The organism is Paenibacillus sp. SJS-P3, assembly GCF_056711585.1.
Genome location: NZ_CM160043.1, coordinates 3,153,351 through 3,211,021 on the forward strand (window position 1 = coordinate 3,153,351; position 57,671 = coordinate 3,211,021).

Below are 57,671 nucleotides of genomic sequence, written 5' to 3' on the forward strand. Positions count from 1 at the left end.
CTCCTCCTTCCTTCTCCATCTTCATCCCGATCCGCCGTTCCTTTCAAAGGGATCATATCCCCGGATGCGGGATCCATATCCCGAGATGCCGGATTCATATCCGCAGCGCAAGCCGGCTCTGCCTGGGCTTCCGCCAGCTCCTCCAGAGACCGCCACACCTCTTCCTTGCCCGGAGTACCGAGCTTCAGATACTCGTTGGACTCGTTGAGCGGATCGAACTGGCATACAGGCCGGTACGAGCAGAATTGGCAAGGCGTCTTGGAACCGAGGCGATAAGGGCGGATGGCGATCTCGCCGTCCTTGACCGACTGTCCGATCGTCGCGATCGTGCGCCGAACCGAAGAGCGCAGCAGCTCCCACTGCCTTCCCGACGCCAGCGCCGAATCGCTGAGGAAGGTCCCGTCTTTCTTGAAGCCGGCAGGAAGCAGGTCGGAGCGTCCTTCCATCGCCCCGTCCATCATGCGCACCGTGTCCGCGTCGTCGAGCAGCAGACCGCGCATCTTGAAGCGCTTGAGCAGCATCGCCGCCGCTTCGTCCGGCTCGAGCCCAGACGGAACGCTGAGTACGGGATTATGAACGTGGAAATAAAGAACGCCTGCAGGCTGGGCAGTGGACCCCAGCCATTTCTCGGCATGCGTGAGCAGCACATCCAAATAGGTAAGCATCTGCAGCGAAAGGCCGTGCGAAACTTCCTCGAGGCGAAGCTGAGTCGCGCTGGACTTGTAGTCCAGCACGCGCAGCAGCAAGCCTTTTTCGGATTTGGCGGCGTCAACCCGGTCGATCCTGCCGATGATCCGGATGCTGCCGCCGTCCGGCAGCTCGATATCGAGAGGCGGCAGCGTGCCGTCCGGACCGAAGTCCACTTCCAGCCCGACAGGCTGGAACTCCGCCCTGCGCGCATGCTCTCCCAGCACGACGGCAGCTCGGCTGACGATGTCCTTCAGCTTGCCCGCGATGTACCGGTAGCGTCCGCTGCTGAGCAGAATCTCCGATTGCAGGCGGGGCGACAGCTCCTCGACGACCCGGCCGGATATCGCCTTGATCTCCTCGCTCCCCGCTCTGCCCCAGCCTTCGCCCAGCTCCGTGGCGACTCGGCTGAGCGCCGCATGGAACAGCTGGCCCATATCGGGCGCCTGAAGCTTGTACAGCTTGCGCTCCTTGAGCCCGAGGCCGTGGATGGCGAAATGCTGGAACGGGCAGGAGACGAACCGCTCCATCCGAGTTACGCTCGCCGTCAGCCGGCTTCCATACAGCCTGTCCGCGGTCCGCTTGGTCAGCGCCGCCTCCTGATTGGCGTATTGCAAGGAATCCAGCATCGCCTGCAGCCGGGACTGCCACTGCGGCCGGACAGCGAACCAATTGTACGCATCCCGCCACAAGCCGGGCAGCTCTCCGCCTTCCATCCAGGAACGGATTCTCGGCATCAGGTAGGAGAGCGTGCGCTGCGGCAGCTCCATATATTCGAGCAGCTCCCGCTCTCCCTCGTCCTTCTCCGGATAGGCCGACACAGGACGGGATTCCAGCCAAGGATACAGCTTTCTTAAATGCCGGACATATTCGGAAGGATAGAGGCCTTTGCCTTCCTCGTCGGCGAGCGGCCAGCTGACCCAAAGCCCTTCCGAAGGAGACAGGAACGCCCTGTAGATCAAATATCGTTCATCGAGCAGCTTCCTTCTCATGCCGGGAGCCATCTCGAGCCCCAGGTCGCCGAGCGATTCCCGCTCCCTTTCGGTCAGCACGCCGTCTTCCTGCATGCGCATCGGCAGCACGCCGTCGCTGGCGCCGAGCACGAAGCTGAAGCGGACATCTCCCGTCCGCGTCCGGTCCATCGTGCCGACGACGACCTGGTCAAGGGAAGGCGGCACGGCGGACAGCTTGAGGCTCTCCAGCCCCGTCTCGACCATGCCGGCGAACAAGTCCGCCGGCACTTCCTCTTCTCCAGCCATCTCCACGAGCTGGTCCAGCAAGCTCATGACGCCGTCCCACAGCTGACGGTGGATGCGGGCGTGGCCCGGCCTTCCTTGGGCCAGATCGCTCTCGCTGCGCCGCTCCAGCCTGGATGCGGCTCCAGAACGGTCCAGGAAATCGAACAGGGCCTCGCACATGCCCCGGATCGTCCCGGCCTTGGCGATGGCCCTCTCGAGCCTCGCCAGCGGAGAGACAAGCTCCTTGCGCGCCTTCAACAGATCCTCGAACTCCGCCAGCCTGCGGGCATCCGCCTCCGCCGGCTCGTCTTCCACTCCGCCGCGCAGGAGCGGTTTCCAGCTCTTGGGGCTTTTCCACTGCCGTCCCTCGATGCCTGCGGCAAGAACGTAGTTTTCCAGCCGGTCGTAGCGCTCGCGGTCCATCCTGCCGTCCTCGGGAAACAGCATCTCCGTCTTGACGCAGCGGAAGACCGCTTCATGCTTCCAGCCGTATAGGACCGTCTCCAGAGCGGAGCGAATGAATTCGGACAATGGATGATGCAGGACGTCCTTGCTCTGGTCCATGAAGAATGGAATGCCGTAATCCGTAAATACGTTATGGATGGCATCGTTGTATTCCGCGCTTTGCCGCACGATGACTGCCATTTCCCGCCAGCGCGCGCCCTTCTCCCGCGTCAGCCGGAGCATCTGCCTGGCGGCCGCTTCGACTTCCGCCCTGCGGTTCGCGGCGGCCGTCAGGAGGACGCCTTCCGCCGGCTCGGCCGAGGCCGGATTCGGCATCGGGCTCCACCTGCCGAAGTTCTTCTCCAGATGAGCCAGCATGCCTCCCCGCGCATATCGCGGCGGCGCATCGGCAGGCAATGCGACTGCCGGATCGACCGGAACCGACAGCTCCTCGCTCAAGGCGCGAAGCCGGATATACGTATCCGCAGCCGGATGGAAGAGATCGAGCTCATGCGGTCGGACGCCGTCGTCATAGGGCTTGTCCAGGCAAAGAGTCACCGTCACCTGCTCCGCATGCTTCAGCATGGATCCGAGAGCAGACAGCTCATTCGGCGTGAACCCGTTGAAACCGTCCACCCAGATGCGCGCTCCCCGCAGAGAGACGCAGTCTCCGAATCCTTCCGCGAGATGGACCAAGTGATCCTCGTCGTCCATGTACAGGCCGGCAAGCTCCCCGTCCAAGGCGCCGTAAATCAGGGACAAATCATGCAGCTTGCGCGAGAGCAGCGATGCAGGTCCGCTTCCCGGCTCATCCCCCAGCCTCGCCTTGATGTCGGCCGGACCGATTCCGTACCGCTTCCACTCCGTCAGCAGCTCGCCGAGCTTGCCGATGAAGCCTTGCTGGTCCGCACCGCCCCGGAACAGCAGCAGGTCGGAGGACAATCGATGGACGATTTTGTGGAGCAGCATGTTCTTGCCGTTCTCTCCGACAGGGATGATCGCCGCTCCTCCCGTCTCCTGCATGACGCGAAGCGCCAGCCTGCGGAAGCTGAGCACCTGGGCTCGCAGGCTCGAAGTAATCGAACCGCTGCCGAGCAGAGCATACTCCGTCTGGAATGTCGCTTGCTCCGGCGTCAGCAGGATAAGCGGCGGACCGCCGGGATCCTCGGCAAGCAGCGCCCGGATCTCGTCCAGGCAGGCCGATGTTTTGCCGGTACCCGCTCTTCCTGTGATCATGCGAAGCCCCATGGGCCTAACCTCCTTGTATGGCTGTAATCGCGCCGGCAGCTATTGCCGCTGTAGTCTTAGCTATTTGAGCACCAGCCTCGTCCGGCTGTGCCCTTCCTTCGTCTTGCTTACTTCCAGCACGGCCGGGAATGCGTCCTTGAGCTCCTGGACGTGGGAGATGACGCCTATCATCCTGCCCGCCCGCTGCAGGTCCGCCAGAGCTGCGATCGCCCTTCCGAGCGATTCCTCGTCCAGCGAGCCGAAGCCTTCGTCGATGAACATCATCTCGATGGAGACCCCTCCCTGATGAGCCTGGATGACATCCGTCATGCCGAGAGCGAGCGCCAGGGAAGCGTTGAACTTCTCGCCGCCCGAGAGGGATTTCACATCCCGGTTCTGGCCTGTGTAGCTGTCGTAGACGTCGAGGCCGAGGCCGCTCTGGCGCCCTCTCGCCTCAAGCCGGCCGCTGCGCTCCAGCATGAACTGTCCGCTCGACAGCACCCGCAGCCGCTCGTTGGCGGCATACAGGATCTGCTCCAGAAACTCGATGAGGATATACCGCTCGAAGGACATCTTCAGCGCATTGTCGCCTTTGAGCATCTCGTGCAGATCGGCCACTTCCTCCAGCGCCCGCTCCGAATCCTCGAATCGGAGCGAAGCCTCGCCGACCGCCGCCTTGAGAGAGGAGACGTTCTCCGCGAGCTGCCTGCAGCGGCGCCAGCGGTTGTCGGCCTCCTCGCGGACCGCCTTGAGACGATCCGCTTCGGCGGCCAGCTCCGCCGCATCGCCGCGGACGCATCCGTCGAGCTCCTTGCGCAGCTCGGCGGCGAGCCGCCGCTGCGCGGCAAGCTCCGACCGGTACGCTTCCAGCACACGGACTCCCTGTTTGCGGATCTCCTCGTCCAGCCTTGCCTCCACGTACTCGGCTCCGGAAGCGAAGCCCGCCGCTTCCAGCTCGAGGCGCAGTCTCTCCGCGGCGTCTTTGCCGGCTGCGGCAGCTTCTTCTGCCTGCACGGCCAGCTGCTCCATACGGGCGCGCGCCTCGGCAAGCCGGGACGAGCCTCCCGCCAGCCGCTCGCGCGCCGCCTTCAGCAAGCTGTCCATCCTTGCGCAGCGCGCCTCCAGCTCGGCCGCCATCTTCTCGAGCGCCGCCGCGTCGCGCAGCGGCTCCGGCACGGCTTCGAGCTCCGCGTCCAGGCGGGAGCTCCGGGCGGCTATGTCCAGCGCCAGCGGCTGCAGCGTCAGCAGCAGCTTTTCCCTAGCTGTTTGCAGCTCTTCCAGTCGGCGGTCGAGGGCAGCGAGCGCTTCACGAAGCTCTTGCCGCTGCGTCTGCAGCGATGCCAGCCTCTCGCATTCCGCCTTGAGGGCAAGCCCCTCGGCCAGAGCCTCCTTCAGCTGCAGGTCGAGCCGGTCATGGCCGATTCCGAACGCATCCGCCTGATGCCAAGCTTCTTGGCCGCGGCCTCGGGCTGCTGCCGCTTGCGCGGCTGCGGCGCTGAGCTCCCTCTCCACATGGAGCAGCCGCTCCTTGGCTTCCTGCAGCTGTTCGCGGCTCACGCCGCCGTCTGCGGCGGAAGCGGGCGCGGGATGCTCCGCGCTGCCGCATACCGGGCACGGCCGCCCGTCATGCAGATGCGCCGCAAGCCTGCCCGCCTGCCCTTCGATCCAGCGCTGCTCTATTTCCTCCGCATCGAGCCGCAAGCGCTTCGCGGCCGATTCCTGGTCCGCCTGCTGTCGCTCCAGCTCGGCTGCGAGCCGCTCGGTATCGGCCATCAGCTTCAGCAGCTTGTATTTTTCCTGCATGAAAGAGCGCCGCTCCTGCATCTGAGGCAGACGCTCCGTCTCAAGCTCCAGCGCGCTCATCCGGTCGGCCTGCGCGCGGCGCCGGATGCGCTCCTGCTCCAGCTCGAAGGCAAGCCTCTCCGCCTCGCGTCCAAGCCTTGCCTCCTCCGCGCGCTGCTTCGCCAGCTCCGCCTGCCGCTCGCCGAGCGTGCGCACCGCCGGCAGAAGCTCGCGCAGCTTCTGCAGCTCCATCGCCGCCTTGCGCCGCTCAGGCTCGCGCGCCTCTGCGGCCTCGGCTGCCTCCGCCGCGGCCCTATGCTCCGCTTCCGCGGCTGCGGCTGCAGCGGCTGCGTCGGCGCGCCTCCGCTCCACGGCCTCCGCCTCGGCAGCCGCACGCCGCGACTGCTCCTCGTACGGCGCCAGCCGAGCCGCTCTCTCCGCCCGCTCCAGCTTCGCCTCGAGCTCCGCCATCTCTCCGCCGCGGCCTTCCAGCTTCGCCGCCGTCGCCTCGGCCGCCTCCAGCTCGTCAAGCCTCGCATTCAGGCGGGACGCCTCCGCGAGCTTCGTCCGCTGCGCTTCATAAGCGGCTTCCGCCTCCAGCCGGTCACGCTCCAGTCCCGCTGCCAGGCTGCCGAAATAAACGGCTTCCTCCTCGAGCCCTTCCATCAGGCGCGAAGGAGCCGCATGCTCTTGCGCAAGCAGCTCTTCCAGCCGGCTTCCTGCCCGGACAGGGAGACTCGCCCGCACCTGCTCGCTCATATACAGCAGCCGCTGCCGGTTGTCCTTGGCCGCTTCCCGCAGCTCGCGGCTGCGCCTCGCGAAGCTTTCCTCCAGGCTGCGGTAAAGCCCTGTCTGGAACAGGCGGCGCAAGATTTCTTCCTTGTTCTCGGTATCGGAGGTCAGCAGCTTGCGGAACTCCCCTTGCGGCAGCATGACGATCTGGATGAACTGGTCGCGGCTGAGGCCGACGATCTCCTCCAGCTTGGCGTCGACCTCCTTGATATGGAAACGGTCCGTCAAAGGCGCCTCGCCCTCGGCGGTAAGCTCGTACAGCTCCGCCTTGCCGCCCGTCTCGCTCTTGTTGCCGGCCTTGCGATGAGGCATCTGCCGGAATACCCGGTACTTCCGGCCTCTTGCGGCAAACACGAGCTCCACCGACGTCGGCGTATCGTCTCCCGCGAAATGGCTCCGCAGCATCCGCGCCTCCGCCCGGTCCTCGCCGCTGGCGGTGCCGTAGAGCGCATAACAGACCGCGTCGAACACGGTCGTCTTGCCCGCTCCGGTCTGTCCGGAGATGACGAACAAACCCCGCTCGTGCAGCGGCTCGAAATCAATCGCCTCCCCGTTCCGGTAAGGCCCGAAAGCCGTCAATACCAGTCTGATCGGCCTCATCGACCCGCCCCCTCTTCTTGAAGCACTTCAGCATAGACCCGTCCGAACAGCTCTCTTTTTTCCTTGCTGAGCTCGGAGCCTTTCACTTCGCGATAAAATGCATCGAACAAATCGACGGGATCGCGGTCGCGGCGGGCTTTGGCCCCTTCAGGTCCAGCCCCCGGCTCCGGCGGCAGCATGCCTGCGGCCGGCCTCCTCTCGACATGGAGAGCGTTAGGGTATACCGAGCGGACCTTCTCCATCGGGAAAAGCACCGGATTCTCGTCCAGCAGCGTGACGAACACATAATCCTCGCTGGGCTCGTGTCCGTGCTCGATCTCGCGGATCGGAGCCGCGACTCGGCGCATGTCCCTGCGGGCAAGCAGCGGCCGGAAGCTGGCTGAAGCCTGTCCCGCTCCATCGAGCTCGACGAGGAAAAAGCCTTTGCGGTGATGCTCCTCGGAAACCGAGTATTTGAGCGGCGAACCCGCGTAGCGGACATTCTCCCTTTCCACCCAGTGGGCCTGATGCAAATGCCCCAGCGCCGTATAATGAAAAGGACGGAAATATTCCGCCTTCACATGCTCCGCTCCCCCGATCGAGAGCGGGCGCTCGGATTCGCTCGTGTTGACCTCCGGCACGCCGCCGGGAGTGACGAACGCATGGCCGACCATTACGTGGCGAGCCGAAGGGTCCATTCCGGCCGCGATGCGGTCCGCGATCGCCTTCATGGCGTCGTCGTGGGTGCGGATGTCTTCGTTCCCGTAGGCATGGCGCACCATCGCGGGATCAGCGTATGGAACCAGATGGAAATGGACCTCGCCATGCTCGTCGGACAGGACGACGGGCATGCTGTCCGCCTTCAGCGCCCCGGCCAGATGCAAGCCCCGGCGAGACATCATGCGGGTGCCGAAGCTGATCCGGTCCGGACTGTCATGATTGCCGGAGATGGCGAGCACGGGCGTGTCCAGTTCGATGACGATGCGGTAAAGCGTCTCGTCGAGCAGCTCCACCGCCTCGGTAGGCGGCACGGCGCGGTCGTACAGATCGCCGGCGATGACGACGGCATCCGGCCGCTCCTCTTCCACCGCGCGCACAAGCTGCTCGAGAACATGCCGTTGGTCCTCCGTCATATAGACCCCTTGCACGAGCTTGCCGAGATGCCAGTCTGCCGTATGTAGGAATTTCACCGCTTACCGCTTCCTTTCTATGTCGCGAACGTCGGGCGATCCGGCCGTGCCCGCGCCTTCGGATTCTATGACTCTATCAATGAACATATGTTCTTATACAGTAGCATTAGCCATCCTCGATGACAACCCCTGCGGAAGCTGCAAATGTACCCATCCAGTCCGATCCTGGCATCTCGACGTCACGAGTCGTGCTTCATGTGTCCGAAGCTGAGCCGAACGATCATGCGAAACGGTCCAATGGCGCCTTTCCACCGCAGGACAGACTCCGCAAAAAAGGTCGATACCCTGACGCTCCATTCATTAGGCAGCCGCTCCAAGCAGCTTCCTTCTTATTTTTTTGCAGCTCCAATTGCCGCATCCGCTCGTCAACGCTCTCCGGTCGATTCGACCACACGATCCATTGCGCAAAAAAAAGCGGCACCAGCGGCGCCGCCTCCCTGCAAAATTCAAACCTCGTTGATCGCATGCCCTGAAAGCAAGCTTTGGATCTCGATGAGCAAGACCTTCAAATTGCATACCTCGATGATCCCAAGAGCTACAAGCTATGGACCTCGAAGATCGCAAACTTCAAGTAATGCCCTTCCGCTACGCCGAGCAGCTGCGGATGGTCCTTGCCGGCCGCGCGCCATTCCACCAGCTTGAGAGACTTGCCCGCATCCGCCGCCGCTTCGAGAATCGTCTCCAGGAACAGCTCCGGCTTCATATGGTAGGAGCAGCTGGCCGTGACGAGGTACCCGCCCTCGTTGACGAGCTTCATGCCGTGCAGGTTGATGTCCTTGTAGCCGCGGCAAGCGCCTTCGACCGCGCCCTTCGTCTTGGCAAACGCCGGAGGATCGAGCACGACCACATCCCAGGTGCGGCCTTCCCCGCCCAGCTTCTTGGACGTGTCCACGGTCTTCGCACCGGATGCTCGCGCCGTCCGTTCCTCCAGCCCCTTCACCTGCTGGCGCAAATACTGGAAGGCGTCGTCGACGACGAATTCAACCCGGTCGGAGAAATGATTCCGTTCCACGTTGCGCTTGGCCGTATCGATCGCATGCTCGGAGACGTCCAGGCAGGTGACTTTTTTCGCCCCGTATTTGCAGGCATGCAGCGTGAAGCTGCCGGTATGGGCAAAACATTCCAGCACGGTCGCCCCGTCCCAGAGCGGGTAGGTGACGACTTTGCCGCTTTTGTTGACCGGAACGAGCACAGACCCTGATTCGGAAACAGAAGCATCGGACTCCGGAGCCACGAGGCGCCAATCCTCCGGCAGCTCGTCCGCTTGGCGCGGCTCGAGAGTGATGCCGCTGCGCTTGCCCCAGCCTTTCATGAGAGGCTCGATGGCAGCCCGGTTCTCCCGCTGATCGTAGAAATAGCCCGTCTTCTGGCCCTGGGCGATATCGACTTCCATGGCAAGGCCGTTCTCCGTGATCTCCACGATGGAAGGGCAATCGCCGTAAAGGACGCCCGTCCGCTCCTCCAAGCCTTCGAGGCGCCTCACGCCGACGTCGCTCCGCTCATAGATGCCTCGCGGACTGAATACTTCGACGAGCGCGGCGACGATGGCGTCGCGCTTCAGATCCAGCCCGAGCGTCAGGATCTGGACGACGAGAACGTCCGCGAACCGGTCCACGACCAGGCCGGGCACATAATCGGCCTCTCCATAGACGAGACGGCAGTCCGCATCCGCAACGAAGCGCTCCCGGTACTCCTTGGCGCGGCTGAACTTCTCCGCAAAGAAAGCCTGGTCCAGCTCCTGCTCCGGCTGGCGGGATACGATTCTCACGCGGATCTGCGACTGGGGATTCCAATATCCCGAGGCGATATACCTGCCGTTCGAAGCATGCACGTCCACCATCGCTCCCGGCTCCGCCTCGCCCTCCATCCGCTCGACTTCTCCGGCGTAGATCCAGGGATGCCCCTGCTCCAGCCTTCTCGTTTTTTTCTTGACCAATATAGCCTTGGCTCTGCTCACGCTATCATCCTTCCATTGTTCAAGCTGACCATCCCGGATCGGCCGCTTGTCATTCTTGTCCCCTGCGGATCATAGATTGAGATAGGAAAATCATTCATCCGATCGCTGTTGTCCCCAGATTTCTCTGATTTCTGCCGCTTTTAGCGGTTGAAATCCGGGGACAAAGGCGACCACATCCGTTTCTACAGAACGATTTCGCGCCTTACACTACTTTTTCAGTGGCCTCCAGGCATGCACGCTGCTTCTCCGGATTCATTCCATCTAGTCCGCCAGCTTTTTCATTTCTAGAATTCATCGACTATCTGCCCGGCCAACGGCAGCCGCTGGTCCAGGAGCTTCCCGGAATCGCCGTACAAAAGGAGACCTTCTTTATGCTCACTGCCATCGTGCTTCCGGCCGCATTCGGCTTCGCCGTCTTCATGCTCGGCATGAAGCTGATGGAAGCGGCGCTCCACCGCGCAGCCGGACGCTGGCTCAACGCTGCGATCGAGCGCTTCACACGCACGCCTCTGCACGGCCTCCTGACCGGCGCCGCGGCGAGCGCGGTGCTGCAGAGCAGCACGGCCGTCACCGTCATCGCCATCGGCATGGTCAACGCCGGCGTCATGGCCTTTCCCCGTACGATCGGGATCGTGCTGGGCACCAATATCGGCACCTGCCTGACGACCGAGCTGATCGGCCTCGATCTGGACCGGCTCGCCGGACCGCTGCTGCTGCTCTCCCTCGCCGGATGGCTGCTGACCGCCCTGCTCGGCGAAATGAACTCCTCGGCCGGGCTTCGCAGGCAGCGCTGGCTTCGCCCGCTGCGCAGCGCTTCGCTCGTCCTGGGCGGATTCGCCCTCATTCTCTCCGGCATCGCCGTCATGAAATCGATCGGCGACGCCGTCCAGAACAGCCTGTTCTTCCACTGGTTCATGGACCGGTCAGGAGACAGCCTTCTCTGGGGACTGCTGGCAGGGGCAGCCTTGACCGCGGCCGTCCATAGCAGCGCCGCCGTCATCGGGATGGCGATGAGCCTCGCCGCTTCGGGCGTGCTTCCCATGGAGCTGGGCGTCGCCATCGTGCTCGGCGCCAACGTCGGCACCTGCCTCACCGCCGTGCTCGCCTCCATCGGCGGCACCACGGCAGGGGCCAAGGTGGCCTGGTTCCACGTCGCGCTCAATGCCGGCGGAGCTCTGCTCTTCCTGCCCTTCACGGGCTGGCTCGCCGCCGCCTCCGCCTGGTTCGGCGGCGGCCCCGCTTCGCAGCTCGCCCATGCGCAGACGCTGTTCAACGTCCTCTGCTCGCTGATCGTGCTGCCGCTCTGCTACATCCCGCGGCTCCGCATTCCGAACAAGAGCCCCGCCCCTAGAAATTAGGGACGGGGCTTCTTGCCTCTGCCTGTCTTGCCGCTTGAAAGCTGTCTAGCGATCCGCTTCTTCGGTGCTTAGACCGAGCAGACGGAGCGCGCCCGCGACGATCCGGTCGTTGTTGTCGTAGCCGGATTGGCGCTGCTTGCGCCATGCCTCCTCGGGCTCGAACCAGTCGACGCCGCGTATTTCCTCCACCTGGGCATGAAGAGTACCGCCCGTCGCTTCCACGAGGTAATAGTGGACTTCCTTGTCCACGACACCTTTCGTTTCGTGGCGGTACTGGTATTTGATCTGGGCGATCGGCTCGATGATGCGGCCTTCCATCCCCGTTTCTTCGACGATTTCGCGCAGGGCGGTTTGCTCCACCGTTTCTCCGGGCTCCATTTTCCCTTTGGGAAGGGAAACTTTGCCGTAACGGTCCTGGATCAGTTGAATTTGCAGCCCATTTTCCGGCGTCCGTCTGTACACGACCCCGCCTGCTGAAATTTCCTTCATGCGCTCCTTATCCTCCCGATAATGATTTCCGTTTTCCACGATGAGTCCGCCGCCGGAGCCTTGTCAGGCTCCGGCTTTTTCCGTCAGGCTCGGCGCTTCTTCCTGGACGCTGACAAGCACTCCGCGGCTCTCGTTGACTCCGGCTTCCATGATCTGCACGCGGCAAAGCTTGCCGACAAGCGCCTCGGAACCTTCGAATACGACCTGGATGTAGTTGTCCGAGTATCCCATGATCAGTCCCGCTCCCGCCGAGCCTTTGTGCTCGCGCTCCGGAATGACTTCCAGAACTTGGCCGACGTACTTCTCCGCGTAAGCCAGCTGGAGAGATTCCGACAGGTCGATCAGCTTATGTACGCGCTCGTTTTTGATTTCCTCGTCGACCTGGTCCTCCATGCGCGCGGCAGGAGTGCCGGTCCGTTTGGAATAAGGGAACACATGCATTTCGGAGAATCCAAGCTCCTTCATATAGCGGTAGCCGGCTTCGAACTGCTCTTCGCTCTCGCCCGGGAACCCGACGATGACGTCCGTCGTGATCGCCACGCCCGGCATCGCTTCATGCAGGCGCTTGATCGTCGCCGCGAACTCCTCGGTCGTGTATTTGCGGCGCATGCGCTTCAGCACGATGTCGTCTCCGGCCTGCAGAGGAACATGGAGATGACGGCACATCTTGGAGGATTTGTTGAGCACCTCGATCATGTCCTCGTCGATCTGGCTGGCCTCGATCGAGCTGATGCGGATGCGCTCGAGACCGTCCACCTTGTCGAGATCCCATAGCAGGTCGGACAGCTTGTAGCTGTCCAGATCGTCGCCGTAGCCTCCGGTATGGATGCCGGTCAGGACGATCTCCTTGAAGCCGGACGCGACCAGGCTGCGGGCCTGCTCCACGACGCTCTTGGGATCGCGGCTGCGGGACAGCCCGCGCGACCAAGGGATGATGCAGAAGGTGCAGAAGTTGTTGCATCCTTCCTGGATTTTCAGGAACGCGCGGGTGCGGTCCGCGAAGTCGGGCACGTCCAGCTCCTCGAACTCGCGCGTCTTCATGATGTTGCGCACGGCGTTGACCGGCGTGCGCTCGTCCTGCACCTGGCGGATATAATCCATCAGCTTGTCGCGGTCCTGCGTTCCGATGACAAGATCCACGCCCGGAATATCCAGGATCTCGGCCGGGGATGTCTGCGCGTAGCAGCCGGTGACGGCAATGACCGCCTCGGGATTGCGGCGGATGGCGCGGCGGATGATCTGCCGGCTTTTCTTGTCCCCCGTGTTCGTCACATGGCAAGTATTGATGAGATATACGTCGGCCGTCGTCGTATCGAAGTCGACCTGCTCATACCCTTCATTCTTGAACAGCTGCCAGATGGCTTCGGTATCGTAAAAGTTGACTTTGCAGCCCAAGGTGTAGAGTGCAACCGATGGCATCTTCTTCATCTTCCTCCCATTTCGCCGGATTCGTACATCAGGCAGGCCAAGCCTGCCAGAGGTGCCGTCTCCGCTCTTAAAATTCTGCGTCCGAGGCCTGCCGCCATCGCGCCGGCCGCTGCCGCCGCCTCCGCTTCGCGCGGGGAGAAGCCGCCTTCGGGCCCGACGACCAGCAGAAGCCGATGCGCCTTGTCCGCCGTCAGCCGGCCCGCCTCGCGGGCTTGCCTGATGCGGTCCGCAAGTCCGGTCAGCTCGCCCGGCTCATGTCCTTCCGCTTCATAGCAGAACAGCACGAGGTCATAGTCGGAAAAAGCCGCCAGCAGCTCTTTCCAGGCATGGACCTCATGGACGACCGGCAGCCGGCTGCGATGAGCTTGCTCCGCCGCTTCCTTGGCGATCTTGCCCCAGCGCTCCAGCCGCTTCGCTTCCTTGCGGGCGTCGTACTGGACGACCATACGCTCGCACTGGAACGGCAGAAACCCGGCCGCGCCGATCTCCGTCCCCTTCTGGATGACAAGCTCCATCTTGTCGCCCTTCGGAAGGCCTTGGGCGACCGTGACCTGCCAGAGCGGCTCGCGGTCCATCGGAAGCCTTTCGGCGATGTCGCCTCTGACTATAGACGGATCGACATCCGTCAGGACGATGCGGGCTTCACGCTCCGCGCCGTCGCTGGCGATGATCTCGTCTCCCGGTTTCATCCGCATGACTCTCGCGATATGATGGGCGTCCTCGCCGCTTAGGGTGACGCCGTTGTCGCCGAACTGCTCCGGCGTTATAAAGTAACGCTGCATAGTAGGCCAAACTCCTGTTTTTAAAAGTCATCCTCCATCATACACGTTTTGAGTCGGGAAATCTATTCGGCCGCAGAGATCCCAGCCGCTCGGCGGCATAAAAAAAGTCCGCGCCTTGGAAGCGCGGACTTGAATTTATCCAAAGAACAAGGGCGTGAAGAGGCGAAGGAAAAACAAGTGCAGATCGCCGACCAGAGCCAGATAGGGACGGATGGTCGCATTGCTCAGCGCCGGAATGAACACGAGCAGCAGGAAAACCAGGACTCCCCACTGCGAATACTGGTCCAGCAGAATCCGGGTGCGGCGAGGCAGCAGCTCGTACAGAATCCGGTAGCCGTCCAGCGGAGGCAGCGGAATCAGGTTGAACAGGAACAGCATGCCGTTCAGATAGATGAAATACTTGAAGAAAACGTTCAGGGCATCGATGTAGCGCAGAGGCGTGTCATTCAGAATGCCCGAGAAGTTGAGAGCCGTCACGATGAAGACTCCGATCGCCATCAGCAGAAGGTTGCTGAGCGGTCCGACCAGGGAGACGACGATGCTCATCAGCCGCGGCCGCTTGAAGCGGGAACTCATGACCGGCACCGGCTTGGCCCAGCCGAAGCCCGCGATCAGGATCAGGAACATGCCGAAAAAATCGATATGGGAAGCCGGATTGAGCGTAACCCGGCCCTGCTTGTAGGCGGTGTCGTCTCCGAATTTGTACGCCGAGTAGGCATGGGCGAACTCGTGGAGAGTGAAGGCGATGATCAGGACAAGCAGGACAAAGGGAAGCTCGGCGACAGGATAAGCGAGAAGGCTGTCCAACCCCTCCATGGCTTACCGCTCCCCTTCAGGCTTGGCGGCCACGAAGGCGATCCATTTGTCCTCGCGGATGCGGTCGACGATCTCGAAGCCGGATGCCAGAAGCCCGGCTTCGACAGCCTGCTCCTTGTTCTCGTATATGCCTGACGCGATATAGATGCCGCCCGGCTTCAGCGCCTCGTAGACATCATCGATGAACAGAAGGATGATCTCCGCGAGAATGTTGGCGACGACCAGATCGCAAGGCACCTCGACGCGCAGCGGGCCGGCCTGTTCCATCGCTTCGGCCAGCTGCTCCCTAGCCTCGTCCTCGGCCGCGTTGGCGGTGCCGTTCCAGCCGGCGCCCTCTCCCGCGCTGCGGCTGATGACGCCGAGCAGGTCGCTCTGCAGCACCTGGATGACGTCGTCCATGCCGTTCAGACGGGCATTTTCCTTGGCGCTGGAGACAGCGACCGGATCGAGATCGACAGCCAGCACGCTGGATGCGCCCAGCAGGACAGCTCCGATGGCCAGAATGCCGGAGCCGGTGCCGACGTCGATGACTTCGTCTCCCTCGCGGATCGCCGATTCAAGCGCGCGCAGGCATAGGGAGGTCGTCGGATGGGTGCCGGTGCCGAACGCCATTCCGGGATCAAGCTCGATGATGCGCTCGTTCTCGGAACCCTCGTACGGCTCCCAGGTCGGCTTGATCGTCAGCCTTTCGGTGACCCGGATCGGCTTGAAATACTGCTTCCAGGCCGTCGCCCAGTCATCCTCGTCCACCGTGACGACCGTGATATCATATGTACCGGGATTGATGTCGTAGTCCTTCAGCTCCTCGATGCGGGGACGGATGGCGGCCACATGGGCGTCCATGTCCTCGTCTTCGCTGAAGTAGCCCTTGATGACGGCGTCTCCCTCGGGAATATCGTTGAGCGGCAGCTCGTACCATTGGCCGAACGACTCGTCGCGCCGCCTGTTCAGAGAGCCGGATTCTTCGATGGAAACTCCGCCTGCGCCCTGTTCATGCAAAAAGTTGGAAATCATCTCCACCGCTTCCTCGGTGGTCGATATCGTGAGTTCATGATATTTCATCTTCGCATAAGCCCCCTAACTTGCTATCCCGTCTATTCTACAACAGAAGCGATAGGCGGCACAAAACTTCCGACCCGGGAAAGACTGGACTTTCCGCCTGCTTGGATAAGGATTAAAATGGAAATCGAAGCCGACTGCCAGAAGACTGAATCCAGCCTTGCAGCACCGGACAGACAATCATGCATCCCCAACGAGGTGAATACAGTGGAATGGAACGAACCGCAGTTGATCCCTTTGGACCGGTTCAGAGAGCTGAGACGCCGGTCTCCCGTGGAGCGTTTCGAAGGAGAGGGCTATACCGGCTGGAGGCTTTTCGGTTACGACGAGGTCAAGACCGCCTTTACGGATTATGAGCGCTTCTCCTCCCAAGGGGAGCAAAACCCGGACGACCCGATCGATTCCAGCATTCTCAGGCAGGATCCGCCGAAGCATCGCCAGCTTCGGATGCTCGTGTCCAAAGCCTTCACGCCGCGTGTCATCGAATCGATGGAGCCCGCCATCCGCAAGCTCGCGGGAGAATTGTTCGACAAGGCGGCGGCCAAAGCCAGCTTCGATGTCCTGGAAGATCTGGCAAGCCCGCTGCCCATCTCCGTCATCGCCCGCATGCTGGGCATCCCCGAGGACGACCTGAGCCGCTTCAAGCAATGGTCGGAGGATCTCGTCGGAACGAACCAGGAGCGCTACGTCCAATGCCAGCGCGAGATGAGCCTTTACTTCTCGGCTGTCGCCGCCGAGCGCAGGCTGGAGCCGAGGGACGATCTCATCAGCAATCTCGTCAATGCCAAGGTAGACGGAGAGCAGCTGAGCGAGATCGAGCTGATCGGCTTCTGCATCCTGCTGCTCGTCGCCGGCAACGAGACGACGACCAACCTGATCACCTCGATCTTCCTGTGCCTCGACAGCCTGCCCGAAGTGCGCGAGGAGCTGCTCGCCGACCGCTCGCTCATTCCTTCCGCCATCGAAGAGGTGTTCCGGTACTTCTCGCCGGTGCAGATGATGTTCCGGACGGTGAAGCGGGATACCGAGCTCGGGGGCATGGCCATGAAAGCCGGCGATCCCGTTTTTCTCTACATTGCCTCGGCCAATCATGACGAGAAGACATTTCCGGAGCCGGAGCGCTTCGACATCCGCCGCTCTCCCAATGCCCATGTGGGGCTTGGCAGCGGCATCCACTACTGCCTTGGAGCCCAGCTCGCCCGGCTGGAATCCCGCATCGTCCTGGAAACCTTGCTGGAACGCTATCCCCGGTTCAGCCGCGACAGCTCCGTGACGCTGGAGCGGATCGAGAGCAACCTGATGTTCGGGCTGAGACGGCTTCCGGTCTTTTTAAACGGTTAGCCTCATCTTAAAAGGGACACGAAGGTGAGGTCATCATTGCTCGCAGACGGCGACAGATAGACGAACCGAGCGGCCTCAGGCTCATTCCGAACAGCCCGGAAGCCTCCTCCTCCGGGCTGTTTCTCATTTAAGACGGGCTGATTTCGGGCACACCGGCATTTCCAATTCTCTTCCGGGCAGCGGATTATCCTTCCACGGTTCCTCCGGCTCCGGATATGACCGCCAGCGCCTGGGGAAAATAAGTATCTTCCACGACAGCTGTGAGCCTGCCATCCTCTCCCGCGCGGATTTCCGCCGCTCGCAGCATTTCCAGCTTGCGGGAAGCTTCCCTGATTCCTTCCTGCGACGTAAAAGCAGCCTGAATTTCCATGATCTTGTTTTCCTCCCTGTGTCCTTCGTGTGAATGGCCTCTCCTAGGTTGCGCCTTTGCCATGGCGATATTCACCGGGCCGACTTCAATCCGCTTCATTTTTTACCGGTATTTGAAAGGCATTCAATACGTTGATGGTACAAAAAAACGTGTCCATCCCGATGGGACCGACACGTTCAACTTTTATTTATTAATCGCCGCGGAAAGCCTTTTTCATCCGGTCGAAAATACTCTCGTGATGCTCTTGCTCCTGGCCCGGAGCCGAGGAGCCTCCCAAGCCGCCGAGCTGGCGAAGCAGATCCTTCTGCTCGTCGCTGAGGGCGGTCGGGGTGACGACCGTGACCTTGACATGCTGGTCGCCGTTGCCGTAGCCCCGCAGCTTCGGCACGCCTTTGCCCTTGAGGCGGAAGTACGTGCCCGTCTGAGTGCCGGCCGGAATCTTCAGCTTGACCTTTTCGGTCAGCGTCGGAATCTCGATCTCGTCGCCGAGAGCGGCTTGCGCGAACGTCAGCGGGATCTCGCAGTAGATGTCGTCGTTCTCGCGGTCGAAGAATTCATGCGGCTTGACGCGCAGCACGATGTACAGGTCGCCGTTCGGGCCGCCCTTCGTTCCGCCCTCGCCCTCGCCTGTCAGGCGGATTTGAGCGCCTTCGTCCACGCCCGCAGGAATCTTGACCGTAATTTTACGCTGCTTTTTGACTTTGCCGGCGCCATGGCAGGTACCGCATTTTTCCTTGATGATCTTGCCGGAGCCGCCGCAGTTCGTACACGCGCGGCGGTTGACCATGCGGCCGAACGGCGTGTTCTGGACGACCTCCTGCTGGCCGCTGCCGCGGCAGACGGAGCAGGTTTCCGGCTTCGTTCCCGGCTTGGCGCCGGAGCCGTGGCATGTATCGCAATTTTCGGTCCGCGGAATGGTGATTTCGGTTTCCTTGCCGAATACCGCTTCCTTGAACTCGATCGTCATCGTGTACTGCAGATCGTTGCCCCGCTGCGGCGCATTGGGATCGCGGCGGGCGCCTCCGCCGCCGAAGAACATGTCGAAGATGTCGCCGAAGCCGCCGCCTCCGAAGTCCTGCCCCGAGAAGCCGCCGCCTCCGAACTGGTTCGGGTCGACATGGCCGTACTGGTCGTACACCGAGCGCTTCTGGTCGTCGCTCAGCGTATCGTAGGCTTCCTTCACTTCCTTGAACTTGGCTTCCGCATCCGCTTCCTTGTTCACGTCGGGATGGTACTGCCTGGCCATCTTGCGGTAGGCCTTCTTGATGTCTTCGCCCGAGGCGCCTTTATCGACTCCAAGCACCTCGTAAAAATCGCGTTTGTCCGCCAACCTCTCTCACCCCCATGAGCAATTGTGTATCCATGTGCATATGATCGCTGCGGAGACTGTTTGATCTTCCGATCGCTGTTAAAGACGAATTCTTTTCATCGTCCGCCTCTTAAAGGGTAACAATTCGTCTTTAAAGGCGAACGCTTCCGCTTCTCCAGATTCAAACAAGCCTCCTGCGCTAGCTCGCACAATTAGAACTTCCACTGCCAAACCTCAAACCTTGCTCAAACACGCAACAAACGGCTAGCCGCCCTCTCCCTCCCGGAGCCCCGGGCCGGGTGGCCGCAGGGCGCTGCTTGGAAAAAGGCGGAGCCGCTTGATGGATGGCTATTGTTATGGTAACGCGAATGGCTCCTTCAAGTCCACCCTCGCCATTCGCGTCGAGGAAGCGCCTAGCTTACTTCTTGTCGTCGACGACTTCGTAGTCGGCATCCACGACGTTGTCCTTGCCGCCGCCGGCGGAAGCACCGCCCGCGTCTGCGCCAGTAGCGCCCTGCTCCGCTTGAGCCGCTTGCTCATAGAGCTTCACGGACAGCTGCTGAACGATTTCAGTCAGCTCCTCGGTCGCCTTCTGGATGGCTTCGAGATCCTCGCCGCCGACAGCCGCTTGGAGAGCTTCCTTCGCTTTGTTCGCTTTCTCGATCTCGCCCGCATCGACTTTGTCGCCCAGATCCTTAACCGTCTTGTCGACGGAGTAGATCAGCTGGTCGGCATTGTTTTTCGCTTCGACGAGCTCTTTGCGCTTGCGGTCTTCCTCGGCGTTCAGCTCGGCGTCCTTCATCATGCGCTCGACTTCCTCGTCGCTCAGGCCGCTCGAGGATGTGATCGTGATCTTCTGGCTCTTGCCCGTGCCTTTATCCAAGGCGCTGACGTTCACGATGCCGTTGGCGTCGATGTCGAAGGTGACTTCGATCTGCGGAATTCCGCGCGGAGCCGGAGGAATGTCTCCCAGCATGAAGCGTCCAAGCGTCTTGTTGCCCGAAGCCATGGAGCGCTCGCCTTGCAGGACGTGGATCTCGACGCTTGTTTGGTTGTCCGCATAGGTGGAGTACACCTGGGATTTGCTCGTAGGGATCGTCGTGTTGCGGTCGATCATTTTGGTGAACACGCCGCCAGCCGTCTCGATGCCGAGGGAGAGCGGAGTGACGTCGAGCAGCACGACATCCTTGACGTCGCCGGTCAGGACGCCTGCTTGCACGGCAGCGCCGAGAGCGACGACTTCATCCGGGTTGACGCCTTTATGCGGCTCTTTGCCGATCAGCTTCTTGATCGCTTCCTGCACGGCAGGAATGCGGGTGGAGCCGCCGACCAGGACGACCTTGCTGATCTCGCTCGCGGACAGGCCGGAGTCGCTCAGAGCTTGACGCGTAGGTCCGAGAGTGCGCTCGACGAGCGGAGCTGCGATCTCTTCGAATTTGGCGCGGGTCAGGCTCATCTCCAAATGCTGGGGAACGCCGTCTACCATCGTGATGAACGGCAGGCTGATCGTCGTCGTCAGGACGCCGGACAGCTCTTTTTTCGCTTTCTCGGCCGCATCCTTCAAGCGCTGGACGGCAGCTTTGTCTTTGGACAGGTCTGTTCCGTGCTCCTTCTTGAACTCCGATACGATATGGTCGATGATGACTTGGTCGAAGTCGTCGCCGCCGAGGTGATTGTCGCCGCTTGTCGCTTTGACTTCGAAGAAGCCGTCGCCGAGCTCGAGGATGGAGACGTCGAACGTGCCGCCGCCAAGATCATAGACGAGAATCGTTTGATCTTCCGTTTTCTCGAGGCCGTAAGCCAGCGCCGCCGCTGTCGGCTCGTTGACGATGCGGAGCACTTCGAGGCCGGCGATTTTGCCTGCGTCCTTGGTCGCCTGGCGCTGGGAATCGTTGAAGTAGGCCGGTACGGTAATGACCGCTTGCGTCACGGCTTGGCCCAGGTAGGCTTCCGCATCGGATTTCAGCTTCTGCAGGATGATGGCAGAAATTTCTTGCGGCGTGAAGTCTTTGCCGTCCACTGTTTCCTTGTGGCTTGTTCCCATATGGCGCTTGATCGACATGATCGTGCGGTCCGGATTCGTGATTGCTTGGCGCTTGGCCGTTTCTCCGACGATGCGCTCGCCGTCCTTCTTGAAGCCGACGACCGATGGGGTCGTGCGGTTGCCTTCCGGATTCGGAATGACGACGGCTTCGCCGCCTTCCATTACCGCTACGCAGGAGTTCGTTGTTCCAAGGTCGATGCCGATTACTTTGCTCATGAGTATATCCTCCTTCGTTTTCATCCACATTTTATAAATGAAGTATAACCTCTGTATCTTAAAGGCAGCTTAACGCGTCAGGACGCCGGCTCAACCGCTGACCTTGACCATCGCCGGACGAAGCACCTTGTCCTTGAGGATATAGCCCTTCTGGACTTCCTCCACGACGATGCCTTCCTCATGTTCGTCCGACTCCACCTGCATGATCGCCTGATGGAACTCGGGGTTGAACGGGCTGCCGACCGCTTCCATCGCTTTGAGGCCTTCCTGTTCAAGGACGCCTTGCAGCTGGCGGAAAATCATGTCCACGCCTTTGGCAAGCGAATCGGAATCGCCGCTGCCGGCTGCGGCCGCAAGCGCGCGCTCGAAGTTGTCGACGACCGGCAGAAGCTGGGTCAGAAGCTTCGAGGAAGCGTACTGGGCAAGCTCTTCCTTCTCCTTCTGCGTGCGGCGGCGGAAATTATCGAAGTCCGCCTGCGCGCGCAGATAGCGCTGCTGATGCTCCTCCGCCTGCTTCGACAGCTCGTCGTAGCGCGAATCTCCTGCGGGAGCTTCGGCTTCCGCCGCGCCCTCTGCCGGAGCCGGCTCGCCTGCTGCGGCAGCCGATGCCTGCTCGGCCGTCTGTTGATCCGGGTTCATGATATCCCCTTCGTGATGCTGTTCCTGTTCATCTAGCGTATTCTTCTTGGATTCCAAGCATACTCACCTCCTGCAATAATCGCCGCTAGCGGCTTATGTACCGGGATCCCGCCCGGCCAACCCGCACCATGGCGGTGCGGGATCAAATGTCTCCGCTTCAGCGCGGCCCTCCGCGCCCGATCATCAAATGCATGTTGCTGCTGAGTACTCCCAGAAGGCTGATTACCTTGCCATAGTCCATCCGGGTAGGGCCGAGAATGCCGATCGTGCCGAGCGAATGTCCATCGAGGGCATAAGTCGCCGTAATCAGGCTGCAGCTCGCTATCGCCTCATGGTCGTTCTCGGTTCCGATCCGCACCTGGATGCCTTCCGGCATGGACGAGAACAGCTTCAGCATCGTCGGCGTCTCATCGAGCAGATCGAACAGTGTCTTGACCTTGTCGACATCCTTGAATTCCGGCTGCGTAAGAATATTGGTCGTTCCGGAGACGAACAGCCTGCCGTCCTGCTCCGGCCGCAGCGCCTGTTCAAGTATGCCCAGAAGGCCTTCGATCTGCTCGGCGTAACGACCCATTTCTTCCCCGGCTTCCGAGAACAGCCGCGACTTGAGCCGCAACAGCGGAACTCCGCTCAGCCTCTCGTTGAGGAAGCGGACGGCCTTCTCCATGTCGCTCATGTCCAGATCGGCCGGAATCGTCACCGTGCGGTTCTCGACATGGCCGGTATCCGTGACGACGATCGCGACTGCCTTGTCTCCGCCAAGGGGAACAAGCTGGAAATGCTTGAGCGCCTGATTGACCGAGTCGGGTCCGAGCACGATCGAGGTGTAATTGGTCAGGTTCGAGATAATCATCGCGGCATGCTGGACGACTTGCTCCATCTCGATCATCCGGCTCGCAAAAAACGAACGCATCGTCTTGAGCTCGCTGTCCGTGACGCTGTCATGCTTCATTAAGTGATCGACGTAATACCGGTATCCCTGAATGGAAGGGATGCGTCCGGCTGATGTATGGGGCTGCTCCAGGAAGCCAAGCTCCTCCAGATCCGCCATCTCGTTGCGGATGGTCGCAGGGCTGAACCCTACGTCTCCCCGCTTGGAGATGCTGCGGGAACCTACAGGCTCGGCAGACCGGATATAGTCATTGATGATGGCGCCAAGAATCAGCTGCTGTCGTTCGGTCAACATCCGCTTTCTCCTCCCGTGCGTTTCCATTTTCGGCCGGATTGCCGGTTCACCGTTAGCACTCCACCTTGATGAGTGCTAACATTTAATACAAAAATACCAAACCTACTCGACAATTGTCAAGTGATTTGGTATCTGTCCGGCTTCAGCCGGCCGCATAGGGCTCCACGATCCGGCGCACCCTTTCGATTCCGGCCCACATGTCCCCGGGACCGTCGTAGATGATGACGTAGGAGCCGTCGTAACCCGAATTGCGGACAGCTTCCAAACAAAGGCGAAGCTCCTGCTCATCCGGGATGCCGTGCTCGTCGAACTCGGCCTTGGCATGAACGGACAAGCTTCTCGGCAGCGTCATCGCCAGCTCTTCGTACTTGGCCGCTCCCTTGAAATTGCCGAAATCCGTTATCATCGCCAGCGGCCTCTCCGTCCGCCCCAACAGCTTCAGGCAGCTGAGGCCGGTGGAGGTCAGAGGCTTGAAATTCTCTGTCACGATGCGCACTCCGCACTCCTGCGCATAGGCCGACAGCCTGTCCAGGCTCGCCGCGGAGCGTGCGAGAGCATCCTCATCCGTCGGCATGGCTTCTCCTGCAATGACCCGCACCTTCTTCGCTCCGGCAAGGGCGGCTGCATCGATCCAAGACGAGATGTATCGCTCGTCCGCCTCGACTCTGCGGAGATCCGGCGAAGTCAGATTCCCGTAATCCAGCAACAGCGTATCGAATGCGATTCCAGCATTCCGAAATGCGGTTCTAAGCTCGATCAGATAGTCCGGCTCCCTGGAAGGGAAGTGGAAGTGGCATACCTCGAGCGCCTGAAAGCCTTTCGCTGCCGCTGCAGCGGGCAGCTCCAGCAAGGTCAGCTCTTCCGGTTGCGGCTCCAGCGCCGTCCTGTGAACGCCATCTTCCTTGTCCCATATCGTCCAGCGAAGTGGACCGAGGAGCCGATGCAGGCTCCATGTGCTGACGGATAAATACGACATTTGGCAGCATCTCCTTTTGAGATAAGCATATGTTGAAGAAATCGCTTTCATGTCAGGCCAAATTAAGGCCCGAGGACTCACCTTCCATCTATATACCCGGACAATTCAGGCAGGCAGCGTGCCCAAAAGAAAAACCGCCCGTCCCCCGGGCGGCTCCTTCTCCTGCTTCGCGATCGCCCCCTTCAGTTCCTGCCCTGAATCCAGCGTGATCAAATATTCCGCAGCACCGCGATTTCATCGCAAGCATGCTGCTTGGAGCAATGAACGCAATCGGTCCATACTTTCTCCGGAAAGATATCCTTGTTCACGACGGCAAATCCGTTGCGCTCGAAGAAACGGACTTCATAGGTCAGCGCCATGATCTTGGGTATGCCCTGCTCCTGGGCATTCTTGATCAGCAGATCGACGATTTTGCTGCCGATGCCGTATCCTTTGTATCCTTCCGTTATCCCGAGCGAGCGGATCTCGACCAGGTCCTGCCCCAGACGCGTAAGAGAGCCGCAGCCGACGACATCTCCATCGATCTCGGCAATGACGAACGTATCGATCTGCCGGAGGAGCACTTCCCTGGACCTCGGAAGCATGATCCCCTTCTCTGCATAATTTTTGATCAGCTCATACAGCGTATCCACGTCCTGGGGGCTTGCTTTGCGGCACAACGCTTCCTTTACCAGCATCCATGGTCCTCCTCTCGGCCCTTTTTACAATATGAATAAATATACATCAAATAGAATTAATGCTCAAGAAAAAAATCCGCCCGCCTACCTGCCGTCTACCGATAGAAAAAGCTTGGCCTGCCGATCATAAAATCGGTTTGCCTGATATTTCCATCAAAGAGTATGATAGGGACAGCACAAGCCTAAGGAGGAAAACTCATGTCTTCTCAACAGCTCGGGAGCCATCTGCTGCAAAGCTGCCTCGCGACCTTCGAAAGCCAGAAGAAGCTGGCGGACCGCTCGCTCGGCCAAATCGACGACGGGGGCCTGTTCTGGGCGCCCTCGCCGGAATCCAACAGCATTGCCGTCATCGTCCGCCATCTGTCCGGGAACTTGAAGTCCAGATGGACCGACTTTCTGACGGCCGACGGGGAGAAGCCGGACCGCAACCGCGACGGGGAATTCGAGCTTCCGCACGGGACGACCAGGCAGGATGTCCTCTCCGGCTGGGAGGAGGGATGGGCCGCTCTCCGGACGGCCTTCGACTCCCTGCAGCCGGAAGATCTGCTCGGCACCGTCCTCATCCGCGGCGAGCGGCACACCGTCGTCGAAGCGATCCAGCGCCAGGTCGCCCACTTCAGCCATCATGTCGGCCAGATCGTATATGCCGCCAAGGCGTACCGTTCCGGAGACTGGCACACGCTCAGCATCCCCAGGGGAGGCTCGGACGCTTTTAATGAAGCGAAAAGAAGCGGCTGATGGGGAACAATGACTTCTTCGTGACCGGTTATCTCGTCTTCAGCCTGATTCTTATCGTCTTCTTCCTTCTCATTCTAATCGACATCTGGTGGGCTCTGAACGTGCCCAAGACGGGGCCGATCGGGAAAGGGCCGCCGAAGCTATCCGCCTTCGCCTGGATGCGTCTGTACACCACCGGTTGCATCGGCTTGATCAACTTCATCCTGGCTCTTGTCCTGTACCGGCAGCTCCCGCCCCATCCCGAAGAAAGCCTTGGCAAAGCGGCCGCAAAAAAGCCTGCATCCTGAGATGCAGGCTTCTATTCATTCAGGAGCAGCCGCCGCCAGCTTGACGACCCGGACCTCGTGATCGCCTTCGCCCTCGACGTCCGCATAACATCCCTCGCCGTCCGCCGCCAGCTTGATCCGGAGTCCGTCCAGCAGCACGGCTGCCGCCCCCAGCGTCTCGCCCGGCAAGCGCAGCCTTACGGTCCACCCTTCGCCCTGCAGCTTCCAGCGGTACACATCCTCATCTTCCGTGAGCCGGATCTCATAATGCTGCAGCTCCGCCGCATGCTCGCCTAGGCCGAATCCGACGTTGCGGATGGCGGCTTCCTTCCATTCCTCCGGCAAGCGGGGCTGCAGCGTCAGATGCTTGCGGTACGCTTCCGGACCGATGCCGAACATGTAGGCCGCAAGCGGCCACACGATGCCGTAATTGGTCCATGCCTGCACGAAGCAGCCATAGTCCGGAGACATCTCCGACATGGAGCCCGGCAGCCTACGGTTGAAGGTGGAGGCGATCATCCGCGCATAGCGGAGCGACTCGTCCATCCGGCCGTAACGCGCCTCCGCCACCGCTTGGACGCCGGTCGATATCGTCATGATCTGATCGCGGTACATGCCGGACAAATACGTTCCCCAGCGGCCCGTGAACTCCTCGCCGGCCATCCGGTCCAGCGCGCGGATCGCCTGAGGCCGCGGAGCGAGCCCGGCTTCCATCGGCGTGTTGATGACCCAGTTTTTGAACAGCCACGGCTTCTCGAGCTCGGGATGCAGCCCTTCCATGTCTGCCTTCATGGCGAGGAGATCGCGCACGGCGTTATCCGCTCCGAATTGCCTGGCCCTCTCGATGTAGAGATCGATCCGGTCCCGGACCTTGCCGACCGGAGCCATGGCGTCCGCATAGAGTCCTTCCTCTTCCAGCCACATGCCCCGGTTGACGGCCTCTCCGACCCGGACGGCAAGCTCCGCCCAGCGGCTGCGGCCGCTCTCGTCTCCAAGCAAGGCCGCCATCTCCGATGCGGCGTTGAGCGCGGACCACGTATAGACGGCTGTATCGATCAGCTCGACGTTCAAGCCCTCGATCTCAATGATGCCGTAACCTTCCGGCAGCAGGTCGCCGTCGGGGTCCATTTCCCCGAGCAGCCAGTCCAGTCCCTTCTGCACGGAAGGATAGAGCTCGCCAAGGAGCGCGGCATCTCCCGTCCATTTCAGCACCTCCCACAGGCAAGAGATGAAATGGGCCGTCTCCTGCGTATTGCCGGGATGGGCGGCAAGTCCGTTCGTCGACATCTCATGGATGATGCGGCCGTTCCCGTTCGCCTGCTCCGAAGCCCGGTGCAGCAGCCGCACCGTATCCAGAGCCGTCTGCATGCCTCCCGATGCCAGCAGTCCGGGAATCGCATAGCTGCTGTCGCAGCCGAACCACCATGGATACTCCGGCTGGCCCGCCCCGATTCCCCTGCCGACACCCGGAACATCCCGAAGCAGCCAGTCCTGATGGAATTTCACCCAATCGAAAGTTTTCTGCAGATGCTTGTCGGGGATATCCAGCTCGGTGGCGGACAACAGGCTTTCATACCGCAGCACCTTGGCCGCCCACAGCTCTTCGGCCGAGCCGAGCAGCTTCTCGAGGTTTGCCAGCGCGTCGCTCTCGCTGTGCAGCGAGCCCGATACGGCGAACCTCAGCTCGGTCTCGCCTCCGGCGGGAATGTGCACGCCGGCGTATTTCAGCTCGCCGCCGACGCCCTTGCCCGCGGTCCAATGCGGTCCGAACAGCTCCCGGTCGATTTCGCAATCCGAGGCCGGAAGCACGGAGCCGGCCGCGACATGCCAAGGCTGATGCTCATCCCTTGCAGTGAAGACGCCGCGCTCCGGGTGAAACCGGCCTTGATCGAACCCTTCCCGCCACTCCATTCCTTCCGAGTACCAGACCGGACTCAGGTCGGTCCGAACCAGGAAATGGACATCCAGAGAGCGCGGACGATCGAGAAGATTTCGAATAGCGAAGGAAACCAGAATGCCTTGCTCTCCGTCAGGGCAAAACTGCCTGCGGACGATGTCCAGACCGTGCCTGCTCATCGTGTACCGATGTTCGTTGTGGAAGGGATGGTTCACGAAGACGCTCGCCTCCGTCAGCCAGACAGGCGTCTCTCCCGAAGCTCCGCCATCGTCTTCCCGGTCCCGTATGCCGAGCCAGAATCCGTCGAGAAGCTTGACGGGATGCAGCCACAGCCCGCCCATTTCAAGCTTCACGTGATGGCCGAAATCCGGAAATCCTCCGTTCTGTCCCCCGATCAGGCATACCTTGCTGCCCGGACAAAGGAACAGATCCTGCCACGAGGCTCCTTCCGTGTTTCCCTCTTCTTTATATGGAGCCAGCGTCGGCCCTATATCCCATAACTTCATGTTCACTATTCATTCCTCCTATCGGTAATGAAGCGGTCGGCTGCCGCGGCTGCCGCATAGAACAGGCAGCCAGCAGCCAGCGTAGCTGTCACGCCGGCCTCCATCGAGACGGCTGCGCCGAGCAAGGAGCCCCATATGCCGGCCAAGCCGTTCACGGCAAAGAAGAAGGCGGAAGATCCCGGCAGCCGCCGGTCATCCTCGCGAAGCCCGGACGGAAGCGGCATGCCCATCGGCAAGCCGAGCAGCAAGGCAGTAACGCCGACGAACGCCAGCCGCGCGCTGTCGCCGGACACCAGAAGACTGGCCGACAGGGCAGGCTCCGCCAGCAGCAGCATCACCGCTGCTGCGAAGGCGGCCCCGGCGCCGGCGTATGCGGGAAGGCGGAAACGGCCTGCCGCCGCGCTCCCCAAGCTTCCGCCGAGCAGCAGCGGCATGATGACGGCAATGGAGGCAAGCGCCGGACTGCCGAGATAAAGCAAAGCCTTTTGGATGAGCGCTGTCTGGACGGCCATATAACCGATCCCGAGCAGAAGATAGAGCGGATAGGATTTCAAGCGCGGCCTTCCGGCCCGCAGCCTGGAAGCCCGGCCTGGCCCGTACTCACCGATGCCGATGACAAATGCGGCCAGCAGGGTCAAAGCCGTGGCGGCAGCGAGCCATTGCCCGAGAGCGGGCGGCAGGCCGGGGTCAACCTGGAAGAAGAACGGCCGGTCATCCTTGACGGGATCGACCGCGTAATCCGAATCGCGCACGAAGCGGTCGAACGGGACCTGGCCTTGAACGAGCGGCTTCAGCAGCTCCTCGTCGGAGCCCGGAAGGAACAGCGGACGCAGCCCCAGCGAACGCGCCCCGGTCTGAAGCAGGTTCAGCTGGCTCGAGTCGAGCGGCGTGTTCTGGATCAGGGATAGAGTGAGCTGCGGCGAGGCCGACTCGTCGGTTGCCAGGAGCAGGGCCGTGTGGCGGGAAGCTTCCGCCGCCGTGCGCTCCCCGTCCGACATGAGCGCTTCAAGGCCCGTATAATAGGCGCGGACGCCTTCGATGCCTTGATGGGACAGGATGGCGAGCCTTCCTCCCGGCGCCAGCTTGGCCAAATACTCCTTGAACGCTTCCCTCGTGAACACATAGTTTTCAGACAAGGCTTGGCCGCCCATGCCGCCCACCTGCGAATAGACGAGATCAAGGACGATCAGGTCATAACCGCCGGCGCTGCGGGTGAGCACGCTTCTTCCGTCGCCGACGACGGTCTTGACGCCGGGACGATCCAGGAGGCCGCCGTTGTAGTCCGCCTGCTCCCGCATGCTCCGGACGATGCCGGAGCTCAGCTCGACAGCAGTGACATCCTTGGCCCCGGCAAGCAGCGCGTACAGAATGTCGCGTCCCCCGCCCGCTCCGATGACGGCGGTCCGATCCGCCCGTCCAGCGGCGAACGGCAGGAACTCGATATCCCGGGCAAGGCCGGCAACGGAGCTCAGGCTGCCGTCGAACCGGTACATGTAGCTTCCGGCGCCGCCGTTGACGAACAGCATGCGGCGGCTGTCATCCGCGGTCGCGACCGTGTCCGTGCGGGCGAATCCGTCCCAATGCGTCGAGACGACATGGGCGGAAGGATCGCTGCGCAGCGTCCCGACAATCGTCTTGTCAGGCGCCGCGCCGTGGAAAGCGGCGAAATCGAGCCGCCAGCCGTCCAGCTGCCTGGCCGTCTCGAAGGCGGGCGGCGCCGCCGCGAGCAGCAGCACGGCTGCCAGGACGGCATATCTCCTCCTCTTGCCCCGGCAGCCGGCAAACAAGGCGAGCGCCGCCGCAAAGGCAGGCACCGACATAAGGAATACGGCCGCGAAGCCGCCGAGCCGCTCCGTCAGAAAGTAGCCGCACAGCGCGCCTGCCGCTGCGCCGAGCAGATCGGCCGCATATACGGCCGGTGCCGGAGCGGTCCCGGAAGCGAGAGCCCGGCCCGTGACCCAGCCGAAAAGCAGGAACGGCAGCGTGCATAACAGCGCGTAAACGGCAAGCTGCCCCGAATAGGGAAAACGGGCCAGGACAAAGCTCAGGAGGATGGCGTATCCTCCCGCAGCGATGCTTGCCCAGCCCGCAGGAGCCGCAGCCTGCATCCTGCCGGCCTTGCCACCGAACCGGACGGCGGCGTAAGCGCCGGCGCCGGTGCCGAGGACGGCCAGCGAGATCAGAAGCGACACGTAATGATATTGAAGCAGCACGCCGAGCACGTTCGTCAGCGCGATTTCCAGTCCCAGCATGGATGCCGACAGCAGGCCGACGCCTGCCAGCCATCCCGCTCCGCTTCGGTTCAAGGTCAGCTTGGCCATAGGCTCGTTATCCTTTCATTCCGGTCAGCGTGATGCTTTCCACGAAATATTTCTGGCCGAGGAAATAGAACAGCAGCGAAGGCAGCATCGTCACGACGGAAGCCGTCATGAGGAAGTTCCACTGGACGTTGTTCTCGCTCTTGAAGAAGTTGATGCCGAGCGCCAGCGTATACAGCTCCGGCTTGTTCAGGTACAGCAGCGGAGTCATGAAATCGTTCCAGACGCCGTTGAATTGGAGGATGGCCACCGTGATGATCGCAGGGACCGTCAGCGGCAAGATGATGCGGACGAGAATGCCGAGCGTGCTGGCGCCGTCGATTTTGGCCGCCTCCTCCATCTCGACGGGAATCGTCATGAAGAACTGCCTCAGCAGGAAGATATAAAAGGCCGTGCCGAAAAAGGCCGGCACGATGAGAGGCAGCAGCGAGTTCATCCATCCGAGCTCCTTGAACAGGTAGAACACCGGAATCATCGTGACCGAGGTCGGCAGCATCATCGTCGACAGCATGAGGATGAACAGCATGTTTTTGCCCTTCGCCTTGAAGCGGGCGAATCCGTAGGCGACGACCGTGCAGGACAGCACCGTTCCGATGATGTTCGGCACGGTGACGGCAAGCGTGTTGAGCAGCCAGCGGCCGAACGGCAGGCCCGTGAAGGTCGTGATGTAGTTGTCCCAGCGGATCGGATCGGGAATCCACTTGACAGGAACCGTGAACACTTGGTACGACTCCTTCAGCGAAGTGGACAGCATCCAGGCGAAGGGAATCAGCATCACGAGCGAGCCTGCCAGAAGCAGCGCATACACGATGGTTTGATGAAGCCATTTGTTTGTCCGCATGCCTTTACTTCCTTTCCCCTTCATAGTAGACCCAGGCGTCCGAGGACTTCACGACGATCAGCGTCAGCACCAGAATGATGATGAACAGGAACCAGGCAAGCGCGGAGGCGTAGCCCATGTTGAAGTTCTCGAAGGCGTGCTGGAACAGGTAATAATTGTAGAACAGCGTGGAGTTCATCGGTCCGCCTTTTGTCATGACATACGCCTGCCCGAACGTCTGCAGCGCGCCGACGATGCCCATGATCAGGTTGAAGAAGATCGTCGGAGTCAGCATCGGGACGGTGACGTTTTTCAGCTTCTGCCAAGCGTTGGCTCCGTCGAGGTCGGCCGCCTCGTACAGGGACGGCGAGATGCCCTTCAGGCCGGCCAGCCAGATGATCATGCCGCCGCCTACTCCCCAGAGGCTCATGATGACCATGGAAGGCATCGCCCAGTTGGGATCGTAGATCCAGCCCGGTCCCGAGATGCCGAAATAGCCGAGGATCGTATTGAATAATCCGATTTCCGGATTGAATATCCACATCCATAGAACCATGACCGAAACGCCGCTGACGACGGCCGGCATATAGAAGATCGTGCGGAACAGCCGCATTCCCCAGGCAGCCTGATTGAGCAGCAGGGCAAGCGCAAGCGAGAACACCAGTCCCAGCGGTACGGACAAGACAGAGTAGAGAACGGTTACTTTGAGCGACGTCCAAAAAAGCGGGTCGTGATTCAGCGCCTTGGAATAGTTTTTGAACCCGATAAATTTTGCTGGCGTCAGCAAATCCCATTTGGTCAGGCTGATGATAAACGAAGCGATCATCGGACCGAGCACGAAGGCCAGGAATCCGATCAGCCAAGGAGAGATCAGCACATAAAACCATATGGCTTCCTTGCTTGTGGCCCGCATTGCCTTCTTGCGGGGAGCGGCTGCAGTTGTTGCGGAAGCGCCGTCCATCTCCGGCATAGTCATCTTTTATCACCTCAAGCGGATTAAGTGGGACCGACTCCGCCGCCTCTAGGCATGCGGCTGGTCCATTCGGTTGCAGGACAGGATCCGGACAGCCGGGACAGGGGAAGACGATGCGCTTCCCCTCCCTGCTGAGCGGCAGCGCCGCCAAGAGGCGGCGCCATCCCAAGGCTTACTCGGATTTGGCCGTTTGCAGGTCGGCATCGCCTTGCTTGGCGGCTGCGTCCAGCTCTTTCTTCACATCGATCGGCTTGCCGAGCATCATTTTATCCATGACCGATTGCAGCGCTTTGCCTCCGGTCGTGCTGAAGTAAGGGCTTGTTTTTTCCGGGAAGTCCTTGATGTTCGGGATGTCGTCGAGGAACGGCTTGAGTGCCTCGTCCGCCGTCTGGCCGAGCTTCTCCGCGGTCGCTTTGACAGCCGTGAACGCATAGGCTCCGAGAAGCTCCTGTCCTTCGGGACCGGTCAGGTATTTCAGGTAGCTCCAGGCTTCGTCCTTGTTGGCTGACTTGGAGTACAGGCCATAACCGGCGTAGCAGATCGTATTGGCCGCTCCGCTCGGGCCGGCCGGCATGCTGACGACGCCGAAGCTCAGGTCCTTGTTGCTCTTGTAGTCCGTCACCGGCCAGCGGCCGCCTACGCTCATCGCCACTTTGCCTGTCGCGAACAGATCGACGCCCTTGAATGCCGCGCTCTCGGTGCTGGACGGGGAAATGCGGTCCTTCTGGTACATGTCCTGATACAGCTCAAGCGCTTTCACCGTTCCGTCGCTGTTCATGAAGCCGTCGAACTTCTCGCCGTCGGGGCTGATGACGCTGCCGCCGTATGCGTTGATCAGAGGCAGGACCGCACGGGTCCACGCGCCGGGCAGGTTGACTCCCCACTGGGTGATGCGGTCGCCGTCCTTCTTCGTCAGCTTTTTGGCCGTGTCGTACAGCTGCTCCCAGGTCCAGCCTGCTTGCGGATAGGGAAGGCCCGCTTCGTCGAACAATTTTTTATTGTAGAATACGGCCAGGTCGGAATAGTCCTTCGGCAGCGTGTAGTATTTGTCGCCGAGCTTGCCGACGTCGAGGACGTTGGCGTAGTAATCGTCCAGCTTGATTCCGTTGTCCCCTTGGATATAGGAGGTCAAGTCTTCAAGCGACCCCTTGTTCATGAACATGCTGATGTCCCCGTCGCCGATCTGGAATACATCCGGCGCCTGGCCGGTTGCGATCTGCGTCAGCAGCTTCGTGCCGTATTGATCCGGCACGGATTCGATGGACACCTTTACGTTCGGATGCGCTTTCATATAATTGTCCGCAATTTGCTGCTGGATCTTGAGGCTGTCCCCTCCGTCCCACGTTCCGACGCGGAGCTTGACTTCTTTTGCTTCCGTGCCGCCTGAAGCGTCTGCGTTGCTTGCTTTGCCGCTGTTCCCGCTTGCCGCGTTGCCGGAATTGGAGCTTGAATTCGTACCGCAGGCCGTCAGCGCGATCGCCGCCGACATCCCGATGGCCAGTAATGCGGTTCCTTTGATCTTCATGCTTGGAACACCCCTCAAAAGTAGTGGTTATATTAAGGGCCGGCGCGTGGCGCGGGCCCGAAATACCTTCATGCTTCTATTGCTGGCCTACTAAGGAATCCATGTCGACGGTCCAGCCATCCGGCTGCTGAAGCACCGCCGTCCGATACTCGCCGCCAGTACGCACGATCTCCACCGCCAGCCGTCCTTCACCGATTCGCATCCCCTTGATCGTCAGGCGGTTCATCCCTCCCGGCAAAGCCGGCTTCAGGCTGATCGTCCTCGCGGACGGATCGAACTTCAGCCCCGTCATCGCCGTCACGAACACGAGCGGAGTCGCCGCGGCCCATGCCTGCGGCGAGCAGGCGACCGGATAGCGGACCGCGCGGCCTCTGGAAGCCGAATATCCGCAGAACAGCTCCGGCAGGCGGCCGTTCTCGAAATGTCCGGACGCCTCCAGCAGTCCCTCCATCACAATAACGGCTTCCTTGTCGAGGCCGTACCTCGCCAGCCCTATCAGGCACAGCGAATTGTCATGCGGCCAGATGCTGCCGTCATGGTAGCTCATCGGGTTGTAGGCTTTCTCGCCTTCCGCCATCGTGCGGATGCCGTAACCGCTGAACATCTCCGTCGAGACGAGCCGGCGGGCAACCGCCTGCGCCCGCTCCGGCGACACGAGTCCGGACATGAGCGCATGGCCCGGGTTGGACGTCACGGTGCCGACCTGGGCGCTGTCTCCATCCAGGGCGATCGCGTAGTACTGGCGATCCTCCATCCAGAAGCGTTCCTCGAACCGCCGCCTGAGCGCTTCGGCTTCCCCCTCGAGACGCCCGGCCTGAACGATTCTCTCCGGATCGTTCAAGGTCCGGTACAGGCCGGCGAGAGATTGCTTCGCTTGATAGACGTAGCCCTGCACCTCCACCAGGGCAACCGGAGCTTCGGCGTAGCGGCCGTCCCGATGGACGACGGAATCGGCGGAATCCTTCCATCCCTGGTTCGCGATTCCTTTGGATGACTCCTGATGATAAGAGGTGAAGCCTCTGCCGCCGTGGTCTCCATACCGGTCGATCCACTCCAGCGCCCGGTCCGCATGGGGCAGAAGCCGCTTGAGCGTATCCACGTCGCCGGTCCATTTCACATATTCCCCGAGCAGCACCAGGAACAGAGGCGTCGAATCCACCGAGCCGTAATACGGGTTGAACGGAACCTGATTCGTGTTCGCCAGCTCTCCCTTGCGCAGCTCATGCATGATTTTGCCCGGCTGCTCGTCGCGCCAAGGATCCTCCTTCGTCCCCTGGAAATGAGCCATCGTCAGAAGAGTGCCTTTGGCCGCTTCCGGCTGGATCGGCAGCAGCTGCAGCGCCGTGATGAGGCTGTCGCGGCCGAACGGCACCGCGAACCATGGCAGCCCTGCGACAGGGAACGGTCCGAAGCCGATGTCCGTCAGCAGCACGCGGATATCCTGCAGGCCGCGTCCGTACAGCCGGTTGAAGGCGGGCAGATCGCTGTCGACGGATGTCGCCTGCTCGTTCCACTCCCGGTACGACCGGCGCAACGCTTCCAACGCCTCGTCCCTCGGAACGAGCCGGGCTTGCTCCTCTCCGAACGTCGGAGCGAAGCTGAAGTGGACCGCGCTCGACTCCCCGGATTCCAGCTTCATCCGGAATGCCGCCTCCCCTTCGGGAGAGAAGCGGTCCGCTTGCCTGGACCAGCGGGCGATGAGGCTGCGCTTGATGCCGTCCAAGCCGTAATAGGCGAAGTCGAGCCCGTTCTCGCCAGGCAGAGGCGGAGCAGACACGCCTGCGCCTCCGCTCTGGAAACCCCGGATGACGAACATATCCGTGAAGTCGGCCGCGAATCGAAGCGACAGCTCGAATTCCCACGCCATCGGACTGTAGTTTGTCGCTTCAACCGTTTCATAGAGCACATCGCCGTAGATGAAGCGGGTCCGCTTGATCTCGATGGATTCCCGCCACAGCTCCAGCTTGCCGTCCACCTCCATATGCGGATTCGTCAGCAGAATGGTGGACAAGTAATTCTCATCCGCCTCCGAGGAGAGGACGATCGGCTTCTTGCCGTTGATCCGCAGCTCCAGCATGCTGAGGAAGCGGGTGTCCTTCGTATACAGGCCGAAGCCTTGGCCGTCTTCCTGACGCTCCGGAATATCGCCCGAATGGTCGGTCATCAGGAACAGGTCGTTCTCTTTTATCACGCGGTAGTCCATCTGTATGCAATCCCCTTTAGATCTCCAAAACGTTTTGGACAACTTTACATGATGTCCATAAATGATCAGGCCTTATAAAAACTGATATTCCTGAATTAGGAAGCGCTTACTTGTCAACCAAAACGTTTTGGTAATTTCCGAAAATAAAACGCCCTTCCGCTATCACGGTTTTTCGCAGGGCGACGTGCTTTCTCTTATGATCAGTTCGTTATGGAGCATGATCTTGTGGTTCACAGGCCTGCCTTCAATGAGGTCAACGAGCAGCTGGGCCGCTTGGTAGCCCATTTCGTATTTGTTCTGGCGGATGGTCGTAAGCTTGGGAGAACTGTAGGAAGCGATCGCAATGTCGTCGTATCCGACGATCGAGATTCTCTCCGGCACCTTGCAGCCGCTGCGCTCGACCGCCCTCAGCGCTCCGAGAACCATCAAGTCGCTCGCCGAGAATACGGCCGTCACTTCAGGATGATGAAGCAGGATCTCGAACATCGCCTCGAAGCCGCCCTCTTCCGAGAAGCTGCCGTTGAACACCAGCTCGGGCCTGTAGGCGATCCCGTGCTTCTCCAGCGTCTTCCGGTAGCCGCTCAGCCTCTCCAGGCTGACCGCCGCATCGTTGTGGCCGTTGATCATCGCGATATGGCGATGCCCCTGCTCGATCAGATGCCTGACCGCCATGGAAGCTCCCTCCACGTTGTCGGTCGTGACATGTCCGAGGCAGCTGCCCTCGGCCGGGATGTCGATCAGCACGCACGGAAAGTTGGAGTCGTACGTCACTTCCTGCAGGTACGGGTCCTGGACGCGAAGGCCCGATATGATGGCGCCGTCCACATTCCTTTCCTTGCACAGGTCGCTGTAGGATTTGGACATCTGCTTCTTGGCGTTCGTGCTGAACAGCATGATCTCGTAATCCAGTTCTCCTGCCCGGTCGTTGATGCCGCACAGAATCTCGAATGCCATCGCATCCTTCGCTCCGGCCCGGTTGATATCCGACAGGATCACTCCGAGCGTCCGTGTTTTCTTGGTGACCAGGCTGCGGGCGAGCACATTGGGGCGGTAGTTTAGCTCTTTGGCCGCCTTCTGGATCTTTTGGCGGGTGCCCTCGTTCACATCGTCATAGCCGTTCAACGCTCTGGAAACGGTCGTGACGGAGACTCCCGCATACTTCGCCAAGTCTTTTATGGTGGTCAGTCTTCCTCACTCCTTTCTTCCAAAACGTTTTGGAAGCCTTTACCCGCTCAGTATAACGGATAACCGAAAGCGCTTGCAACTGTTTTTTATTCATTTTTTTTCGTTGTTCCGATAAAAGAGAATGCATAGGAATTCGAACATGCCGAATGCGGCACCGGTCGGAACGAAGAGAGCCGCGCCATGAATGCGGTTCAGATAAGACGCTGGATGAGAGCCGGCAGTCGCTGACCGTCCAGGCTCCAAAAAAAAGCCGGGCCGGATCTGTCCTGGACAGATCCGGCCCGGCTTGGCTTGCCAAGCTTATTTGCGGTCGAACGAAGCTTTCCAAACGCTTTCCAGCCATGAATCGAACTCAGGGCCTTTTTCGCCTTCGTAGACGTCATACACGTCGCTTCTCGTCTTCCGCAGCTTCTCCTTGAAATCCTCCAGGGTATGGCCTTCCGGAAGGCTTTTGCGGATGCGGACGATGATTTTGGACACGCCCTTGACCGGCTCGGACTTGCTGCGTGCCGGAGCTTGGACCGGTTCGCCGAAGCTCTTGAGCCCCGAGTAGGCCGCCTCGCGGACGGCATAGACCGGGTCGCTCGCGAGCAGGCGCGTCATGATCTCAACCGACTGAGGCTGCTTGTGCTTGCCGAGCTCCTTGACGGCGGCAAGACGCGCCTTCCAGTCGGAAGTGCGGCTAGCCGCGCGCTTGAGCTCCGCCATAGGATCCAGTTCTTGTTCTTGCTCCGGCTTGAATTCTTCTTGTTTCAATGGAAATTTCCCCTTTTATCGCTTCATAATCAATCATGCTGCCAGTACCGGCTGTTTATACGTCGGCCGTCTCTTCGCCCAGCACGCCGACGAACGCGCCGAACACCTCGTTGCCGAGCAGCACGCCTTGCGAAGTCAGACGATAGCCGGTGCCCGGGCGAAGCGGCGTGCCTCCCGGCAATGTCTCGGTGCCGCCGTCGACACGCTGCATCAAGCCTTCCTGCAGCAGCGGCTGCAGCTGGCTTCCGAATACGCCTTCGATCGTATGGCCCGGGAACTGGTGTTCGAAATCCCGGTCGCGGACGCCGTCCAGCAGCCGCAGGCCGACCATCATGAAGTCCTCCATCGCTTCCGTATCCGGGATCCGCTCCTCCGACAGGCGGGGCAGCCGCTGCAGACCGGCATCGATGTAAGGCTGCACGCCTTTGATGTTGACATGCCTGAGCCCGTGGATATAACCGTGCGCGCCGGCTCCAAGCCCGTAATAGGGCTCATTGCGCCAGTAGGTGGAGTTGTGCCGGCTCTCGAAGCCGGGCTTCGCGAAGTTGCTGATCTCGTAATGCTCGTATCCCGCGCCCTGCAGACGCTCGATGAGATGGAGATACATCTCCAGATCCTCGTCCTCGGTCGGCAGCGGCAGCTCGTTGCGCTCGTACATATGGTGGAAGAGCGTGTTCTCCTCCACCTTGAGGCTGTAGAGCGAGTAATGCGGCAGATCCAGCTCCAGAGCCTTGTCGACGCTGTCGGACAGCATTGACACCGTCTGCTTCGGCAAGCCGAACATCAGGTCGATGGACAAGTTGCGGAAGCCCGCCGCCCGCGCATTGTCCAGGCTGCGGTACACGTCGTCCACGTTGTGGATGCGGCCGATCCGCTCCAGAAGCCCGTTGTCGAACGACTGCACGCCGAAGCTCAGCCGATTCACCCCGCCCGCGAACATGACCGCGAGCTTGTCCGGATCGGTCGTGCCGGGATTGGCCTCCATCGTGAATTCCGTTCCCTCATGCAGCGGGAAATGCTTCCTTACGGCGGCAAGGAATCTCTCCATCTGAGGCGGAGTCAGCACCGTCGGAGTGCCTCCTCCCACGAATACCGTATCGATGCGCTCGGCCGGAATCGCGGCCAGAGTGAGCTCCATCTCCTTCTCCAGCGCGGTCAAATAGCTGTCGACCGGCTGCCCTTGCAGCACATAGGAGTTGAAGTCGCAATAAAAGCATTTGTTCGTGCAAAAAGGGATATGAATGTAAAGCGCCTTGGGCGCGTGCTTCAGCATGGCGATGCCTCCTCTACCGGGAACCGCTGCACTTCGGGTTCCCTTAAACGCTGCAAGAGGAGAGCCGCGGCTCTCCTCCAGCGAAGCTGGCTGCCGAATGGGCGGAAGCGCCCATTCGGCCTATGTCCAGCCATCAATCCTCGTCGATTTTCAGGACGGCCATGAACGCCTCTTGCGGAATCTCGACGTTGCCGACCTGCTTCATCCGCTTCTTGCCTTCCTTCTGCTTCTCGAGCAGCTTGCGCTTCCGGCTGATGTCGCCGCCGTAGCATTTGGCAAGAACGTTCTTGCGCATCGCCTTGACCGTCTCGCGCGCGATGACCTTCTGTCCGATCGACGCCTGGATAGGCACCTCGAACATCTGGCGCGGAATCAAATCCTTGAGCTTCTCGCAGATGACCCGTCCGCGCTGATAGGCGCGGTCGCGGTGCACGATGACGGACAAGGCGTCGACCGTCTCGCCGTTCAGCATGATATCCATCTTCACCAGCTTGGACTGGCGGTAGCCGGACAGCTCGTAGTCGAAGGAAGCATACCCCTTCGTGCTGGATTTCAACTGGTCGAAGAAGTCGTAGACGATCTCTGACAGCGGAATCTGGTACGTAATGGTGACTCGGTTCGTATCCAGATACTCCATGTTCACGAATTCGCCGCGCTTGTTCTGGCACAGCTCCATGACGGTGCCGACAAAATCGTTGGGCACGATGACGGCGGCCTTGACGTACGGCTCCTCGACATGCTCGATCTTGCCGACCTCCGGGTAGTTGGACGGATTGTCGATGCTCAGCACCTCGCCGCTCGTGAGCGTCACGGAATAGATGACGCTCGGCGCGGTCGTGATGAGGTCGATGTTGAACTCGCGCTCGATGCGCTCCTGGATGACGTCCATATGGAGCAGACCCAGGAATCCGCAGCGGAAGCCGAAGCCGAGCGCTGTCGACGATTCCGGCTCGAAGGTGAGGGACGCGTCGTTCAGCTGCAGCTTCTCGAGCGCCTCGCGCAGGTCGTTGTACTCCGTGTTGTCGATCGGATACAGGCCGCAGTATACCATCGGGTTGATCTTGCGGTAGCCCGGAAGCGCTTCGGGAGCCTTGCGCTTCGCTTCGGTCACCGTATCGCCGACGCGCGTGTCCTTGACATTCTTGATGCCGGCGACGATGAAGCCGACATCTCCTACGGCAAGCTCGTCCACGATGCTCATGCGCGGCTTGAAGGCGCCGACCTCGATGACCTCGAATTCAGCGCCGGTCGCCATGAAGTGGATCTTGGAGCCGGCCTTGATGCTGCCGTCGACGACGCGCACGTAGACGATGACGCCCTTGTACGGATCGTAGTGGGAGTCGAAGATCAGCGCCTTGAGCGGCTGGTCGGGATCTCCCGTCGGAGCTGGAACCTTCTTGACGACCTGCTCCAGAATCTCCTTGATGCCGATGCCCGCCTTGGCGGAAGCGAGGACGGCGTCGCTCGCGTCGAGCCCGATGACATCCTCGACCTCCTGCTTGACCCGCTCCGGCTCCGCGCTCGGCAGGTCGATCTTGTTGATGACCGGAAGGATCTCCAGGTTGTTGTCCAGCGCCAGATAGACGTTGGCCAGCGTCTGGGCCTCGATGCCCTGGGCCGCGTCCACGACCAGCAGCGCGCCTTCGCAGGCCGCGAGGCTGCGGGAGACTTCATAGGTGAAGTCGACGTGTCCGGGCGTATCGATCAGGTTCAGGATGTACTCTTCCCCGTCATCGGCCTTGTAGCCGAGGCGCACGGCCTGCAGCTTGATGGTGATGCCGCGCTCGCGCTCGAGATCCATCTGGTCGAGTACCTGCGATTGCATTTCGCGGGAGGTCAATGCTCCGGTATATTCCAGAATACGGTCTGCCAGCGTCGACTTCCCGTGGTCGATATGCGCGATAATGGAAAAATTCCGTATCTTCTGTTGGCGGTCGCGTACGTCTGCCATGCTTAACTATCCACACCCCTCAATTATCTAACCCATTCGTACCATTATACCCGAGGCGGACCGGGGCGGCAATGAGCGGCAGGGAAAGGAAACGGGCCCGTCTGCAAGCCCTTATTTGGTAAAGGAGTCGAAGAGGGTCACGATCAGGCGGATGCCGGAGCTGGAAACGCTCTGCAGCATGCCGGCCGTTCCGTCGGCAAGGCGATTGACGCCGGTGTCGGAATCCAGCGGCGCGACTCCCGGCAGCCTGGACCATTCATCCCCGCCCGGGTCTCCATTCCATGCCGAGACGTCTCCGCCCGCTGCGCCGGCCGACTCCGCATCTCCGGCGAATGCCGTCTGCGCCTCTGCCGAGGCGGACGGCTGGACGCCGTACTTCTCCTGAAGCCGGCGCAGCTCGGCTTCGTATTTCTGAGCCGCCTGCAGCTGCTCGCGCGCTTTCGCGGCTTCTGCGAAACGCCCGACCGCCGCGGGATCGGAGCCCTCGATCGGTCCGTATACCCGGTTGATGCCGCCCGTCGTCATCTCCATCCCGAACATCAGCACGGCCGCCAGGGCGGCGCCCAGCACGGTCCATTTGAGCTGGCTTCTTCTGCGCATGATGACCTCTCCTCTCGATTAATCGAATCGAATCAAGCTTTCTCGCCCTCGAAATACAGATCCGCGATCACTTCGGCCAGAGCGTCGGCCGTCCGATAGCCTTCCTCCAGCGAGTTGTCGATGCCGCCGACCTCGACGAGCACACTGTCCGAAGCCAGCGATTGATTGTACTCCCCGTTGCCGGTCGTCACCGTCTTGCCCCAGATGCCGCGCGACAAGCCGGGATAACGTTCGTTCAGCAGGTTGTGGATCCGCTCGGCGAATTTCTCGTTTTCTTCCCAATTCGGATTTTTGCGGCCGATGATGAAAAATACTTTCGCGTAATCCTTGCCGCCGATATTCACCGTCGTCGTCTTGCGCTTGGCGGAATCCCGATGGATATCGAAAAAGAACTTCAGTCCTTTATTGGCGCTCATCGCTTCCTGAACGCTCTTCTTGGAATACTTGTAGCTCATCGTATATTTGAAGCCCGGAATCACAGAAGGATAATCCGTGCTGGAGTGTACGGCTCCGACACCGCGTTTCTCCAGCTGCTCGGCCAGCCTCTCTCCGACATTGGCCACGTTGACCTTGGAGGATTCCGGATTCGTTCCGGGCTTGCTCACTTCCGGATTGTAGGATTCACGGATATGCGAATGATAGATGAACACGGCCTTGCTGCCGCCAGCGGCGGCTGGAGGCGTTCCGCTGCCGGCGCCGCCGCTCTCCGGACCGCTCTGCCCGCTGCCCGCCGGATCATCCTGCGGCACACCGATCGGACCTACGGGCGAATCGTCCTCGATGCCTGCATCATGGCCGTCTTCGCCGGAGTCGTCGCCTGCTGCCGCCTCGGGCTCGTCCTCCGGCGTCTGATCGCCCGCAGCGCTCGCCTTGCCGGCCAGATTCTCGCCGCCGCTCTGCATGACGGGCATGCCTGCCGCCAGCAGGCTGCGCGGGCTGCCCGGATTCACGTCGGTCAGCATGCGAAGCACGAAGCTGCTCACTTGCCGGGTCGATACGCTCTCGCCATGCCCGCTGCTCTGGAACGCAGGCATCTCCATTCCCAGCATGTCCGCCAGAAAGGCGCTTGAAACCATGGATGTCAATCCTTTCATAGAGGAAGCCGGCGATGATGGGTCCTGATGGCGGACAATCGAAGCGGCCCCGGCCAGCACGAAGATGATCATGGAGCAGAGCGACAGCAGCACGAAGGTGCGTCCCGCAGCGAGGAACTCGCGGATGCGGAGACTGCTTATTTCCGGATTGACGGCCCTGATTCGTTTCATATCGGTTCTCCTCCCGAACGCGGTTCTGCGGTTCTGAAAGCGAAAAACAGAATTTTGCTCTCTCAACTGTTTCTACTCTATGAGGAAAATAGAAGTGATAGAACCGCATTCGAGAGATGGGCCGGCGGAGCGAGGAAAGCGCGCAAAAAACAGCCCGCTCCTTGGCAGGAGCAGGCTGTTACTCTTTATCCGAAATACTCTATCCTGGTCATTATTGGCCCATCATGCCTCAGTCGACCGTGTACAGGGACGCGGTAACGAACGACGCTTCATCAGACAAGAGGAAGTTCATCACGGCCGCGCCCTCTTGCGGCTCGCCGTAGCGGCCCAGCGGCGTGCTGTCCTCGTCGGCTTTTTTGAAGCCTTCGGGAGCTCCCGATTTGGTCTCGATCTGGCGCATCATGTTCGTATTGATCAATGAAAAAACCGGGATAGCTTCCATAAGAAAGCGTCCCGGTCCGAATCTCGCGAATCGATCAATGCGTATAAGCGGCTACGTTCGAGCTGTCCACCGCGTCATGCAGCGCCGCATTGAGTCCGCTGGCGATGACATTGGCGATATCCTCGATGAACTGGTCGATTTCCTTCGGCGTCACGAGCAGGTCATGCTTGAGCGGCGAGAGCACTTCCTTGACGAGCATGAGCCGCTCCGTCTCCCCGAGCTGATCCAGCATGCCCATCAGCTGCCCGGTATCGCCTGCCTGCTGCTTGAAATGCTCCTTCATCATGTCGAACGCGCTGCTCACGACCGTCGAGGCGTAAACGACAGTCGGAACTCCGATGGCAATGACGGGAACACCGAGTATTTCTTTCGTGAGCCCCTTGCGCTTGTTGCCGATGCCCGATCCGGGATGGATGCCCGTATCCGCGATCTGGATCGTCGTATTCACGCGGTCGAGCGACCGGGAGGCGAGCGCGTCGATGGCGATGATGAGGCCCGGCTTCGTTTTTTCCGCGATGCTCTGGATGATCTCGCTGGATTCGATGCCGGTAATGCCAAGCACGCCGGGGGCGACAGCGCTGACGCAGCGGTAGCCCGGAGCGACCTGATCCGGCATCAGCTCGAAAAATTGCCGCGTCACCATCGTATTCTCCACGACGAGCGGGCCGAGAGCGTCGGGAGTGACGTTCCAGTTGCCGAGCCCGACGATAAGCACGTTCGCGTCCTTGGCGACGCCGAGCTCCTGCAGGAAGCGCTCGAACTCCTGGGCGAACGAGGTCGCTACACGGTCTCCAAGCTCCGAATCATGCGTCCGCAGCTCGGGCACTTCGAAGGTGACATATTTGCCCATGACTTTGCCGATGGCCCGCGAGCCTGCTTCGTTCTCGACCGTCAGCCTTGTGATCGTGATGCCCTCGTCTTCCGTCGTCTCGGAGCGGATGCCGGGAATCGGCCCTCCGCTAGACTCCTCGGCCATTTGCTTCGCTTCCAGCGCCAGGTCGGTGTGAACCGCATAACGTCCCAAATCCAAATCATGATTCATGCGCCAACGCTCCTCTGCACGATTTGCCATTAGCTTGCTGATCCCGGATTCGTTTTATGCGGCCAGCATGTTTTATCCAATCGTTCGTATTGCAATTTGGCAATGTGCATGATAAGATATTTTAAGTTGTGTTGCAGTATGGGGTCTTATCCCCTTTTGTAGGAGGTGAACCACAAGTGCCAAACATCAAATCCGCCATCAAACGCGTGAAAACGAGCGAGAAACGCCGCGCTCTGAACGCTTCCCAAAAATCCGCGCTCCGCACGGCTGTCAAAGCAGCTGACGTAGCGACTACCGGTACCGATGCGGAAGCAGCCAAGGCTGCTCTGATCGTCGCAACGAAAAAGCTGGACAAAGCCGTTACTAAAGGCCTGATCCATAAAAACGCTGCTGCCCGTAAAAAATCCCGCCTGGCCAAAAAGCTCAACGCCATTTCGGCGCAAGCTTAAGGACAAGCTGACAGCCCGTCTCCTCCTGGAGAAGGGCTGTTTTTCGTTTGCCCGGACGGTATTCATCTATACACCCACAGGATACCCGCAAAATGAAAAAAGAATTGCTGCGCGCAGCAATTCTTTTTCGCTTCCCTGTCGACATGGCTCCTCATGCCCGCCCGCTTTTCGCGCCGGCTCCCATGGAGAGAAAGAACAGCTGCAATCCCAGTTCTTTGTTGATGCGGCCTGTTTTCATCGCGTAATCAAGCTCGGCGAGCGCCGATAGATGCTCGCCGAGCGCGGCCGTCTCAAACTTGCGCGCCTTCTCCGCGGCCAGCTTGACCGCGTAGGGATGAAGGCCCAGCTGGCCGGCCATCTGCTGCGGCGAATAGCGATGCCGCTCCAGCTCCTTGATCTGCAGCATGATGCGCAGTTGCCTGGCGACGAGAGCGGCGATGCGGATCGGCTCCTCCCGCCGCAGCAGCAGCTCCCGATAGATCGTCAGCGTCCGGTCCATGTTCAGCTCCGCCATCGCATCGATCAAGGCGAACACATCCTCCTCGACCGTCGAGGCCGTCAATCGGGCCACGTCTTCGACGGAGATGCTTCCTTCCTCCCCTGCGAACAGGCAGAGCTTGTCCACCTCCTGCGACAGCGCCTGCATGCCGGTGCCGACTCTCGAGACGAGCAGCGATGCCGCCTCCTCGCCTATGCTGCGGCTCTGATCCTTCGCCCTGCGGATGATCCAGCTCGCCAGCTCGCTCTCGGTAAGCTCCGGGAAGGCGACGAGCAGATTGCGCTCCTTGAGCAGCTTGACGGCCTTGCGGCGCTCATCGAGCTTGTCTGCCTGGACCAGGAAGACGATGATGCTCGTCTCGCTCGGATGCTCCATGTACGAGAGAAAGCGCTCGGCCTTATGCTCGACCTTCCCTTCCTTCGCCGCCGCGCACAAAAAGCTCGAATCCCTTGCCAGAATGATCTTCTTCGGCACAAAAAAAGGCAGCGTCTCGGCTTCGCCGATGATTTCCTCCAGCGAGGTCTCGGACATGTCGTACCGGACGATGCCAAGCTCCCTCTCGTCCGGCGCCAGCAGCTTCTCCGTCAGCATCGTCGCGAATTGGCTCATCCGGTAGCGGTCTTTCCCGAAGACGGCATATACGGGAGCAATCCTGCCGGCCCGAATATCCTTCGCAGCGTCTTTGGCTTCCATGCCAGTCCCTCCTCCATGCTCATGTCGTCCCATCATAGGACAGAACCTCCTGCTTAGGCAAGGGCGGCGCCCGGCATTTCAAGGCCGAACCTCCTGCTTGAGCAAAGGCAATGCAGACAAACAACCACTATTTCCGCCGGTCGGAATGGAAAAAGCCTCCTCCTGCTTCCGCAATAAAACAGAGGAAGGCTTCGCCGTCTCCGACGAAGCCTTCCTCTGCCTGTCTCTGTTTGCCGTACATCTATATAAACATCGCCGCCAGAAGCCCATGGTGCCTCTACGGGATGGTCATACGATGCCAGGGAACGAGCATTCCATCCCCCTGCTATACCATACGCGCATACCCCGCGATTCGTGCTTGTACGCCGATCAGGATTTTTGCTCCTCCACGGTGCCCTCGGCAGCTACGATCTTGAATTTCTTGACGGCTCCGGTGCCGTCTTTGAACTCGACCGTAAGGGTCGTGCTGTCGGAGCTCCAGGAAGGAGAGCCATGAAGCTCGCCGTCTATTTTGAGCTCCGCCAGCTTCTTGTCCCCGCTCTCGAATACTTCCAGCAGTTCGCCGGTGACCGCGTAGCTGTACTTGCCGTCCGGAGATGCAGCATCCGCAGCGGCTGCAAGCCCTTGGTCGGCGATTCCTTGCTCCATTCCCGGCGATGGAGATGCCGGAGGGCTCGGGAATTGGGCGATTCCCATGGATGGTTCTCCCATGTTCGCGGAGCCGGAATTGTTCGGAGCCGCCTTGTCGAACCGGCTAGCTCCCCCGATGCCTCCGACCTTGGCCGACGGGGATGGAGGCGTCGACGACTTCGCGCCCGAGCTGTCTCCCGTCCCGCGGCTGCCGTCGGAGACCGCCGTCGGAGATGCGGCGGGCTCGCTTGAGCCGCTCCCCTCTTCCATGGACTTCAAGGCCGCTCCCCCCGTATCCGCAGCTTCCGAATCAGCGGCAGGCGAATACTGCGAGGCGTTGCCCGCAGCTGCAGGCGCCTTGGATTCAAGCATGGCAGTCTGCCTGTTCGGCTGAGGACCGTTCAGGCTGACGGCGAGAATGATGGCCGCCGCCGCAACGGCGGCCGCCCCTCCCCATGCCGCCGTTCTGCGGCCGAGCCAGCCCGTCCGCTTCCGCGAAGTTCTGCGCGAGCCCAGCGAGCCGCCTTCCGCGGCAGCGGCTTCCTCCGCCTGAGTCCACTCTTCGTCCATGACGGCCGCCTGGGCGGCTTTGGCATCCCGCAGCGCGTCGATCTCGGCCAGCTGCGGCAGGATGGAATCCACCAGACTGAAGGGCGGCGTGACCTTGGGCAGTTCCTCGAGCTCTTCGGAGAGCCTCTGAAGGCGCTCGAACAGCTCCTGGTCGTCCGGGCAGTTCTTGAGATGCTCCATCAAGAGCACACGTTCATGCTCGTCAAGATCGCCGTCCAAATATCGATTCATAACCTCAACCACCTCTTGACAAGTCATCCTCGGACACCACCTTTCTGATAGTCATGCAGCAGCGTCTGAAGCTGTTGCCTGGCCCGGAATAAATAGGATTTCACCGTATTCAGCGGAAGATCGAGGGAATCCGCGATTTCGTTGTACGAGAAGTCCTGCAAATAACGGAGCACGACAACGGCTCTGTGGTGATCCGGAAGCTTGTCGATTGCTTCTCGAATATCTTTGGCCGCATAGGCGGACAATACTTCCTCTTCCACGTCCTGCTTCTCCCGGAAGACCATATCATGCTCTTCGATGGACACGACGGGCTTGGTGCGCCGGAACTTGTCGATGCAGATGTTCGTGACGATTCTCTGCACCCATGTCTTGAACTGCGCTTTTTCCTCGTAGGAAGTAATTTTGGTATAAATGCGAATGAGCGCTTCCTGGGAAGCGTCCAGCGCGTCCTGCTCGTTGCCCAGAATATAATAGGCCGTCCGATATACGTGATTTTCAATTTCGCGCAATAGGGACACGAGAGCGTCGCGATCGCCCTGTTGAGCGGCTCGTATGAGACCAGGCTCTACCACGAAGGTTCCCCCTCTCTTGCACCCGTACTGACGCGCGCCTGGCGCGAAAGGTTGCAGGGCAAGCATAAGTAATATAAAAAAGTTAGTTGTGGTAAAAAATACCGTGAATGGAATTGAAGCAGGCATTTACCACCCAACAATAGCAAAAAAAACTCCCGGCGTATAGACGCCGGGAGCGGGAGTCATTGGCAACCGCCGGAACAGCGGAATTGCACCCGCTTTCAGGCAAGCCGATCGACAGATTTCCTTTCGATCAGGCTGACGGGAACGACATGCTGCCCGGTATCGGCCTGGCCCTGCTGCAGCCTTTGGACGAGCAGCTCCGCAGCCATGCGGCCGATCTCGTCGTAATTCTGTCCTACCGTCGCCACCGGAATATGCAGCATCTCGCAGATCGGATTGTTGTCGAAGCCGAAGATGGACAGATCGTCGGGAACCCGCATGTCCATCTGCTGGGCATACAGCAGAAGCTGGACCGCGATGAGGTCGTTCTCCACCTGGACGGCCGTAATGCCGTTTTCCCGGTAGCCGTTCAGCAGCCCGCTGAAAAAAGCGCTTTTTCCGGCTGTCTTCAGCTCCTTGCTCGCGCCGAGCCGGACCAGCTCGGGAAGAATGGGAACTCCGCGGTCCTTCATAGCCTTGCAGTAGCCGAAGTAACGGCTGCGCACCGAGGAGACCGACTCGATTCCCGCGTTGCTGAAGAAGGCGATGCGCCGATGGCCCAGATCGATCAGCCGGGATACCGCCTCGTACACGCCGCCGAAATTGTCGGAGACGACGGAGGGAATCGGCATGCCGGGCATCTCCTTGTCGATGGTGACGATCGGAAAATCCATCAGGTACAGCCGGTTGAGCCGCTCGAAGCTGCAGGAGTCGTTGAGCGGATACAGGATGACGGCCGAGCTTCCCCGGCCCGGCATCGATTCCAGCAGCTCTTCCTCCAGCGCCGGATCGCTGTTGCTCGTATGCAGGCTGAGATGGTAGCCGAGCCGGTTGAGGTAATTGGAGGCTCCGCGGATATAACCGACCATGGCCCCTTCATCGAGATGAGGCAGGATCATGGAAATGATCGGGCCCGGTTCTACCTCCGCAAAAGAAGGGGGATGCGGCGCCTGGCGTTCCGGAGCCGCATCCGCCCTCTTAACGAAGCTCCCGCTGCCTTGGATCCGGTAGATGTAGCCTTCCCTCTCGAGCTCCTCGAGGGCTCTGCGGGTCGTGATCCGGCTGACGCTGTAGAGGGATGAAAGCTCGTTCTCGGTCGGCAGCTGCTGATCCGGCTGATAGTCGCCCTGATCGATTTTGGACTGCAGCTCATCCTTGATGACGGAATAGAGCGGTTTCTGGGATTTGCTCACTGCGATTATTCACATCCTGCCTTAAAGCACCGGGTTTTGCCGCTGCCGGCGAAGCCCGTTGTCGTGATTTCATTGTACATGAAAATAGCTTGACCGGCTACGAGCCGGAGCCGCCCCGCCCCCGGAAGGAGGCGGCGTCCGGACCCGGCTCTGCCGCTTGTCTGCCTGATCTACTTCACGCTTTGATAGCGTTCATACTGGCCCTTCTTGATCGCCAGATAATCCTGCGCGCCCATTTTGTCCAAAGTGGCGACATACTGGTCCCAGCCGCTGTCGAAGTCGGCCTGCCCCGTGACGAATTTCACCCTCATCTGCTGGATGTACTTGTTGATGTCCGTCAAGATCGCCGACTGCTTTTTGGCTTCCTCCGCAGTAGGGGAAAATTCAGGCCACACTTCCTCCGGCAGGAACTGCTGGAGCTCCGCCGCATTCGTCTTGAAGTCCTCGTCCACCGTCTTGCCCTTCACGGCGGAACGAAGCTCCATATCGGGCTCCGCGTACGGGTAGCCGCCTCCATACACGTTGTCCACGTACTGGAACGCTCCGAGCTGGATGCCGCCCTTGTAGTTGCGGATCTCGTCGCTGTATTGCGGCTTGCCGTCCACCATGCTGTACGTTTCGCCCTCGATGCCGAAGTAGCCGAAGTTGCTTCCTTCCTCGCCATAGAAATAATCGACCCACTTCATCGTTTCCTCCGGATGCTTGTTGGACTTGGTGATCGTGAACGAAGACGTCTGCCTCGTCATGGGATCCATCCAGTTCACGACCTTGTCCCCGTGCGGACCGGCCAGCACGTTGATGCCGACATAGTCCTTGGCCCCGATCGTTCCGATATAATGCGGATCTCCCCACGAGAAGGCCCCGACCTTGCCGGCCGAGCCGTCGGCCGCCCACTGGGCATATTCATAGCCGGAATAGTTGAGCTGCGGCAGCGTGCCGTCCTTGAACAGTCCGTTCAGGTACTGCAGCACTTCCTTGTACTTCGGATCGTTGAAGATGAGCTTGACCGCGCCGTCCGAATCCTTGTAGATCCAGCTTGCCGCCCCCTTGTAGCCCCCGTTCCCCATGCCGAAGCTGCCGTACAGCTGCCGCTCGAACATGCCGTTGACGAAGCCCGTCGGCATGACCCAGCCCATCTCGTCGTTCGGATCGCCGTTGCCGTTGGCGTCCTTCTCCTTGAACGCCTTTAGAGCCGCCTGCAGCTCGTCCGTCGTCTTGGGCACCTGCATGCCGAGGTTGTCCAGCCAGGTCTTGTTGATATAGAGCCGGATGGAGCGGTACGGAAGGGCCGTATCGATATACGGCAAGGAATAAATATGGCCGTCCGGCATCGTGATCGCCTTCTTGACCTCCGGATTTTTCTCGAACCATTGCTTCAGATTCGGAGCATGCTGTTCGATGAGGTCCTCCAGCGGAAGGAACAAGCCTTGTTCCCCGTACTTGACGAGCTCGGAGCTGCTGAAGCCGGTCTGGTAGAACGCGTCCGGAAGCTTGCCGGAGGCGAGCATGACGTTTTTGCGCTCCGCCGAGCTCTCGCCCGGTATCTCCTCCCACTCGATATGGATGCCGGTCTTCTCCTCGTACTTCTTCCACATCCACAGGTCCTTCGAAGCCGGATGGACGTCCGTGAAGCTGTCCCGAGCCATCTTGAGCGTGATTTTGCCGTCCTTGCCCCCGCTGCCGGATTCCCCGCTCCCTGCCGAGCCGCCGCCCGACTGGCAGCCGGCCAGCATCAGCACGGCAAGCCCCCCGATCAAACCTTGTTTCAACCTGGCGTTATTCATGGTTTACTCCCCCTGTCGCATTGTAGGGCAGACTTGCATGTCTGCCGTCTAGCCTTTGATCGCGCCGACGAGAATGCCTTTTTCAAAAAATTTCGACAATAACGGATAAAGGATCAGCAGAGGCAGCGAGGACGCGACGACGATAGAGTACTTGATTCCCTCGCGCGCCATCATCCGCTGGCTGTACTGCTCGTCCACCGCGACCCCGAGCATGTCCTGCATGCTGTTTTTGATCAGGATCTCCCTCAGGAACAGCTGCAGCGGGAATTTGTCCCTGTCCGTCATGTAGATCAGAGAATCGAAGTAGGAATTCCAATGCCCGACTCCGTAGAACAGGATCATCACGGCGATGATCGGCATGGACAGCGGAAGCACGATTTTGAACAGCAGCCGCCAGTCGCTGCAGCCGTCGACGAACGCGCTCTCCTCCAGCTCGACCGGAATCTGGGTCTGGAAGTAGGTCCTCATGATGATGAGATTGAACACGCTGATCGCTCCCGGCAGGACGAGCACCCAGATGCTGTTCAGAATGCCGAGCGACTGGTTGACGAGGTAGGTCGGGATGAGGCCGCCGCTGAAAAACATCGTGAACGTGAACAGGAACGTGAAGACGTTCTTGCCGTAGAACCGGCGGCGCGACAGCGGATATGCGCCCAGGATCGTCATGAACACATTGATCGCCGTGCCGACCGTCGTATAGAGGATCGTATTGCGGTAGCCGATCCAGATGTCGCCGTTCTCGAAGATCGCCTTGTAGCTTTCCAGGTTGAAGCCCTGCGGCCAGACCAGCAGGAACGTATCGTAGATCTTTCGCGGATCCGAGACGGAGGCGAGAATGACGAACAGCAGCGGATACAAGAGCACGATCGTAATGAGCAGCACGAGCGTCAGATTGACGGCCTCGAAGACTCTTTCTCCAGGCGTCTGCTTGATGGTATCCATGTCAGCTCCTCCTTACCAGAGGCTGGTCTGTCCGGCCCGCTTGGCGATGGCGTTGAACAGGATCAGCAGGATGAAATTGACGACGTTGTTGAACAGGCCTACGGCCGCGGAAAAGCTGTACTGGGCCTCGACGATGCCGCTCTTGTACATGTACGTGGAGATGACCTCGGACTTGGCGAGGTTCATGTCGGTCTGCATCAGCAGCACCTTCTCGAAGCCGACGTTCATCACCCCTCCGATGCTCATGATGGACAGGATCATGATCGTCGGCATGATGCCGGGAAGAGTCACATGCCAGATGCGCCTGAAGCGGCTTGCTCCGTCTATGTATGCGGCTTCATATTGATCTGGCGGAATGCCCGCCATCGCGGCCGTATAGATGAGGGACGACCAGCCGATGGACTGCCACAGGCCGGACCAGACGAACAGATGCCAGAAATGGGACGGATTCGCCATGAAATCGATCGGAGAGCCGCCGAAGCGGGTGATGATTCCGTTGATGACGCCCGTTGTCGGGGAGATGAAGAAGAACAGGATGCCGACCGCCACGACGACGGAGATGAAATGCGGCGCGTAGGAGATCGTCTGCACGACGCTGCGCAGCCGCTTGCGCCTGATCTCGTTGAACATGAGAGCGAGGATGATGGGAGCCGGTATGCCGACAATCAGCCCGTAAACGCTGATGCCGAGCGTGTTCCGGAGGATGTCCCAGAAGAAGAAGGTGCGGAAGAAACGGGTGAAATGCTCCACCCCTACCCAGGGGCTTCCCGTAATTCCGAGAGCGGGCATGTAGTCCTTGAATGCGATCTGAATTCCGTACAGCGGCCAGAAATGCCAGATGACGAAATAAAAAAAGGCCGGTGCGATGATCAGGTACAATCCGATATTGCGCTTCAGCTGTCTTCCGATCTCCGCGAGCCGGCGGGAAAAACCTTCGGACGAGGGCTTTCGCGCCGTCTGGATTTCCATGCGGGCATTCATCTCCTTTTCCATGATTTGTTATGACAAATAAAATGGTATAGGAATATTTGATAGATGTATATAATGATTTAGTCCTATGAAAGCGTTTTATAAAGGTTTTAACTTTGATTCCCTTTATCTCTCTCGCATTTGTTATGACATATGAAGTGAGATGAGCATGAATCCTCTTGGATTGACTATTCAAATCCAGGTCTTTGGACCTGGATAAAAAAAGGCAGGGATTCCGCTGCATCAGCGGAATCCCTGCCTTATCGCTCTAGAGGCTTCAATCTAGCTGTTTCAATAAAACTGTTTGCTCGAGCAATTCCTGCTGATGTCCGGACAGCGGGAAAGCGAAGCCCGTTCAAGCGCCGGAAGTCGTGCTGCTGTCGGTTCCGATTTTGCGGAACTCATGCGGATTCTTGCCGTACACCTTGCGGAACAGCCGCGCGAAGTACGAGAAGTTGCCGTAGCCGAGCCCGGCGGCGATCGCGCTTACGCTCTCGTCCGTCCCCGTCAGCCTCTGCGCGGCGGCGCGCATTTTTTCCTGCAGGATATAGTCGGTCAGCACCTTGCCCGTCTCCTTGCGGAACAAGCGCGACAGGTAGGCCGGATTGAGGAACACATGCTCGGCCAGCTCTTCCCGGGTCACGTCGCGGTCCATATGGCCGGCGATGTACGCCTTGATCTGCCTCAGGACGGGACTTTCCGAGCGGCGGGATTGAAGCAGGGCGCCGATCTGGTCGAGAATGCCCTCCGACCATGCCCGGAACCGCTGCACGGAGCGGGTCGCGGCGCTGACGTCGAAGTCTTCCCGGTACTGATGCAGCATGAAGGCGGGAAAGCCCTTGCGGTGAAGCGTCAGATACGCCGCCTGCATCAAGGCGTATGCATACGCGCTCAGCGTCTCGACCGTCACGGCCGCGCCGGGCGTGAGCAGCTCCTCGAGCCTTGCTCTCATCGACTCGATTCCGCCTTGCTCCAGCAGATCCGCCCATTCCAGAAGAGCCACGGAATCGGGCTGCAGGAGATGGGCGCGATGCTCTCCGCGGCTGGCGGCGCCGGCGGGAATGCTGCTCCAGGTAATGCTGACATTGCGGTATTCCTCATGCAGAAGGCCGAGATATTCCCCTCTGAGCTCCTTGAGCGTCACCGCGTCTCCGATGTACACGGACATTTTGCAATAGAAATAGGTTTTGCAGGCTTCCCGGTACCGGTCGCACAGCTCCTGCAGCTGCGGCGCCGCTGCGCCTCCCTCATAGAGAAGGATCAGGCTGTTGCCCCGGTAATCCTCGACGACGGCTCCCGGGAGCGATTCCAGCAAGATTTCCTCCGCCGCCTTGCGCAGGGCGAATTCCATGACGCGCTCATCCCGCTCGTCGATTTCCTTCTCCCAGTTCTCCACGCTGATCAGAAGCGGACGGACCTGGCCGATAATCTCCGCATCGACATCCGCGGCGAGCCTGACCCTCTCCAGCCAGCTGGCGTCGGGACGCTCCCGGCCGTCGAGCAGATCCTTCCAGTACCGCTCGGCCAGCAGCGGCTTCTGTCCCTGCCACAGCTCCGCCAGCTGATGGTAGCGCTCCCCTTCATGGTCGGCCTGCCGCTGCTCCTCCACTTTGCGGCCGAGCGCCTGCAGCACCTGCTCCAGCTCCCGGTATATGACCGGCTTCAGGATATAATCTCTCCCTCCCAGCTGAAGGGCTTTCTGGGCATAGCGGAATTCGGAATGGCAGGTGAGCACGACCGTCTCCAGCTTCATCCCCTCTTCCTTGACCCACCCCATCAGTTCCAGCCCGCTCTGCTCCGGCATCTCGATATCGCAGATCATGATGTCGATGTCATGCTTCCGAAGCAATTCCTTGGCCATGTCCGCATGGTAAGCCTCATAGATCTCGTCGATCCCGGCTTCGTGCCAGGATACCCCGGCCATCAATCCTTTGACGGCATAGATTTCATCGTCCACGATCAGCGCCTTCATGCAACGTCTCCTCCTTGCGTCATCCTGCTTGGCGATTGTCCGCGGCCTGCTCTCCCGGAAGGCCGAGGGTGACGAGCGCTCCCCGCCCCGCTCCGTTCTCGAACTTCAGCGTGACGGAATCTCCATAATACAGCCGGCAGCGGCGCGCGACATTCCATAATCCCACATGGCGCTCTCCCGGCTCCTGCTCCTGCACGCGAGCCGCGAGCCTCTCCGCCATTCCGGGAGCGAACCCTTTGCCGTTGTCGGCCACGTCGATCCGGATCCCGCCGGCAGCCGCTCCCTCTCCCGCAGTACCGTCCCGGCTCACCGCGATCGAGATCCGGAAGGGACCTCCGCCGCTGGTGGAGAAGCCGTGCACCATCGCGTTCTCGACGATCGGCTGGATCGATAGCGGCGGCAGAAGATAATTGTCCAGACCAGCCTCCACGTTGAAGTCGAACTCCAGCGTCTCCGGGAATCGATGCTTCTGGATCGTCAGGTAATCGCGGATATGCTCCAGCTCCTGAAGGATCGTCACGGAAGCGGCGGACGTATTGATCGTGAACCGGAAGTAACGGACCAGGTGGAGCGCGATGCTCTGGATGATGTCGAAGCTGCGGATCTGGGCGAGCTGGTAGACGATATTGAGCGAGTTCATGAAGAAATGAGGCTGGATCTGCGCCTGCAAATGCTTGAGCTCGGCCTTCTGGGTACGGATCTGCTCCTCGTAGATGTCGATCTTCAGATGCTCGATCTGCGAGGCCATGCCGTTGAACGTCTCGTTGATCGTGACGAATTCCGGCAGCCTGCTGTCCGGCAGACGGGCGCTGAGATCGCCGGAGCGGATCTTGCGCATCCCCTTGATGAGCCGATGCATCGGCACGACGACCGCCCGCTGAAGGTAGTATAGGTACAGGGCGAGCAGAATGGCGGCCAGCACCGGAACCGTATAGGTCAGATAGCGGAAATACGGAAGCCCTTCGAGCAGCGACTTCTCCGGCACAAGCAGAACCAGCCTCATGCCCGCCATCCGCGAAGGCTGGGCGACGAGAAGATAAGGCTGCGGAAGCTTGGCGATCGTGTACGCCCCGGTGGCCACTTCCGTATCCGCGGCCGCGCCGGTCGCCTGCAGCTCGTCGCGAAGGCCGGCCTTGAGCGTCGTCAGCGGCAGGCTGCCGGAATGGCCGCCGAGCAGCAAGGCTTCTCCCTTGCCGCTCTCGCCGAGGGCATGGAGCGGCCTCATGAGCCGGTCGAGATCGACCCACGCTCCCGCTGCGGAGCCGTATCCCGTGTCCACGATGCGCACAAGGGCATAGGAGCCGTTCAGCTCCGTCACCGTCCAGCCGCTGAATGGAGTGGCGGCCCCTGCTCCCGCCTTCAGAATTTCATGCAGCCGCCGCTGGATTTCCCGCTTCCGCTGGAAGCTGACCGATTGCTGCTGGGAGACGAACAGATCGTCGTACTTGGAGCTGTAGGCGAACAGCACATCCGCCGCCTCGTAATAGTTCGAGTTGACCCCGAGGTCGGCGGCCATCTGCGTTTTGGCCCGGTAGTAATCCCAGCCTCCTCGATCGTTCTGCGACAGCGACAGCAGATCGCGGTTCTGCTCGGCGGTCTTGAACAGATAATTCTGGATTTCCTCCAGCACCTTGTCCATATCGTTCATGTACATCGTCAGCAGGCTCCGGTTGGACTGGGCCACCTGGGAGCGCACGACTGTGGTCGAATACAGATTGTTCCATAACAGCAAGATGACGAGCGGCGCCGTGACGACCGCGAACCCGATGATCAGGCGCGTGCGCAGCGTCGCCTGGGGAAGCCGGAAGCCCTTCATCGGCCTCCCTCCTTGCCCGCCGCCCGCTTCGAGGCGAGCCACTCGTCCAGCTGGCGCTGCTTCTCCGCGATGACCCGGTCCGCTCCCGCCGCCTTCAGCTTATCCAGATACATCGGGATGACCAGGTCGGGATCCAGCTCTCCCGCGATGATGGCCGGAGCGAACTCCTCGTCGACGCGGCTGCAAGCCGCGATCTCGCTCGTCACCCGGTCCGGGTTGAAGACGAAGCCGAGCGCCCGGGACGGCTCCGCTTCCTCGTTGAACTGCCTGTATTTCGTCCAGAGCTCCGGATCCTCGTTGTCCCACAGATAGGAATGGAGCTGATTGCCGAACATCCACGGCAGGTTCAGGTTGTACCCGACGGTTCGGGAGTCTACCCCCTTCGGATAACCGATCCGGCCGTCCGCCCGGACGACGAAATGCTTGCCCTCGATGCCCCAATCGAGCAAATTCAGCAAATAAGGGTCGGTATAGAGCAGATCGAGCAGCTGCATCGCCTTGCCCGGATGACGGGAAGTCCGGGGAATGGCGAACATCGCGCTCGTCACGTCGGCCGTCGTCGTGTACGGCTTGGTCAGCTCCACGGCCGCCATCGGCATGCCGGTGTTGCGCGACGCCTGGATCTCGAAGCCCGGCTTGATCGACTCGGCGAAGGAGAAGGCGGCTCCCGCCTTGACCGCTTCGTATTCGCTGTCCCTGGACGTCACCGCATCGGCATTCAGGTACCCGTCGAGATGCCATTGGTGCATGAGCTTGGCGTTGATCCGGTACGCTTCGGTCGCCACCATGTTCACGACCTTCGTCCCGCCCCCTTCGCGCTGAAGGGCGCCGGGTCCGTCCCCG

General features: G+C 60.5%; 45 protein-coding genes (2 of these 45 cut by a window edge). 5 read left to right on the forward strand and 40 right to left on the reverse strand.

Features of this window, described 5'->3' with window-relative positions:
* The 4 genes from addB to AC06G8_RS14645 all read right to left on the reverse strand — a co-directional run.
* On the reverse strand, positions 1–3,617 hold the 5' portion of the coding sequence (gene addB / locus AC06G8_RS14630) for a helicase-exonuclease AddAB subunit AddB (RefSeq protein WP_480283165.1). 4 nt of this gene lie to the left of the window's left edge; the window shows 3,617 of its 3,621 coding nt (coding positions 1–3,617); the start codon lies at positions 3,615–3,617; its stop codon lies off the left edge, out of view.
* Between the two features lie 60 nt (positions 3,618–3,677).
* Complete coding sequence (locus tag AC06G8_RS14635) at positions 3,678–6,770, reverse strand: AAA family ATPase (RefSeq protein ID WP_480283166.1); 3,093 nt, start codon at positions 6,768–6,770, stop codon at positions 3,678–3,680.
* A complete protein-coding gene (locus AC06G8_RS14640; RefSeq protein WP_480283167.1) occupies positions 6,767–7,939 on the reverse strand; it encodes an exonuclease SbcCD subunit D in 1,173 nt (390 codons plus the stop codon). Before AC06G8_RS14640 ends, AC06G8_RS14635 begins: the two co-directional genes overlap by 4 nt.
* Before the next feature lie 535 nt (positions 7,940–8,474).
* Entirely contained in the window at positions 8,475–9,896 is a 1,422-nt protein-coding gene (locus tag AC06G8_RS14645; RefSeq protein ID WP_480283168.1) for a class I SAM-dependent rRNA methyltransferase, read from the reverse strand.
* Positions 9,897–10,267: 371 nt separating this feature from the next.
* Between AC06G8_RS14645 and AC06G8_RS14650 the strand changes: the two genes are divergently transcribed.
* A complete protein-coding gene (locus AC06G8_RS14650; RefSeq protein ID WP_480283169.1) occupies positions 10,268–11,254 on the forward strand; it encodes a Na/Pi cotransporter family protein in 987 nt (328 codons plus the stop codon).
* Between the two features lie 45 nt (positions 11,255–11,299).
* Here the strand turns inward: AC06G8_RS14650 and AC06G8_RS14655 are convergent, their stop codons facing one another.
* The 5 genes from AC06G8_RS14655 to prmA all read right to left on the reverse strand — a co-directional run bounded on the left by AC06G8_RS14655 (position 11,300) and on the right by prmA (position 15,831).
* On the reverse strand, positions 11,300–11,743 hold the full coding sequence (locus AC06G8_RS14655) for an NUDIX hydrolase (RefSeq protein WP_447661475.1): 444 nt from the start codon (positions 11,741–11,743) through the stop codon (positions 11,300–11,302).
* A gap of 63 nt (positions 11,744–11,806) precedes the next feature.
* Positions 11,807–13,162 (reverse strand): tRNA (N(6)-L-threonylcarbamoyladenosine(37)-C(2))-methylthiotransferase MtaB, encoded by a 1,356-nt coding sequence (gene mtaB / locus AC06G8_RS14660; protein ID WP_480283170.1) that lies wholly within the window; start codon positions 13,160–13,162, stop codon positions 11,807–11,809.
* Positions 13,163–13,167: 5 nt separating this feature from the next.
* Positions 13,168–13,953, reverse strand: a complete 786-nt coding sequence (locus tag AC06G8_RS14665) for an RsmE family RNA methyltransferase (RefSeq protein ID WP_447661476.1) — start codon at positions 13,951–13,953, stop codon at positions 13,168–13,170.
* A 135-nt stretch (positions 13,954–14,088) separates the two neighbouring features.
* Positions 14,089–14,769 (reverse strand): site-2 protease family protein, encoded by a 681-nt coding sequence (locus AC06G8_RS14670; protein WP_480283171.1) that lies wholly within the window; start codon positions 14,767–14,769, stop codon positions 14,089–14,091.
* 3 nt (positions 14,770–14,772) lie between these two features.
* Positions 14,773–15,831 (reverse strand): 50S ribosomal protein L11 methyltransferase, encoded by a 1,059-nt coding sequence (prmA, locus tag AC06G8_RS14675; RefSeq protein WP_480283172.1) that lies wholly within the window; start codon positions 15,829–15,831, stop codon positions 14,773–14,775.
* Positions 15,832–16,035: 204 nt separating this feature from the next.
* On the opposite strand from prmA, the gene AC06G8_RS14680 reads away from it, so the two are divergent.
* Entirely contained in the window at positions 16,036–17,169 is a 1,134-nt protein-coding gene (locus AC06G8_RS14680; protein ID WP_480283173.1) for a cytochrome P450, read from the forward strand.
* 184 nt (positions 17,170–17,353) lie between these two features.
* On the opposite strand, the gene AC06G8_RS14685 is transcribed toward AC06G8_RS14680, so the two are convergent.
* The 7 genes from AC06G8_RS14685 to AC06G8_RS14715 form a co-directional block, all read right to left on the reverse strand.
* Entirely contained in the window at positions 17,354–17,539 is a 186-nt protein-coding gene (locus tag AC06G8_RS14685) for a hypothetical protein (RefSeq protein WP_480283174.1), read from the reverse strand.
* A gap of 190 nt (positions 17,540–17,729) precedes the next feature.
* Complete coding sequence (gene dnaJ / locus AC06G8_RS14690) at positions 17,730–18,869, reverse strand: molecular chaperone DnaJ (RefSeq protein ID WP_480283175.1); 1,140 nt, start codon at positions 18,867–18,869, stop codon at positions 17,730–17,732.
* Positions 18,870–19,266: 397 nt separating this feature from the next.
* Entirely contained in the window at positions 19,267–21,108 is a 1,842-nt protein-coding gene (dnaK, locus tag AC06G8_RS14695; RefSeq protein ID WP_447661483.1) for a molecular chaperone DnaK, read from the reverse strand.
* 90 nt (positions 21,109–21,198) lie between these two features.
* Positions 21,199–21,747, reverse strand: coding sequence for a nucleotide exchange factor GrpE (gene grpE, locus AC06G8_RS14700; protein WP_447661679.1), 549 nt, complete (start codon positions 21,745–21,747; stop codon positions 21,199–21,201).
* A 157-nt stretch (positions 21,748–21,904) separates the two neighbouring features.
* Complete coding sequence (hrcA, locus tag AC06G8_RS14705; RefSeq protein WP_076354738.1) at positions 21,905–22,933, reverse strand: heat-inducible transcriptional repressor HrcA; 1,029 nt, start codon at positions 22,931–22,933, stop codon at positions 21,905–21,907.
* A gap of 142 nt (positions 22,934–23,075) precedes the next feature.
* A complete protein-coding gene (locus AC06G8_RS14710) occupies positions 23,076–23,909 on the reverse strand; it encodes a sugar phosphate isomerase/epimerase family protein (protein ID WP_480283176.1) in 834 nt (277 codons plus the stop codon).
* A 209-nt stretch (positions 23,910–24,118) separates the two neighbouring features.
* Positions 24,119–24,586, reverse strand: coding sequence for an N-acetyltransferase (locus AC06G8_RS14715; protein WP_447661486.1), 468 nt, complete (start codon positions 24,584–24,586; stop codon positions 24,119–24,121).
* Between the two features lie 198 nt (positions 24,587–24,784).
* Between AC06G8_RS14715 and AC06G8_RS14720 the strand changes: the two genes are divergently transcribed.
* Both AC06G8_RS14720 and AC06G8_RS14725 read left to right on the forward strand, forming a co-directional pair.
* Positions 24,785–25,324 (forward strand): DUF1572 family protein, encoded by a 540-nt coding sequence (locus AC06G8_RS14720; protein ID WP_480283177.1) that lies wholly within the window; start codon positions 24,785–24,787, stop codon positions 25,322–25,324.
* Positions 25,324–25,611: a hypothetical protein gene (locus tag AC06G8_RS14725; protein WP_480283178.1), complete on the forward strand. Its 288-nt coding sequence runs from the start codon at positions 25,324–25,326 to the stop codon at positions 25,609–25,611. The genes AC06G8_RS14720 and AC06G8_RS14725 overlap by 1 nt, the downstream gene beginning before the upstream one ends.
* 15 nt (positions 25,612–25,626) lie before the next feature.
* On the opposite strand, the gene AC06G8_RS14730 is transcribed toward AC06G8_RS14725, so the two are convergent.
* The 14 genes from AC06G8_RS14730 to gpr form a co-directional block, all read right to left on the reverse strand.
* Positions 25,627–27,993 (reverse strand): glucosidase family protein, encoded by a 2,367-nt coding sequence (locus tag AC06G8_RS14730; protein ID WP_480285446.1) that lies wholly within the window; start codon positions 27,991–27,993, stop codon positions 25,627–25,629.
* Between the two features lie 5 nt (positions 27,994–27,998).
* On the reverse strand, positions 27,999–30,314 hold the full coding sequence (locus AC06G8_RS14735; RefSeq protein ID WP_480283179.1) for a hypothetical protein: 2,316 nt from the start codon (positions 30,312–30,314) through the stop codon (positions 27,999–28,001).
* A gap of 7 nt (positions 30,315–30,321) precedes the next feature.
* Positions 30,322–31,152 carry a carbohydrate ABC transporter permease gene (locus AC06G8_RS14740; RefSeq protein WP_480283180.1) on the reverse strand — a complete coding sequence of 277 codons (831 nt, stop codon included), beginning with the start codon at positions 31,150–31,152 and terminating at the stop codon, positions 30,322–30,324.
* Between the two features lie 4 nt (positions 31,153–31,156).
* Positions 31,157–32,107: a carbohydrate ABC transporter permease gene (locus AC06G8_RS14745; RefSeq protein WP_234992882.1), complete on the reverse strand. Its 951-nt coding sequence runs from the start codon at positions 32,105–32,107 to the stop codon at positions 31,157–31,159.
* 169 nt (positions 32,108–32,276) lie between these two features.
* A complete protein-coding gene (locus AC06G8_RS14750; protein ID WP_480283181.1) occupies positions 32,277–33,629 on the reverse strand; it encodes an ABC transporter substrate-binding protein in 1,353 nt (450 codons plus the stop codon).
* 76 nt (positions 33,630–33,705) lie between these two features.
* Positions 33,706–35,832: an amylo-alpha-1,6-glucosidase gene (locus AC06G8_RS14755; RefSeq protein ID WP_480283182.1), complete on the reverse strand. Its 2,127-nt coding sequence runs from the start codon at positions 35,830–35,832 to the stop codon at positions 33,706–33,708.
* A 162-nt stretch (positions 35,833–35,994) separates the two neighbouring features.
* Positions 35,995–37,017 carry a LacI family DNA-binding transcriptional regulator gene (locus AC06G8_RS14760; RefSeq protein ID WP_480285447.1) on the reverse strand — a complete coding sequence of 341 codons (1,023 nt, stop codon included), beginning with the start codon at positions 37,015–37,017 and terminating at the stop codon, positions 35,995–35,997.
* 300 nt (positions 37,018–37,317) lie between these two features.
* Positions 37,318–37,725 (reverse strand): HEAT repeat domain-containing protein, encoded by a 408-nt coding sequence (locus tag AC06G8_RS14765; RefSeq protein ID WP_480285448.1) that lies wholly within the window; start codon positions 37,723–37,725, stop codon positions 37,318–37,320.
* A 103-nt stretch (positions 37,726–37,828) separates the two neighbouring features.
* Positions 37,829–39,046: a radical SAM family heme chaperone HemW gene (gene hemW / locus AC06G8_RS14770; protein WP_480283183.1), complete on the reverse strand. Its 1,218-nt coding sequence runs from the start codon at positions 39,044–39,046 to the stop codon at positions 37,829–37,831.
* 133 nt (positions 39,047–39,179) lie between these two features.
* Positions 39,180–40,997, reverse strand: coding sequence for a translation elongation factor 4 (gene lepA / locus AC06G8_RS14775; protein WP_480283184.1), 1,818 nt, complete (start codon positions 40,995–40,997; stop codon positions 39,180–39,182).
* A gap of 111 nt (positions 40,998–41,108) precedes the next feature.
* Positions 41,109–41,597 carry a hypothetical protein gene (locus AC06G8_RS14780; protein ID WP_480283185.1) on the reverse strand — a complete coding sequence of 163 codons (489 nt, stop codon included), beginning with the start codon at positions 41,595–41,597 and terminating at the stop codon, positions 41,109–41,111.
* Between the two features lie 32 nt (positions 41,598–41,629).
* On the reverse strand, positions 41,630–42,862 hold the full coding sequence (locus tag AC06G8_RS14785) for a stage II sporulation protein P (protein WP_480283186.1): 1,233 nt from the start codon (positions 42,860–42,862) through the stop codon (positions 41,630–41,632).
* A gap of 229 nt (positions 42,863–43,091) precedes the next feature.
* Positions 43,092–43,304, reverse strand: coding sequence for an SDR family oxidoreductase (locus AC06G8_RS14790; protein ID WP_480283187.1), 213 nt, complete (start codon positions 43,302–43,304; stop codon positions 43,092–43,094).
* A 34-nt stretch (positions 43,305–43,338) separates the two neighbouring features.
* Positions 43,339–44,346 carry a GPR endopeptidase gene (gpr, locus tag AC06G8_RS14795; RefSeq protein ID WP_480283188.1) on the reverse strand — a complete coding sequence of 336 codons (1,008 nt, stop codon included), beginning with the start codon at positions 44,344–44,346 and terminating at the stop codon, positions 43,339–43,341.
* A gap of 176 nt (positions 44,347–44,522) precedes the next feature.
* On the opposite strand from gpr, the gene rpsT reads away from it, so the two are divergent.
* Positions 44,523–44,795, forward strand: coding sequence for a 30S ribosomal protein S20 (rpsT, locus tag AC06G8_RS14800; protein WP_447661495.1), 273 nt, complete (start codon positions 44,523–44,525; stop codon positions 44,793–44,795).
* A 151-nt stretch (positions 44,796–44,946) separates the two neighbouring features.
* On the opposite strand, the gene holA is transcribed toward rpsT, so the two are convergent.
* From holA to AC06G8_RS14850, 10 genes are all read right to left on the reverse strand, one after another.
* Complete coding sequence (holA, locus tag AC06G8_RS14805; RefSeq protein ID WP_480283189.1) at positions 44,947–45,987, reverse strand: DNA polymerase III subunit delta; 1,041 nt, start codon at positions 45,985–45,987, stop codon at positions 44,947–44,949.
* A 369-nt stretch (positions 45,988–46,356) separates the two neighbouring features.
* Positions 46,357–47,445 carry an anti-sigma factor family protein gene (locus AC06G8_RS14810; RefSeq protein ID WP_480283190.1) on the reverse strand — a complete coding sequence of 363 codons (1,089 nt, stop codon included), beginning with the start codon at positions 47,443–47,445 and terminating at the stop codon, positions 46,357–46,359.
* Positions 47,442–47,990: an RNA polymerase sigma factor gene (locus tag AC06G8_RS14815; protein WP_048747286.1), complete on the reverse strand. Its 549-nt coding sequence runs from the start codon at positions 47,988–47,990 to the stop codon at positions 47,442–47,444. Before AC06G8_RS14815 ends, AC06G8_RS14810 begins: the two co-directional genes overlap by 4 nt.
* Positions 47,991–48,211: 221 nt before the next feature.
* On the reverse strand, positions 48,212–49,345 hold the full coding sequence (locus AC06G8_RS14820; protein WP_480283191.1) for a GntR family transcriptional regulator: 1,134 nt from the start codon (positions 49,343–49,345) through the stop codon (positions 48,212–48,214).
* Positions 49,346–49,515: 170 nt separating this feature from the next.
* Positions 49,516–51,129: an extracellular solute-binding protein gene (locus AC06G8_RS14825; protein WP_480283192.1), complete on the reverse strand. Its 1,614-nt coding sequence runs from the start codon at positions 51,127–51,129 to the stop codon at positions 49,516–49,518.
* A gap of 48 nt (positions 51,130–51,177) precedes the next feature.
* A complete protein-coding gene (locus AC06G8_RS14830; protein WP_480283193.1) occupies positions 51,178–52,071 on the reverse strand; it encodes a carbohydrate ABC transporter permease in 894 nt (297 codons plus the stop codon).
* A gap of 12 nt (positions 52,072–52,083) precedes the next feature.
* Complete coding sequence (locus AC06G8_RS14835) at positions 52,084–53,040, reverse strand: ABC transporter permease (RefSeq protein WP_480283194.1); 957 nt, start codon at positions 53,038–53,040, stop codon at positions 52,084–52,086.
* A 355-nt stretch (positions 53,041–53,395) separates the two neighbouring features.
* Positions 53,396–55,012: a response regulator gene (locus AC06G8_RS14840; RefSeq protein ID WP_480283195.1), complete on the reverse strand. Its 1,617-nt coding sequence runs from the start codon at positions 55,010–55,012 to the stop codon at positions 53,396–53,398.
* A 19-nt stretch (positions 55,013–55,031) separates the two neighbouring features.
* Positions 55,032–56,828, reverse strand: coding sequence for a sensor histidine kinase (locus AC06G8_RS14845; protein ID WP_480283196.1), 1,797 nt, complete (start codon positions 56,826–56,828; stop codon positions 55,032–55,034).
* Positions 56,825–57,671, reverse strand: the 3' portion of a protein-coding gene (locus tag AC06G8_RS14850) for an ABC transporter substrate-binding protein (RefSeq protein ID WP_480283197.1). The gene runs 701 nt beyond the window's last position; only the last 847 of its 1,548 coding nucleotides appear in the window; its start codon lies off the right edge, out of view — the gene reads right to left on this strand; its stop codon occupies positions 56,825–56,827. Before AC06G8_RS14850 ends, AC06G8_RS14845 begins: the two co-directional genes overlap by 4 nt.

Coding starts and splice junctions, on each gene's coding strand:
- AC06G8_RS14845 (WP_480283196.1), bottom strand. CDS start 56,828: ATGAAGGGCTTCCGGCTTCCCCAGGCGACGCTGCGCACGCGCCTGATC.
- AC06G8_RS14790 (WP_480283187.1), bottom strand. CDS start 43,304: ATGGAAGCTATCCCGGTTTTTTCATTGATCAATACGAACATGATGCGC.
- AC06G8_RS14650 (WP_480283169.1), top strand. CDS start 10,268: ATGCTCACTGCCATCGTGCTTCCGGCCGCATTCGGCTTCGCCGTCTTC.
- AC06G8_RS14840 (WP_480283195.1), bottom strand. CDS start 55,012: ATGAAGGCGCTGATCGTGGACGATGAAATCTATGCCGTCAAAGGATTG.
- AC06G8_RS14685 (WP_480283174.1), bottom strand. CDS start 17,539: ATGGAAATTCAGGCTGCTTTTACGTCGCAGGAAGGAATCAGGGAAGCT.
- AC06G8_RS14785 (WP_480283186.1), bottom strand. CDS start 42,862: ATGAAACGAATCAGGGCCGTCAATCCGGAAATAAGCAGTCTCCGCATC.
- AC06G8_RS14830 (WP_480283193.1), bottom strand. CDS start 52,071: ATGGATACCATCAAGCAGACGCCTGGAGAAAGAGTCTTCGAGGCCGTC.
- gpr (WP_480283188.1), bottom strand. CDS start 44,346: ATGAATCATGATTTGGATTTGGGACGTTATGCGGTTCACACCGACCTG.
- AC06G8_RS14810 (WP_480283190.1), bottom strand. CDS start 47,445: ATGACTTGTCAAGAGGTGGTTGAGGTTATGAATCGATATTTGGACGGC.
- AC06G8_RS14725 (WP_480283178.1), top strand. CDS start 25,324: ATGGGGAACAATGACTTCTTCGTGACCGGTTATCTCGTCTTCAGCCTG.
- prmA (WP_480283172.1), bottom strand. CDS start 15,831: ATGAAATATCATGAACTCACGATATCGACCACCGAGGAAGCGGTGGAG.
- AC06G8_RS14720 (WP_480283177.1), top strand. CDS start 24,785: ATGTCTTCTCAACAGCTCGGGAGCCATCTGCTGCAAAGCTGCCTCGCG.
- AC06G8_RS14715 (WP_447661486.1), bottom strand. CDS start 24,586: ATGCTGGTAAAGGAAGCGTTGTGCCGCAAAGCAAGCCCCCAGGACGTG.
- AC06G8_RS14780 (WP_480283185.1), bottom strand. CDS start 41,597: ATGCGCAGAAGAAGCCAGCTCAAATGGACCGTGCTGGGCGCCGCCCTG.
- hrcA (WP_076354738.1), bottom strand. CDS start 22,933: ATGTTGACCGAACGACAGCAGCTGATTCTTGGCGCCATCATCAATGAC.
- AC06G8_RS14635 (WP_480283166.1), bottom strand. CDS start 6,770: ATGAGGCCGATCAGACTGGTATTGACGGCTTTCGGGCCTTACCGGAAC.
- AC06G8_RS14655 (WP_447661475.1), bottom strand. CDS start 11,743: ATGAAGGAAATTTCAGCAGGCGGGGTCGTGTACAGACGGACGCCGGAA.
- AC06G8_RS14765 (WP_480285448.1), bottom strand. CDS start 37,725: ATGGCGGAGCTCAAGCGCGCGGCTAGCCGCACTTCCGACTGGAAGGCG.
- AC06G8_RS14670 (WP_480283171.1), bottom strand. CDS start 14,769: ATGGAGGGGTTGGACAGCCTTCTCGCTTATCCTGTCGCCGAGCTTCCC.
- AC06G8_RS14740 (WP_480283180.1), bottom strand. CDS start 31,152: ATGCGGACAAACAAATGGCTTCATCAAACCATCGTGTATGCGCTGCTT.
- grpE (WP_447661679.1), bottom strand. CDS start 21,747: ATGAACCCGGATCAACAGACGGCCGAGCAGGCATCGGCTGCCGCAGCA.
- AC06G8_RS14835 (WP_480283194.1), bottom strand. CDS start 53,040: ATGGAAATCCAGACGGCGCGAAAGCCCTCGTCCGAAGGTTTTTCCCGC.
- AC06G8_RS14750 (WP_480283181.1), bottom strand. CDS start 33,629: ATGAAGATCAAAGGAACCGCATTACTGGCCATCGGGATGTCGGCGGCG.
- mtaB (WP_480283170.1), bottom strand. CDS start 13,162: ATGCCATCGGTTGCACTCTACACCTTGGGCTGCAAAGTCAACTTTTAC.
- AC06G8_RS14665 (WP_447661476.1), bottom strand. CDS start 13,953: ATGCAGCGTTACTTTATAACGCCGGAGCAGTTCGGCGACAACGGCGTC.
- AC06G8_RS14755 (WP_480283182.1), bottom strand. CDS start 35,832: ATGGACTACCGCGTGATAAAAGAGAACGACCTGTTCCTGATGACCGAC.
- AC06G8_RS14745 (WP_234992882.1), bottom strand. CDS start 32,107: ATGACTATGCCGGAGATGGACGGCGCTTCCGCAACAACTGCAGCCGCT.
- dnaK (WP_447661483.1), bottom strand. CDS start 21,108: ATGAGCAAAGTAATCGGCATCGACCTTGGAACAACGAACTCCTGCGTA.
- holA (WP_480283189.1), bottom strand. CDS start 45,987: ATGGAAGCCAAAGACGCTGCGAAGGATATTCGGGCCGGCAGGATTGCT.
- AC06G8_RS14735 (WP_480283179.1), bottom strand. CDS start 30,314: ATGGCCAAGCTGACCTTGAACCGAAGCGGAGCGGGATGGCTGGCAGGC.
- hemW (WP_480283183.1), bottom strand. CDS start 39,046: ATGCTGAAGCACGCGCCCAAGGCGCTTTACATTCATATCCCTTTTTGC.
- AC06G8_RS14730 (WP_480285446.1), bottom strand. CDS start 27,993: ATGAAGTTATGGGATATAGGGCCGACGCTGGCTCCATATAAAGAAGAG.
- lepA (WP_480283184.1), bottom strand. CDS start 40,997: ATGGCAGACGTACGCGACCGCCAACAGAAGATACGGAATTTTTCCATT.
- AC06G8_RS14825 (WP_480283192.1), bottom strand. CDS start 51,129: ATGAATAACGCCAGGTTGAAACAAGGTTTGATCGGGGGGCTTGCCGTG.
- AC06G8_RS14710 (WP_480283176.1), bottom strand. CDS start 23,909: ATGTCGTATTTATCCGTCAGCACATGGAGCCTGCATCGGCTCCTCGGT.